Origin of the sequence: Micromonospora cabrerizensis (assembly GCF_022230955.1) — a bacterium.
In the GTDB taxonomy this organism is placed as follows: Bacteria; Actinomycetota; Actinomycetes; order Mycobacteriales; family Micromonosporaceae; genus Micromonospora; species Micromonospora cabrerizensis.
In genome coordinates this window covers 1-57113 of the sequence record NZ_JAKKFI010000058.1, presented here as the reverse complement: position 1 = coordinate 57113, position 57113 = coordinate 1, and the positions used below count along the sequence as shown (strand labels likewise).

At 69.8% G+C, this 57113-nt stretch carries 53 protein-coding genes and 3 tRNA genes (1 of these 56 running past the window's edge); 34 read left to right on the top strand and 22 right to left on the bottom strand.

Annotated elements, in window-relative coordinates; all coding sequences use genetic code 11:
- Nucleotides 1–922, bottom strand: the 5' portion of a protein-coding gene (locus LADH09A_RS12890) for an LCP family protein (protein WP_443677157.1). The gene continues 32 nt to the left of window position 1, outside the view; 922 of the gene's 954 nt are visible here — the first part of the coding sequence; its start codon is at nt 920–922; its stop codon lies beyond the left edge, outside the window.
- A gap of 245 nt (nt 923–1167) precedes the next feature.
- On the opposite strand from LADH09A_RS12890, the gene LADH09A_RS12885 reads away from it, so the two are divergent.
- The 3 genes from LADH09A_RS12885 to LADH09A_RS12875 all read left to right on the top strand — a co-directional run bounded on the left by LADH09A_RS12885 (nt 1168) and on the right by LADH09A_RS12875 (nt 3915).
- Nucleotides 1168–2001: a class I SAM-dependent methyltransferase gene (locus LADH09A_RS12885; protein WP_238645170.1), complete on the top strand. Its 834-nt coding sequence runs from the start codon at nt 1168–1170 to the stop codon at nt 1999–2001.
- A 4-nt stretch (nt 2002–2005) separates the two neighbouring features.
- The gene (locus LADH09A_RS12880; protein ID WP_238645168.1) at nt 2006–2818 is read left to right on the top strand and encodes an MOSC domain-containing protein; all 813 of its coding nucleotides are present in this window, start codon (nt 2006–2008) and stop codon (nt 2816–2818) included.
- Between the two features lie 107 nt (nt 2819–2925).
- Nucleotides 2926–3915: an expansin EXLX1 family cellulose-binding protein gene (locus LADH09A_RS12875; RefSeq protein ID WP_238645166.1), complete on the top strand. Its 990-nt coding sequence runs from the start codon at nt 2926–2928 to the stop codon at nt 3913–3915.
- A 4-nt stretch (nt 3916–3919) separates the two neighbouring features.
- Here LADH09A_RS12875 and LADH09A_RS12870 read toward each other — a convergent pair whose 3' ends face one another.
- From LADH09A_RS12870 to bcp, 4 genes are all read right to left on the bottom strand, one after another.
- On the bottom strand, nt 3920–4447 hold the full coding sequence (locus LADH09A_RS12870) for a GNAT family N-acetyltransferase (RefSeq protein WP_238645164.1): 528 nt from the start codon (nt 4445–4447) through the stop codon (nt 3920–3922).
- A gap of 84 nt (nt 4448–4531) precedes the next feature.
- A tRNA-Leu gene (locus tag LADH09A_RS12865) sits at nt 4532–4614 on the bottom strand.
- Nucleotides 4600–5526: an HNH endonuclease signature motif containing protein gene (locus LADH09A_RS12860; RefSeq protein WP_238645163.1), complete on the bottom strand. Its 927-nt coding sequence runs from the start codon at nt 5524–5526 to the stop codon at nt 4600–4602. Before LADH09A_RS12860 ends, LADH09A_RS12865 begins: the two co-directional genes overlap by 15 nt.
- 30 nt (nt 5527–5556) lie before the next feature.
- Entirely contained in the window at nt 5557–6033 is a 477-nt protein-coding gene (bcp, locus tag LADH09A_RS12855; protein ID WP_238645162.1) for a thioredoxin-dependent thiol peroxidase, read from the bottom strand.
- 410 nt (nt 6034–6443) lie between these two features.
- Between bcp and LADH09A_RS12850 the strand changes: the two genes are divergently transcribed.
- Genes LADH09A_RS12850 through LADH09A_RS12835 form a run of 4 tightly spaced genes read left to right on the top strand, consistent with a single transcriptional unit; the run spans nt 6444 to nt 9134 of the window.
- Complete coding sequence (locus LADH09A_RS12850; protein ID WP_238645161.1) at nt 6444–7160, top strand: energy-coupling factor ABC transporter permease; 717 nt, start codon at nt 6444–6446, stop codon at nt 7158–7160.
- Nucleotides 7157–7594 carry a PDGLE domain-containing protein gene (locus LADH09A_RS12845; protein WP_238645159.1) on the top strand — a complete coding sequence of 146 codons (438 nt, stop codon included), beginning with the start codon at nt 7157–7159 and terminating at the stop codon, nt 7592–7594. The genes LADH09A_RS12850 and LADH09A_RS12845 overlap by 4 nt, the downstream gene beginning before the upstream one ends.
- 14 nt (nt 7595–7608) lie before the next feature.
- Entirely contained in the window at nt 7609–8379 is a 771-nt protein-coding gene (gene cbiQ / locus LADH09A_RS12840; protein WP_238645158.1) for a cobalt ECF transporter T component CbiQ, read from the top strand.
- Entirely contained in the window at nt 8376–9134 is a 759-nt protein-coding gene (locus LADH09A_RS12835) for an energy-coupling factor ABC transporter ATP-binding protein (protein ID WP_238645156.1), read from the top strand. Before cbiQ ends, LADH09A_RS12835 begins: the two co-directional genes overlap by 4 nt.
- Here the strand turns inward: LADH09A_RS12835 and LADH09A_RS12830 are convergent.
- From LADH09A_RS12830 to LADH09A_RS12815, 4 genes are read right to left on the bottom strand one after another with little or no spacing between them, the layout of a single operon-like run.
- Nucleotides 9118–10233, bottom strand: coding sequence for a hypothetical protein (locus LADH09A_RS12830; protein WP_238645155.1), 1116 nt, complete (start codon nt 10231–10233; stop codon nt 9118–9120). The genes LADH09A_RS12835 and LADH09A_RS12830 overlap by 17 nt on opposite strands.
- Nucleotides 10230–10946, bottom strand: coding sequence for a DsbA family protein (locus LADH09A_RS12825; protein WP_238645153.1), 717 nt, complete (start codon nt 10944–10946; stop codon nt 10230–10232). The genes LADH09A_RS12830 and LADH09A_RS12825 overlap by 4 nt, the downstream gene beginning before the upstream one ends.
- Nucleotides 10939–11463, bottom strand: a complete 525-nt coding sequence (locus LADH09A_RS12820; RefSeq protein ID WP_238645151.1) for a MauE/DoxX family redox-associated membrane protein — start codon at nt 11461–11463, stop codon at nt 10939–10941. The genes LADH09A_RS12825 and LADH09A_RS12820 overlap by 8 nt, the downstream gene beginning before the upstream one ends.
- A 32-nt stretch (nt 11464–11495) precedes the next feature.
- On the bottom strand, nt 11496–12086 hold the full coding sequence (locus LADH09A_RS12815) for a sigma-70 family RNA polymerase sigma factor (RefSeq protein WP_238645148.1): 591 nt from the start codon (nt 12084–12086) through the stop codon (nt 11496–11498).
- Between the two features lie 202 nt (nt 12087–12288).
- On the opposite strand from LADH09A_RS12815, the gene LADH09A_RS12810 reads away from it, so the two are divergent.
- The 3 genes from LADH09A_RS12810 to LADH09A_RS32080 all read left to right on the top strand — a co-directional run bounded on the left by LADH09A_RS12810 (nt 12289) and on the right by LADH09A_RS32080 (nt 15886).
- The gene (locus tag LADH09A_RS12810; protein WP_238645146.1) at nt 12289–13953 is read left to right on the top strand and encodes a copper resistance CopC/CopD family protein; all 1665 of its coding nucleotides are present in this window, start codon (nt 12289–12291) and stop codon (nt 13951–13953) included.
- A 17-nt stretch (nt 13954–13970) separates the two neighbouring features.
- A complete protein-coding gene (locus tag LADH09A_RS12805; protein WP_238645144.1) occupies nt 13971–14708 on the top strand; it encodes a YcnI family copper-binding membrane protein in 738 nt (245 codons plus the stop codon).
- A gap of 149 nt (nt 14709–14857) precedes the next feature.
- Nucleotides 14858–15886 carry a hypothetical protein gene (locus LADH09A_RS32080; RefSeq protein WP_238645306.1) on the top strand — a complete coding sequence of 343 codons (1029 nt, stop codon included), beginning with the start codon at nt 14858–14860 and terminating at the stop codon, nt 15884–15886.
- Nucleotides 15887–16121: 235 nt separating this feature from the next.
- On the opposite strand, the gene LADH09A_RS12795 is transcribed toward LADH09A_RS32080, so the two are convergent.
- Nucleotides 16122–17411, bottom strand: coding sequence for a glycosyltransferase 87 family protein (locus tag LADH09A_RS12795; protein ID WP_238645142.1), 1290 nt, complete (start codon nt 17409–17411; stop codon nt 16122–16124).
- 72 nt (nt 17412–17483) lie between these two features.
- On the opposite strand from LADH09A_RS12795, the gene orn reads away from it, so the two are divergent.
- Together orn and LADH09A_RS12785 are read left to right on the top strand one after the other, a co-directional pair.
- On the top strand, nt 17484–18074 hold the full coding sequence (gene orn, locus LADH09A_RS12790; protein ID WP_308194546.1) for an oligoribonuclease: 591 nt from the start codon (nt 17484–17486) through the stop codon (nt 18072–18074).
- A gap of 112 nt (nt 18075–18186) precedes the next feature.
- A tRNA-His gene (locus tag LADH09A_RS12785) sits at nt 18187–18259 on the top strand.
- 119 nt (nt 18260–18378) lie between these two features.
- Here the strand turns inward: LADH09A_RS12785 and LADH09A_RS12780 are convergent.
- On the bottom strand, nt 18379–19671 hold the full coding sequence (locus tag LADH09A_RS12780) for a L,D-transpeptidase (protein ID WP_238645302.1): 1293 nt from the start codon (nt 19669–19671) through the stop codon (nt 18379–18381).
- Nucleotides 19672–19920: 249 nt separating this feature from the next.
- Complete coding sequence (locus tag LADH09A_RS12775) at nt 19921–21192, bottom strand: L,D-transpeptidase (protein ID WP_238645139.1); 1272 nt, start codon at nt 21190–21192, stop codon at nt 19921–19923.
- Between the two features lie 187 nt (nt 21193–21379).
- On the opposite strand from LADH09A_RS12775, the gene LADH09A_RS12770 reads away from it, so the two are divergent.
- Nucleotides 21380–21455 (top strand) — tRNA-Lys (locus tag LADH09A_RS12770).
- Nucleotides 21456–21722: 267 nt separating this feature from the next.
- Nucleotides 21723–22019, top strand: a complete 297-nt coding sequence (locus LADH09A_RS12765; protein ID WP_238645137.1) for a DUF4326 domain-containing protein — start codon at nt 21723–21725, stop codon at nt 22017–22019.
- Here the strand turns inward: LADH09A_RS12765 and LADH09A_RS12760 are convergent.
- Nucleotides 22009–22899, bottom strand: a complete 891-nt coding sequence (locus tag LADH09A_RS12760; protein ID WP_274529447.1) for a DUF8757 domain-containing protein — start codon at nt 22897–22899, stop codon at nt 22009–22011. The two genes, LADH09A_RS12765 and LADH09A_RS12760, sit on opposite strands and share 11 nt — an antisense overlap.
- A 523-nt stretch (nt 22900–23422) precedes the next feature.
- Here LADH09A_RS12760 and LADH09A_RS12755 point away from each other — a divergent pair.
- The gene (locus LADH09A_RS12755) at nt 23423–24220 is read left to right on the top strand and encodes a DeoR family transcriptional regulator (protein WP_238645124.1); all 798 of its coding nucleotides are present in this window, start codon (nt 23423–23425) and stop codon (nt 24218–24220) included.
- Nucleotides 24221–24367: 147 nt separating this feature from the next.
- Complete coding sequence (locus LADH09A_RS12750; RefSeq protein WP_238645122.1) at nt 24368–25048, top strand: YdcF family protein; 681 nt, start codon at nt 24368–24370, stop codon at nt 25046–25048.
- 6 nt (nt 25049–25054) lie between these two features.
- Here LADH09A_RS12750 and LADH09A_RS12745 read toward each other — a convergent pair whose 3' ends face one another.
- On the bottom strand, nt 25055–26281 hold the full coding sequence (locus LADH09A_RS12745; protein WP_238645121.1) for a helix-turn-helix domain-containing protein: 1227 nt from the start codon (nt 26279–26281) through the stop codon (nt 25055–25057).
- A gap of 370 nt (nt 26282–26651) precedes the next feature.
- Here LADH09A_RS12745 and amcA (LADH09A_RS31900) point away from each other — a divergent pair, with 370 nt between their 5' ends.
- From amcA (LADH09A_RS31900) to LADH09A_RS12725, 5 genes are read left to right on the top strand one after another with little or no spacing between them, the layout of a single operon-like run.
- Complete coding sequence (gene amcA, locus LADH09A_RS31900) at nt 26652–26816, top strand: multiple cyclophane-containing RiPP AmcA (protein WP_308194545.1); 165 nt, start codon at nt 26652–26654, stop codon at nt 26814–26816.
- Nucleotides 26813–27160: a hypothetical protein gene (locus LADH09A_RS12740; protein WP_238645119.1), complete on the top strand. Its 348-nt coding sequence runs from the start codon at nt 26813–26815 to the stop codon at nt 27158–27160. Before amcA (LADH09A_RS31900) ends, LADH09A_RS12740 begins: the two co-directional genes overlap by 4 nt.
- Nucleotides 27157–28293 carry a cyclophane-forming radical SAM peptide maturase AmcB gene (gene amcB, locus LADH09A_RS12735; RefSeq protein WP_238645118.1) on the top strand — a complete coding sequence of 379 codons (1137 nt, stop codon included), beginning with the start codon at nt 27157–27159 and terminating at the stop codon, nt 28291–28293. The genes LADH09A_RS12740 and amcB overlap by 4 nt, the downstream gene beginning before the upstream one ends.
- Complete coding sequence (gene amcA / locus LADH09A_RS12730) at nt 28290–28469, top strand: multiple cyclophane-containing RiPP AmcA (protein WP_238645117.1); 180 nt, start codon at nt 28290–28292, stop codon at nt 28467–28469. The genes amcB and amcA (LADH09A_RS12730) overlap by 4 nt, the downstream gene beginning before the upstream one ends.
- A 60-nt stretch (nt 28470–28529) precedes the next feature.
- Nucleotides 28530–29192: a pentapeptide repeat-containing protein gene (locus LADH09A_RS12725; protein WP_238645113.1), complete on the top strand. Its 663-nt coding sequence runs from the start codon at nt 28530–28532 to the stop codon at nt 29190–29192.
- Between the two features lie 195 nt (nt 29193–29387).
- Here LADH09A_RS12725 and LADH09A_RS12720 read toward each other — a convergent pair whose 3' ends face one another.
- Complete coding sequence (locus tag LADH09A_RS12720) at nt 29388–29885, bottom strand: NUDIX domain-containing protein (protein WP_238645111.1); 498 nt, start codon at nt 29883–29885, stop codon at nt 29388–29390.
- Between the two features lie 160 nt (nt 29886–30045).
- On the opposite strand from LADH09A_RS12720, the gene LADH09A_RS12715 reads away from it, so the two are divergent.
- From LADH09A_RS12715 to LADH09A_RS12690, 6 genes are all read left to right on the top strand, one after another.
- The gene (locus tag LADH09A_RS12715) at nt 30046–30621 is read left to right on the top strand and encodes a hypothetical protein (protein WP_238645108.1); all 576 of its coding nucleotides are present in this window, start codon (nt 30046–30048) and stop codon (nt 30619–30621) included.
- A gap of 332 nt (nt 30622–30953) precedes the next feature.
- Nucleotides 30954–32207, top strand: a complete 1254-nt coding sequence (locus tag LADH09A_RS12710; protein ID WP_238645107.1) for a PP2C family protein-serine/threonine phosphatase — start codon at nt 30954–30956, stop codon at nt 32205–32207.
- 92 nt (nt 32208–32299) lie between these two features.
- On the top strand, nt 32300–33268 hold the full coding sequence (locus tag LADH09A_RS12705; protein WP_238645106.1) for a helix-turn-helix transcriptional regulator: 969 nt from the start codon (nt 32300–32302) through the stop codon (nt 33266–33268).
- A gap of 77 nt (nt 33269–33345) precedes the next feature.
- Entirely contained in the window at nt 33346–34707 is a 1362-nt protein-coding gene (locus LADH09A_RS12700; protein ID WP_238645104.1) for a serine hydrolase domain-containing protein, read from the top strand.
- Between the two features lie 271 nt (nt 34708–34978).
- Nucleotides 34979–35695, top strand: coding sequence for an ANTAR domain-containing protein (locus tag LADH09A_RS12695; protein WP_372492264.1), 717 nt, complete (start codon nt 34979–34981; stop codon nt 35693–35695).
- Nucleotides 35696–35928: 233 nt separating this feature from the next.
- Nucleotides 35929–36912, top strand: coding sequence for a helix-turn-helix transcriptional regulator (locus LADH09A_RS12690; protein ID WP_238645103.1), 984 nt, complete (start codon nt 35929–35931; stop codon nt 36910–36912).
- A 94-nt stretch (nt 36913–37006) separates the two neighbouring features.
- On the opposite strand, the gene LADH09A_RS12685 is transcribed toward LADH09A_RS12690, so the two are convergent.
- A complete protein-coding gene (locus tag LADH09A_RS12685) occupies nt 37007–40078 on the bottom strand; it encodes a hypothetical protein (protein WP_238645102.1) in 3072 nt (1023 codons plus the stop codon).
- A 126-nt stretch (nt 40079–40204) separates the two neighbouring features.
- Nucleotides 40205–43351 (bottom strand): NACHT domain-containing protein, encoded by a 3147-nt coding sequence (locus LADH09A_RS12680; protein ID WP_238645101.1) that lies wholly within the window; start codon nt 43349–43351, stop codon nt 40205–40207.
- 395 nt (nt 43352–43746) lie between these two features.
- Between LADH09A_RS12680 and LADH09A_RS12675 the strand changes: the two genes are divergently transcribed.
- Nucleotides 43747–46449 carry a ricin-type beta-trefoil lectin domain protein gene (locus tag LADH09A_RS12675; RefSeq protein ID WP_238645099.1) on the top strand — a complete coding sequence of 901 codons (2703 nt, stop codon included), beginning with the start codon at nt 43747–43749 and terminating at the stop codon, nt 46447–46449.
- 45 nt (nt 46450–46494) lie between these two features.
- Here the strand turns inward: LADH09A_RS12675 and LADH09A_RS12670 are convergent, their stop codons facing one another.
- Entirely contained in the window at nt 46495–47553 is a 1059-nt protein-coding gene (locus LADH09A_RS12670; protein WP_274529430.1) for a J domain-containing protein, read from the bottom strand.
- A gap of 109 nt (nt 47554–47662) precedes the next feature.
- On the bottom strand, nt 47663–48784 hold the full coding sequence (locus LADH09A_RS12665; protein WP_238645093.1) for a DUF1996 domain-containing protein: 1122 nt from the start codon (nt 48782–48784) through the stop codon (nt 47663–47665).
- Between the two features lie 263 nt (nt 48785–49047).
- On the opposite strand from LADH09A_RS12665, the gene LADH09A_RS12660 reads away from it, so the two are divergent.
- Both LADH09A_RS12660 and LADH09A_RS12655 read left to right on the top strand, forming a co-directional pair.
- Entirely contained in the window at nt 49048–49344 is a 297-nt protein-coding gene (locus tag LADH09A_RS12660) for a DUF6582 domain-containing protein (RefSeq protein WP_238645091.1), read from the top strand.
- A gap of 61 nt (nt 49345–49405) precedes the next feature.
- A complete protein-coding gene (locus tag LADH09A_RS12655; RefSeq protein ID WP_238645090.1) occupies nt 49406–50623 on the top strand; it encodes an FUSC family protein in 1218 nt (405 codons plus the stop codon).
- 27 nt (nt 50624–50650) lie between these two features.
- On the opposite strand, the gene LADH09A_RS12650 is transcribed toward LADH09A_RS12655, so the two are convergent.
- A complete protein-coding gene (locus tag LADH09A_RS12650; protein ID WP_238645089.1) occupies nt 50651–51202 on the bottom strand; it encodes a YdeI/OmpD-associated family protein in 552 nt (183 codons plus the stop codon).
- A gap of 35 nt (nt 51203–51237) precedes the next feature.
- Nucleotides 51238–51663 (bottom strand): VOC family protein, encoded by a 426-nt coding sequence (locus LADH09A_RS12645; protein WP_238645088.1) that lies wholly within the window; start codon nt 51661–51663, stop codon nt 51238–51240.
- Nucleotides 51664–51819: 156 nt separating this feature from the next.
- Between LADH09A_RS12645 and LADH09A_RS12640 the strand changes: the two genes are divergently transcribed.
- On the top strand, nt 51820–53655 hold the full coding sequence (locus tag LADH09A_RS12640) for a glycoside hydrolase family 15 protein (protein ID WP_238645087.1): 1836 nt from the start codon (nt 51820–51822) through the stop codon (nt 53653–53655).
- A gap of 9 nt (nt 53656–53664) precedes the next feature.
- On the opposite strand, the gene LADH09A_RS12635 is transcribed toward LADH09A_RS12640, so the two are convergent.
- Nucleotides 53665–54504: a DUF72 domain-containing protein gene (locus LADH09A_RS12635; RefSeq protein ID WP_504854034.1), complete on the bottom strand. Its 840-nt coding sequence runs from the start codon at nt 54502–54504 to the stop codon at nt 53665–53667.
- A gap of 93 nt (nt 54505–54597) precedes the next feature.
- Between LADH09A_RS12635 and LADH09A_RS12630 the strand changes: the two genes are divergently transcribed.
- The 3 genes from LADH09A_RS12630 to LADH09A_RS12620 form a co-directional block, all read left to right on the top strand.
- Nucleotides 54598–54846 (top strand): glycosyltransferase, encoded by a 249-nt coding sequence (locus tag LADH09A_RS12630; RefSeq protein ID WP_238645086.1) that lies wholly within the window; start codon nt 54598–54600, stop codon nt 54844–54846.
- A 50-nt stretch (nt 54847–54896) separates the two neighbouring features.
- Nucleotides 54897–55643 carry a Clp protease N-terminal domain-containing protein gene (locus LADH09A_RS12625; RefSeq protein ID WP_238645085.1) on the top strand — a complete coding sequence of 249 codons (747 nt, stop codon included), beginning with the start codon at nt 54897–54899 and terminating at the stop codon, nt 55641–55643.
- Nucleotides 55644–55913: 270 nt separating this feature from the next.
- Nucleotides 55914–57113 (top strand): ALF repeat-containing protein (locus LADH09A_RS12620; protein WP_238645297.1); only part of this gene is annotated, 1200 nt, incomplete at its 3' end.

Genomic DNA, 57113 nt, shown 5'->3' with positions numbered 1-57113 from the left:
CGACCGAGTCACGTCGCACCGCGTCAAAGAGTGCGCGAGCCTTCGCGGTGTCCGCGAGCACGACGCTTTCGGTGCCGATCATGCCGGTGCCCTTCGTCGGGCAGGTATAGAAGCCGAGCTGGTCGCTGCGGAGGTGCCGCAGCTCCATCGCCAGGTTGACCAGAGACATCGACTTGTCCACCGCCACCGCGTTCGTGGTGGCCCGCACGAACGAGTTCAACTTGGCGGGGCTGGCGAGCGTGCCGCCTGACGCGGCCTTGTCCAGGATCGCCTTGATGACCTGCTGCTGGTGCCTGATCCGGGCGAAGTCGCCGTCGGCGAACGCGTATCGCTCGCGGGCGTAGTCCAGTGCGGCGGCGCCGTCGAAGGTCTGACGGCCGGCCTCGAACGTCCGTCGGCTGTCCGGATTCAGGGAGTGCGTCGAGGTGAACCCTTTTTCGACCGTCACCTCGATGCCGCCGAGGGCATCCACGATGTCCTTGAAGCCGGCGAAGTCCACCATGGTGACGTGGTCGATCCTGACGCCGGTGAACTTCTCAAGCGTCTGCACCATCAGCGGCACACCGCCCCACGCGTACGCAGCATTGATCTTCGCATCCCGGCCACCACGGCCGGTCTTGGACTGCGGCACGGACACCCAGGTGTCGCGAGGAATCGAGATGAGTTGTGCACTGGACCGATCGTTCGGCAGGTGCGCCAGGATGATGGTGTCGGTGCGGGAACCACCGGAGTTTTCGGGGTCACGTGTGTCACTGCCAAGAATGAGGATGTTCATCGCGTCCTTGGCCTTCTCGATGACCTGGGGGCGCTCCGCCTCCGGCACATCGCCGAACGCGTCGACGCGTTCGATCCCAGAATTGACCGAACGGAAGTACAGGCCTCCGGCGACCATGCCGCCACCGCCGAGCAACGCGAGGACCACAAAAGTGATCAGCGCGATCTTGCGCCACCGGCGACGCCGCGGACGCGTCGGCTCAGTCGGCTCAGGTGGAGACGGCACGTCAAGGAACTGGGTCTCGGGCTCCGCGTACTCCTGGCGATACTGCATGCCGCGATGCTACTGATTGCGGGTTACGCTCACGTACCCCCGTCTGGGCCGTCCGGTTTCACATCCTGGCCAAAAAACTTTCCGCCCGGACGATCGCCTGAACCTGGTATGAAGCAGCGGTGGACGCCACGCAACTGCGCCGGGCAATCGCCCGCACCCCGCTCGCCCCCGTCGCCGCATTCCCCAAGCGGCTCGCCCGGGTCGCCCGCCACGACGCCAAGGTGCTGCGCATCTCGGCCCGGTGGCTGGTCACCTCCCGGGAACATCACAACTACACGTACGAGCTGACCAAGCTCAGCCGTCACCACCTGGCCTGGTTCGTCAGCGTGGTCTGCGATCGGCCCGTGCAGCAGGTCCGGGGTTGGCTCGACGAGATCGAGTCCGACCAGGCGCTGCGCCAGCACATCGAACTAGCCACCGCGGGCGCCGCCCGCCGAGGTCTCGCCGACAAGCAGGTCCACTACGCCCGACGCGTGGGGTGGTACGCGATCGTCCGGGCCACCCGCCCCGCACACGTGGTGGAGACCGGCGTCGACAAGGGGTTGGGCACCTGCGTCCTGGCGTCCGCACTGCTCCGCAACGCGCAGGAGGGCCACCCGGGCCGGGTCACCTCGCTGGACATCAACCCCGAGGCCGGTTACCTGGCCGCCAACGAGCCCTGGTCGGAGGTCGTCGACCTGGTGATCGGCGACTCGATCGCCTCGATCGGCGCACTGGACCGCCCGGTCGACCTGTTCCTGCACGACAGCGACCACAGCCGCGCCCACGAGAAACGAGAGTTTGACGCCGTCGAGCCGAAGCTGGCCCCCGGCGCGATCCTGCTCACCGACAACGTCACCAGCACCAACGTGCTCGCCGAGCACGCCGAGCGCACCGGCCGGCGGTTCCTCGCCTACCGGGAGAGCCCCGCCAACCACTGGTACCCGGGCGACGGCATCGGCGTGGCATGGTGACCGGGTGCGGCTGACCTCGATCCACACGTACCCCGTCAAGGGTTGCCACCGGCTCGACCACGACGGCGCGTTCGTGCAGCCGTGGGGCCTGGCCGGCGACCGGCGCTGGATGGTCGTGGACGCCGACGGCGTCGGCGTCACCCAACGCGAGACCACCCGGCTGGTCGGCCTGCGCGCCACCGTGCGCCCCGGTGGTCTGTCGCTGCGCGCCGACGGGCAGCCCGACCTCGACGTGCCCGAGCCGACCGGTGCGGCACCCGTCGCGGTGCGCACCTTCCGCAGCCGCGACCTGACGGTCCCCGCGCTGCCGGCCGGCCCGGCCGCCGACGACTGGCTCGGCACGCTGCTCGACCGCCCGGTCCGGCTCGTCTGGCTGGGCCAGCCGACCCGCCACGTGGCTGCCGGCTCCCGCGAACACGACACCGGTGACCAGGTCAGCTTCGCCGACGTCTACCCGCTGCTGCTGGCCAACACCGCCTCCCTCGACGCCCTCAACGACTGGCTGGCCGAGGCGGGGGAGGAGCCGGTGCCGATGACCCGGTTCCGGCCCAACCTGGTGGTCGACGGGGCGTCGGCCTGGGCCGAGGACGACTGGGCCGGCCGGTCGCTGCGCATCGGTGACCTGCGGTTCCGCGCCGCCGGGCCGTGCGGTCGCTGCGTGGTGACCACCACCGACCAGGACACCGGGGTACGCACGAAGGAGCCGCTGCGCACACTCGGGCGACACCGCAACGTCCAACAGAAGATCCTCTTCGGACTGCACCTGGTGCCGATCGACAGTGGACCGTTGACCGTGGGGGCCCCGGTCGTGATCTGACCGACCCACCCGCGATCGGAACGTGCCGATCACCCTCAGTCACTGCTGTCTTAGCTTTGGCTTAGCCGACTTGTCCGCCCACGCCCGGGTCCGGCAGCATCGCCGTCGTGACGGACGAGAGCGCTGTCGACATCGCCATCGACCTGGACCATGCTCCCGAGGAGCGGCCCGCGTCGTCGTCCCGCTCAGTGCCCTGGCTGGTGGCCACCGGCGTCACCGTCCTCGCGGCGGCGCTCGGCCTCACCCTGACCCTGCGGTCCGGCTCCGCCCCGGCCTGCGCCGCCGCCCGGCCGCTCGCCGCCGCGCCACCCACCGGCAACGCCACACACAGCGGCAAGGCCACCTTCTACGACTCCAAGGGCACCGGCGGCAACTGCTCGAACCCCGCGGCACCGGCCAACCGGCTCTACGTCGCGCTCGGCCCGACCGAATACTCCGCCGGCGCCGCCTGCGGTGGATTCCTCGACGTGACCGGCCCGAAAGGCACCGTCCGGGTGCTGATCATGGACCAGTGCCCGGAGTGCGCGCCCGGGCACCTCGACCTCTCCCGCGAGGCGTTCGCACGGATCGCCGACCCGGTCCAGGGCCTCGTCCCGGTCACCTACCGCGCCGTGGTCAACCCACCGCTGCCCGGACCGCTCACCTTCCGGATCAAGGAGGGCGCGTCGCAGTGGTGGTTCGCCGTCCGGGTCGGAAACCACGGCAACCCGCTGCGGTCCGTCGAGGTCCGGCAGGGTGACCGCGGTGCGTGGCAGTCGGCCGCCCGGCAGGACTACAACTACTGGCTGATCGCCTCTGGCGCCGGGCCCGGCCCGTTCAGCATCCGCGTCAGCGACGTCTACGGAAACCGCGTCACCGTCGGCGGTGTCCGTCTTCTGCCCGGGCAGGTGCAGAACAGCGTCGTCCGGATGTACGGGCCCGGAACCGTGGCTGCCACCCCGCGCGCCACCGCATCGGCTCGGCCATCCACCAGCCGACCCCCGGTCACACCGACCCCCGCTCGCCGTCCGGTCGAGGTGGCGAAGGCGAGCGCGTCGGCCACCGGCACGCCGACCACCCCGCCGGCCGCGGCGAACGCCCGCTGGTGCACGGGCTAACCGCTCAGTCGACCGACGTCAGGTCGAGCCACATCAGGATCTCGTCCCGGTCGTCAGCGGGTGCCACCCGCAACGCGCGCGGCAGCCGGCCGATCTCCCGATAACCGAGACGGGCGTAGAACGCGTCCAACCCCAGCCCGTCGCGCACCGTGACGTGCAACGCCTCGTGGCCGAACTCCCGCCCCAACCGGGCCGCCTCGACCATCAGCGCGGAGCCGTAGCCGGCGCCCTGGGTGTCCGGGTGGACCATCACCCGCTTCAACACACACCAGTGCGCCTTGAGGGGGAAACGGTTGTCACTGAAGATCAGTAACGCCACCAACCGGTCGCCGGAGTAGCCGACCAACAGCCGGTCCGGACCCTCGGCGATGCCGGCGAAGGCCGGGTCGGCGAGAACGTGGACGTCGGAAGCGGTGACCGGCGGCACGAAACCGACCGCGCCGCCGGCGTTGCTGACGTCCGCCCAGAGATCGACGATCTCGGCGCGTAGCTGCGGGGTCAGGTCAGGGTCGAGGACGAAACGCAGACTCACGCCCGCCATCCTGACCCGATGACCAGGCCCACGACCCACGACAGTGACGCGTCCGACAGTCGCGCGCGGGTGCGGGCCGATCTGTGCGGGAGAGGGGACTCGAACCCCCACATCCTTCCGGATACAGGTTCCTAAGACCTGCGCGGCTGCCGTTACGCCACTCCCGCCAACGCCCTGAGTCTAGAGCGTCTGGCTCCGACGGTGTTGAGCCCGGCCTCCCTGAGAATGGTCGAGATCGTGCCATGACTCACCTTGCATGCCCCGCCAGGCAGATCGCGGAGGATCCCCGACAGCCGCTTCGGTCCAACATCCGGATGCGCAAGCGCCTGTTCTAAGACCACCTCGCGATGAGCCCTCGAACGCCAACTGCGGTCCGGGCGTGGCCTCAACACTCCGTCCTGCTCGAGCCGCCGCCGAACCTTGTACAGGTAGGCCGGGGACCAGCCCAATTGCCGGGCCGCTTCCAAGGCCGTCACCTGCTGCGCGTCGACCTGGCCGAACAGGTCGACGAGTTCTTCCCGCGTTGCTGGTCGACGGCCGGGGCCGGCAGTCTCGTTCGAGCGTTGCGGGTCACCGGGCGCCGTCCTGACGGGAATGGTGGGATCACCAGCCCGGTTCCGCCGGCCGGCATAGGTGGAGGTCTGACTGTGGCAGTTCGGACAGAGGAGCCGCAGGTTCGGTGGCCGGTTGTCGAGGAAGTCCCCGTTGATGTGGTCCACGTGGAGGATGAGTGGAGCGCCTCGCCACACCGGCCCTGTCCCGCAGCCCTCGCACTCGTCCGGCACGCCGAGCGTGCCCAGCGCCCACTTCAATCGCACACCGGGCGTCCGGCGGGACCCGTCCGGCAGCTCAACGAGAAGCTGTGCGGATGTGGTGCGCCGTGCACCTCGGCAACCCTTGTTGTGCGCGATGCGGGCGAAGTGCGACGTGTCGATGCCGAACCTCTTGAGCTGCCGGCTGATGTGCGCGTGTGAGCCGCCGCTGACTCGGATGCCGAGCAGCCGCATCACCTCGGTGATGTTGCGCGCGGCGGCGGCAGCGGCGGCCAACGCATCGGGCGTGTACTTGTATCGAACCACTGACGCAACGTAGCGGCCCGGTACGACAGATCAGTCCAGGCTGAGGTCGCGGCGGAGCTTGGCAACGTGACCGGTGGCCTTGACGTTGTAGAGCGCACGATCGATCTTGCCGTCGCCGTCGATCACGAACGTCGAGCGGATCACGCCGGTGACGGTCTTGCCGTACAACTGCTTCTCGCCATACGCGCCGTAGGCGGTCAACACCGTCTTGTCCGGGTCGGACACCAGCGGGAAGGTGATCGCGTCGCGCTCGCGGAACTTCGCCAGCTTCTCCGGCTTGTCGGGGGAGATGCCGACGACCTCGTAGCCGGCGGCCTGGAGCGAGGCGAGCGAGTCGCGGAAGTCGCAGGCCTGCTTGGTGCAGCCGGGGGTCATCGCCGACGGGTAGGCGTACAGGACGACCTTGCGGCCTCGCAGGTCGGCGAGGGAGAGCTGGTCGCCGGTGTCGGTGGCGAGGGTGAACTCGGGCGCGGGGTCACCGGGGGAGAGACGGTCGGGCGCGGTCATGGCCCGACGATACCGCCGGCCTGGCCGCTGCCGTCGTCGGCGAGCCGCGCAGGTCTGTGCTGGCCCAGCCAAGGTCGACTCGTGATTCTGAAAACCGGGGCATCGCGGCGCCGCGGACACCCCGACATCAAGGAAGACGAGTCGATCTTCGTGCGGACACCCCGGCATTCCCGTAACGCGAGTCGATCACCGTGCGGACACCCCGGCATTCCCGTAAGACGAGTCGATCACCGTGCGGACACCCCGGCATTCCTGGAAGGCGCGTCGATCACCCGGCGGCGCCGACGCCGCCGCTGACCTGGAAGGTGATCAAGCCCATGCGTTGTTGCCAGAGTCTGGCAACAACGAGGCTTGGGAAATAGGCTGACCCACGCTGGCCCGGTCGGGCCGGCGGACGCGTGGGAGGTCGCGTGGAAACACTGGCGATGCACATCTCGAACGGGATCATCGACGGTCCGGTCGCAGCGATCTTCGCTGCGCTCGCTCTCGCCGCGCTCACCGTCTGCGTCCTGCGCGGTCGGCGCGACCTGGACGACCGCCTGGCCCCGATGGCGGGGCTGGTGGCGGCGTTCATCTTCGCCGTCCAGATGCTCAATTTTCCGATCTTCACGGCCGGCGTGAGCGGGCACCTGCTCGGTGGCGCGCTCGCCGCCATTCTGGTCGGTCCGTGGGTCGGCGCGCTCTGCGTGGCCGTGGTGCTGGTGGTCCAGGCACTGATCTTCGGCGACGGCGGCGTGGCGATGCTCGGTCTCAACATCACGAACATGGCGCTGCTCGGCACCGCTGCGGCGTACGTGCTGATAGCGGTGTTGCTGCGGGTGCTGCCCCGTACGCGGGCCGGTCTGGCCGTGACCGCGTTCGTCGCGGCCACGCTCAGCGTGGTGGTCGCGTCGCAGGGCTTCGTCCTGGAGTACTGGCTGGGCGGCACCACCGACCTGGGTAACAACCTGACCGGCCTGGCCGGCACGATGGCGGGTGTCCACCTGCTGATCGGCATCGGCGAGGGCCTGATCACCGCGACCACCGTGCTCACCGTGGCGAAAGTGCGCCCCGACCTGGTGTACGCGCTGCGCTCCCTGCGCACGCCCGCCGCCCCCGCTGTCCCGGTCGCCGGAGGTGCCCGATGAAGAACCGTTCCTGGGCCTTCCTGGCCGGTGGCCTGCTGGTCGCCCTGCTGCTCGCCGGTGTGGTGAGCAACTACGCCTCGTCGCACCCGGACGGGTTGGACTCGTCCCTGCTCAAGGGTTGCACCGTCGACGCCGACGACAACATCGTCGGCGGCAGTTGCCCCGCCCAACAGGCCCGGGACCACGAGCTGGCCGACAGCCCACTGGCCGACTACGGCGTACGGGGTGTGCGGAACAGCTTCGTCTCCACCGGCCTGTCCGGGGTGCTCGGGGTGCTGGTGACCTTCGCGATCGGCGCCGGCGGGTTCTGGCTGCTGCGCCGCCGCGGCACCACGCCGACCGACGGCACCGACCCGACCGACGGCACCAACCCGACGGACGACACGACGCCGACGTCCGACGACGTCCGGCGCCGCGCCGACGCGGCCAGCTGAGCAAGGGGTACGCGATGGGTGCCGGTCACGGGCACGTGCTGTACCGCGAGTCGGACTCGCCGGTGCACCGGCTCCCGCCCGAGGTGAAGATCGTGGCGATGGTGGTCTTCACCATCGCCGTGGTGGCCACCCCACGCACGGCGTTCTGGGCTTTCGGCGCGTACGCCGTGCTGGTGGCGGTGGTGGCGGCGCTGGCCCGGGTGGGGCCGCGGTGGTTGCTCAGCCGGGCGCTGATCGAGTTGCCGTTCGTGGTGTTCGCCGTGGCGCTGCCCTTCCTCGGCAGCGGCGACCGGGTCGAGGTGCTGGGCCTGCGGTTGTCCGAGGACGGCCTGCACGGCGCGTGGAACATCCTGGCCAAGGGCACCCTGGGCGTGCTCGCCTCGCTGCTGCTCGCCGCGACCACCACCACCCGGGACCTCATCGTGGGGTTGGACCGGCTGCACTGCCCGCAGGTGTTCACCCAGATCGCCACGTTCATGCTGCGCTACCTCGACGTGCTGGTCGGCGAGGCGCGGCGGATGCGGGTGGCCCGGATCTCCCGGGGTGACGACCCGCGGTTCCTGTGGCAGTTGCGTGGCTTCGCCGCCGGGATCGGGGCGCTGTTCCTGCGCGCCTTCGAGCGCGGTGAGCGGGTCTATCTGGCGATGCTGTCCCGGGGTTACACCGGGCGGATGCCCGCGGCGTGGCAGAGCGAGGGCGCGGCGACCACCGGCCAGTGGCTGGTCGCGGCAACGGTGCCGGTGGTGGCGGCCTCCATCGCCGCCACCGCCGTCGTGCTGTCATGATCGGTGTTGTGCAGACCGCTGTCTCGCTGGACGTTCGTGGCGTTCGCTACGCGTACCCGGATGGGCATGTCGCCCTGCACGGGGTGGACCTGAGCGTGCCGCGCGGCGACCGGGTGGCTCTGCTCGGGCCCAACGGCGCCGGCAAGACGACGCTGGTGCTGCACCTCAACGGCATCCTCACCCCGACCGAGGGCAGCGTGAGCGTCGGTGGGCTGACCGTGACCCCGGACCGGGCCACCCTGGGTGAGGTGCGTCGCCGGGTGGGCATCGTCTTCCAGGACCCGGACGACCAGTTGTTCCTGCCCACGGTTGCCGAGGACGTGGCGTTCGGGCCGGCGAACCTGGGCCTGCGCGGGGCGGAGCTGGCCGCCCGGGTGGACGAGGCGCTCGCGGCGGTGGGGATGGGTGAGCACCGGGAGCGGGCACCGCAGCATCTGTCGTTCGGGCAGCGCCGCCGGGTGGCGGTGGCCACCGTGCTCGCCATGCACCCGGAGATCCTGGTGCTCGACGAGCCGTCGTCGAATCTGGACCCGGCGGCCCGCCGTGAGCTGGCCGAGATCCTGCGTGACCTGCCGGTGACCCTGCTGATGGTCACGCACGACCTGCCGTACGCGGCGGAGCTGTGCGAACGCTCGGTGATCCTGGACGGTGGCCGGATCGTGGCCGACGCCCCCACCGGAGAGCTGCTGCGCGACGAGGCCCTGCTGGCCCGCCACCGCCTGGAGCTTCCCTACGGGTTCACCCCGCGGCCGTAGCCCCGCGTTCGGCGTCCTCCTCGACGCGCGGCGATCGGGCGGCGACCCGGGACGCGGCGTGCAGGCGCAGGATGCCGGCGGCTGTCGCGCCGGTGCCGGTGATCAGCACCACCGCCACCATGACGCGGGCGACCTCGGGCGGCCAGGGCACCGGGGCGATGGACCGGGCGAACACGGCGGCGTTCGTCGCGCCGCCGAAGAGCGCCAGGCAGGCCCCGGCCAACGCCACCGCGAAGTCGGCGGCCGGGCGGCGGGCCAGCGCGTACCAACCGGCGGCGACCGCGCCGAGGCCGGTGAGCAGCGACCAGATCTGCCCGGACAGCAGCCCGAGCAGCACCCCGCCGACACCCTGCGCGCCGGCGTCCAGTTCCCGCCCCACCGGGTACACGACGGTCAGCGCGCCGCCGACGACCAGCAACGCGCCGACGGCGGACAGGGCGCGGGCGCCGGCCGGCGCGGCGGCGGCGACCAGGCCGAGCGCGCCCACCGCGAGCAGGCCCACGATGGTCACGGTCCACCAGGTGTACGCGTCCGGCGGCGGCACCCAGTCGAGTGTGCCGCCGATCACCACCGGGTCGGCGCCGTCGCGCAGCGGGACCGTCCAGTCCCGGACCCGGTGCTCCCGGTCCGGCGCGGCGCGTACCGCCGCCGGTGGCGCCGACTCCTGCCACAGTGCGCGCTGGTCGTGCCAGCGCACCGTGGGCCCGTCGTCGATCCGCCGCCAGGACGGCGGGGCGGCCGGGTCGGCCTCGGCCGGGAGCGCGGTGTCCCCGGTGATGGTGCGGTTCAGGTACGTGGCGGGGGAGCGGGTGTTCTCGTAGATCCCGTCCGGGCCGACCCGCAGGTACGGCTCACCGGAGTAGCCGATCACCTCGATGGTGCGGCCGGTGCGGTTGGTCAGCTCCAGTCGGGCGCCCGCCTCGACGACGCGTACCTCAAGCCCTGGTCGTGCCGGTGCGACCCCGGTGGTCCGGGTGCGGTAGTCGGTGCCGTCGGGTGCGTCCGCGCCGTGCGCGGCGGCGGGCGCCGCGGTGAGCAGGGTGGCCGCGCAGGCCGCGGCGGCGACCAGGCCGGCGCGGGCCAGCAGGGTACGGATCACTTGCCGGCCGCCGCCACGGCTGCGGTGAGAGCGTCCGGGGTGGGGTTGTCGAGCGGCTGACCGTTGACCTTGACGGTCGGCGTGCCGGTGACGTTGCTCCGGCTGGCGTCGTCGGTGACGTGTTCGGTCCACGTCCGGTAGGTCTTGTCCTTCACGCAGCTGCCGAAGGACCCCCGGTCGAGGCCCACGCCGACGCCGATGTCGATGAGTTGGTCGTCGGTGAGCCCGGCGCTGCCCTCCGGCGGCTGCTGGGCGAAGAGCGCCTTGGCGTACTCGTGGTACTTGCCGCCCGCCGCGGCGCAGCCGGAGGCGGCCGACGACCGGGTCGAGTACTCAGTCGTGGAGAAGCGGTTGAGGTACGCGACCGGGTGGTAGACCACCTTCGCCTTGTTGTCCGCCACCAGCTGTTCGAGCGTCGCCCCGCTGGTCTGCTCGAACTGCCTGCACGCCGGGCAGAGGAAGTCCTCGTAGACGTCGACGGTGACCGGCCCGCCGCCGGTGACGATGCCGGTGCCGGCTGCGTTGGCGCCGGGCGGGGTGGTGAACTCGTCGGAGCGCTGGTTGGACCAGGTCACCCAGCCGATCACACCGGCGATGACCAGGACGACGACGGCCGCGGCGGAAACCCAGATCGTGCGCCGGCGTCGCCGCTCGCGGGCGAGCTGCTCGCGAACCACCCGGGCGGCGTCCCGCTGCCCCTTGCGACTACTCATCCTCGTCCTCCACAACGGGCTCGCCGGACAACCAGGCGTCCACCGAGACGGGCGTACGTGGCCAGATCAGCAGGAATCCGGCCAGTACCAAGAATCCCAGGTCACGAAGGATCTCCGGGAGGTAACTGGGGGCCTGTCCCTCGGCCAACTGCCCGCCGCTGCCGAAGCAGCCGCAGTCGATGGCCAACCCCCGTGCCCAGGCCGAGGCGATCCCCGCGATGAAGACCACCAGCAGCGCGGCGGAGACGCCGGCGACGAGCCGGGTGGCCAACCCGAGCAGCAACAGCACGCCCAGCGCCAGCTCGACGAACGGCAGGGCCGCCCCGATCACGGTCGCCACGTCGTACGGCATCACCTGGTACGCGTTGACGGCACGCCCGGAGGCGGCGAGGTCACCGACCTTCGACGCGCCGGCCACGAGCCAGACGGCGGCGAGGCCGAGACGGGCCGCCGTGCCGAGCCAGGGCCGGACGACAGGCCAACGGCCAGCCCCGGAGGGAGGTGCAGTCACGCTCATTGGTCGTCCCGTCTTCGCCGGAAGTTCCGCGCTCAGCCGGTCAGCGCGTCGCCGACCGCCTCGACCAGCTCGTCGCGGGCCCGGGCGACCCGGGAACGGATGGTGCCCACCGGCACCCCTTCGACTGCGGCGGCCTCGGCGTACGACAGGCCGAGCAGTTGGGTGAGCACGAAGGCGGCCCGCCGCTCGGGGCTGAGCCGGCGGACCAGGTCGGCGGCCCCGAGCTGGCCGGCCGGATCCGGGTACGGGCGGTCGGTGTACGCGTTCGCCGCGAGGCGCTCGTCGAGCCGGCGGCGGCGGATCACCGTGCGCAGGTGGTCGGCGCAGGCGCGCCGGGCGATGCCGAGCAACCAGGTGCGGGCGGTGGAGCGACCCTCGAACGCGGGCAGCGCCCGAAACGCCCGCAGGTAGGTCTCCTGGGTCAGGTCGTCGGCGCTGTCCGGGTCGACCAGGGCGGCGGCGAACCGCCAGACCTCGACCTGGGTCAGCCGGACGAACGCTGCCTGGGCGCTCGGGTCACCGTCGCGGGCGGTCAGCGCCCACTCGGTTGCCGGGTCCCGGGCGACGTCACCGGTCGGCTCTGCCGGACCGGCGGCACCGGTGTCACGCGGGACGGGGATCACGACAACCCAGGTTACGCGGCGCCCGTCGGAGCGTCACGGTCCTTCGGTTCCTGGATGGTCTGCACCACGTCGGGAACTTTTCCCCAACGTGAGCCGACTACCTCCTCATGACACGCGTTCCCTCCCGCGCGGCACTGGCGGCTGAGCAGAGTTGAGCCCTTCGCCCGACTCGGGTCGCCGAGATCCACACCGGTCGGCGACCATGGCTGACATGACTGTCGCCCCCCGCCGCTGGTTCGCCCGGCTGGCCGCAGCCGCCGGCCTGCTGGTCACCGTCGTCGCCCTGTTGATCGCGCCGGCCACCTCCGCGAGCGCCCACGCGGTGCTGGAGAGCAGCAGCCCGGCCGCCTCCTCGATCGTGCCGAGTGGGCCGTCCGAGGTGGTGCTGACGTTCAGCGAGGGGGTCCGCAAGGTTCCCGGCAAGATCCGGGTCATCGCGCCCGACGGCGCCCGGGCCGACCGGGGTGAGCCGTCCTTCTCCGGCGGTGTCGTGACCATCCCGGTGGACCCGGCCGGTGGGCGCGGCACCTACCTGGTCAGCTTCCGGGTGATCTCGGCCGACAGCCACCCGGTCTCCGGGGCGTTCACCTACTCGGTCGGTGCGCCCTCGACGCCACCCGTCGACGCCGGCACGGACAGCCGCGCCAACCCGGTGGTGGGTACGGCGGTCAAGGTTGCCCGTTTCCTCGGCTACGCCGGCCTGGTGCTGCTGGTCGGGCCGGCGCTGGTGCTCGCCGCGCTCTGGCCTCGACGGCTCTCCCGCCGGGGCCCGACCCGGCTGGCCTGGGCCGGCCTCGGCCTGGTGGCCGTCGCCACCCTCGCCGACCTGTGGTTGCAGGTGCCCTACACCGCCGGCGGTGGCCTCTTCGACGTCACCGGCGAGGGGTTCGGCAGCGTGTTCGGCAGCGCCTTCGGTGCCGCCCACCTGGTCCGGCTCGGCCTGCTGGCGGCATCCGTCTTCCTGCTCCGGCCGCTGCTGGCCCGGCCGGCCGGCCGCGCCGACGCGATCATCCTGGCCGTGCTCGGCGGCGCCGCCCTGTTGACCTGGCCCCTGGCCGGGCACCCGGCCGCCTCCCCGGCGCCGGCGGTCTCCGTGGTGGTCGACGCGGTGCACCTGGGCAGCATGGCCGTCTGGCTGGGCGGTCTGCTCATGCTCGCCGGCTTCCTGCTGCGCCAGGCCGACGAGCGGGAGTTGAGCGCGATCCTGCCGATCTGGTCGCGCTGGGCGGCGCTCGCCGTCTCGGCGCTGCTGCTGGCCGGCACCGTCCAGGCGCTGATCGAGGTGGCCACCCCGCAGGCGCTGTTCAACACCACCTACGGGCGGCTGCTGCTGGCCAAGATCGGGCTGTTCGCGGTGGTGATCGCCGTGGCCGCGTACTCCCGGCAGTTGGTCCGCAGCCGGGTCGCCGCGCAACGCCCGGCACCGGTACGCCGGGCGGTGTGGGTGGAGTTGGCCGTCACCGTCGTGGTGCTGGGCCTGTCCGCCACGCTCGTGCAGACCACGCCCGCCCGCACCGCCGCCGCCGGGCCGTCCAGCGCCGAGGCCGGCCTGTTCAGCACCCGGCTGCCCAGCTCGCTGTACGACATGCAGATCGAGGTGAGCCCGGCCCAGCGGGGCAACAACTCGGTGCACCTGTACGCGTACGGCAAGGACAACCTGCCGCTGCCGGTGGTGGAGTGGAAGGCGACCGTCGCGCTGCCCTCGGCCGGGATCGAGCCGATCGACGTCCCGCTGCTGCCGTTGACGGACAACCACGCCTACGGCGACATCAGCCTGCCGGCGGCCGGTGACTGGCAACTGAAGATCACCGCCCGAACGACCGACATCGACCAGGCCACGGTGACCGCCACCGTGCCGATCCGTTAGAGAGGTTCGCGAAACCCATGAGCCGAATCCGGCGTACCGCAACCGCCGCTGCCGCCCTGGCGTTCACCGCCGCCGCCACCGCTGTGCTCGGCTTCGCCGGACCGGCGTCCGCCCACGTGACGGTGAACCCGAAGGAGGCGACCCAGGGTGGCTACGCCCGGGTGGCGTTCCGGGTGCCCAACGAGAGTGACACCGCCTCCACGACCAAGTTGGAGGTGACGCTGCCGGAGAACGCCCCGGTCGGCTCGGTGTCGACGATCCCGGTGCCCGGCTGGACGGTCGCGACGGAGAAGCGCAAGGTGGACCCGCCGATCGAGGTGCACGGCAGCCAGCTGACCGAGGCGGTTTCCAAGATCACCTGGACGGCCACCGGCGACGCGGGGGTGAAGCCGGGCCAGTTCCAGGAGTTCGGGGTGTCGATGGGGCCGCTGCCGAAGGTCGACTCGATGGTCTTCAAGACCCTCCAGACCTACTCCGACGGCAACATCTCGCGCTGGATCGACGAGCCGGCGCCGGGCGCTGAGGAGCCGGAGCACCCGGCTCCGGTGCTCACCCTGGCCGCCGTCGCAGCGCCGGGGGGTTCGGCCACGCCGTCCGCCGCCGCCGTCGCGGCACCCGACGATGACGACGACGAGGACGGCAACGGCCTCGCGGTCGGCCTCGGTGTGGCCGGTCTCGTCGCCGGTCTGGCCGGCCTGGCGCTGGGCGGGTTGGCGTTCGCGCGGACCCGTCGGGAGCCGGTCGCCAAGGCCTGACCCCCGTCACACCGCTGGCCCGCCGGACCATCCGGCGGGCCAGCGCGCTTTCCGGAGCCGGCACCGGCCGTGCCGTGGATATCCGCTGATCAGACGGTGTACGTCGGTAAGGTCGGCCGGGTACTTGGCTACGGAGGGGGACGGTGCGGATGCGGTTCGTGCGGGTGATCGCCGGAGTGCTGCTGTTGGTCGTGGGGATTCCGGCGTTGCTCGCCGGAGGCGCGCTGTGGTTGGTGACCCGCCACGCCGACCCCGACGGGGCCTTCGCCGCCCGCTTCGAAACGGTCCGGACGCCCGGTCACGCCATCGTGGTCACCGACCTCGACCGGTTGCTGCGGCAGGAGGCGCCCTTCGCGCGTACCCCGCAGACCCGGCTGCGACTGGACGCCCGCACCGGGGACGGCCCGGCCTTCGTCGGGCTGGCGCCCACCGCGGAGGTACGCCGCTGGCTGGAGCCGGTGCCGTACGCCTCGGTCAGTCGAGTGGCGCTGGCCCAGGGCCCGCTGCCGGTCCGGCTGGCCGCGGCCGGCCCGGCCGTGGGCACCCCGACCGCCGCCGACGCGGCCACGCCGCTGGGACGGCCCTTCTGGGTACGCGAGGGGATCGGCTCGCTGGAATGGAGTGCGGCGGACCTCGCCGGTGAGCCCATGAGCCTGGTGGTGATGAGCCCTGACGGCGGCGCGGACCTGGCGCTGGACCTGCGCGCCGAGTTGCGGGCCGGGTGGACCAGCCCGGCCACCTGGGGTCTGCTGGCCGTTGGCGTCCTGCTGGTGGTGGTTGCGGTGCTGCTCCTGCTGCGGCCGCTGCGCCCCCGTGAAGTGATCTTCGTGGTCGAGCCGGATCAGGTGCCGGTGCTCGCCGGCCGGCTCGGGGTCACCTCGCTGAGTGGCCTGGGCACCCGGGAACCGGGCTCGACCCCGCCGTTGCCGGCCGTCCGGCAGCTCACCCCGGTCGGCTCGGGTGCGGCCCAGCGGCCCCGGTCGGCGATCGGCACCGAAGCGTCGCGGCCGGAGACCCTGGCCGACCTGGAGGAACCGGCCCGGTTGCCGCGCCTGCCGGAGGTCACGCTGACCCTCGCGTGGCCGCCGGCCGGTGCGGAGGCCACGGACCAACCGGTGGACGTCCCGCCGGTGGAGGTTCCGCCGGTGGAGGTTCCGCCGGTGGTTCCCGGTCGGTGACGACGGGAGTTTCGTCGGTGGTGGCCCGACGGTCGGTGGTGGCCCGGTGGTCGGTGGAGGCTCGGCCGGTGGTGGGCCGGCCGACAGTGAGCCGGCCGGTGGTGGCCCGCCCGGCCGGTGGTGGAACGGCGAGCGGCCCTCCGCGCTGCCGACGCGGAGGGCCACTCTCACCGGGGGATCGGTGCTACCCGAGCGACGCTTGAGGTAGATGAGACCAGATTAGCGCTGATGGCGGCTACTGGGGAGATCTGTCCATTTGGCGCAATTTTTCCTCACGGTGGCCTGAGCCTTCCTCGGAGCGTCGCACGTGCACCGGCAGGGCCGCCAGCAGGAGCAGGCTGAGCAGCACATAGGCGTTGTGCACGACGAAATCGACCGGATTCTCGGTGCGGACCGGTTCCACGCCCCAGGCCTGGAACGTCACCACCCCGTAGACGATCACCGCGGTGGTGCCCAGCGCGAGCCCGGCCAACCAACCTCGCCTGCGTGCCTCGTCAGGGCGGTCGGCACTCAACGCCGCGTCCGCCAGCAGCACCACGGCCGGAACGAACCAGTAGATGTGGTGGGTCCAGGTGATCGGGCTGACCAGGGAGCCGACCAGCCCGGTCAGCGTCAGGCCCGTCAACGCGTCACCGGCCCGAGCGGCGCGGGCGGCCCGCCACAGCCCGTAGGCGGCGACCACGGCGACCACCAGCAGCCAGAGCAGCCGGTCCGGTTTCTCCGGAGCGGTGAACCGGCTGAGCAGGCCGAACAGCGACTGGTTGCCGACGTAGTCGGTGCGACCCACCCGGTCGGTGGCCCACAGCTCGTGGGTCCAGAACCGCCACGAGTCGCTCGGCGCGATCGCCGCCGCGAGGAGGGTCGCCGCCGCCGCGGTCGCGCTGGCCACCGCCGCGGCCCGCCATCGCCGGGTGGCCAACAGGTACACGATGAAGATGCCGGGGAAGAGCTTGAGTGCCGTCGCCAGCCCCACGCCCACCCCGGCCCAGCGTCGTGCCTGTGGCACCGCGTACAGCAGGTCGGCCAGGATCAGGACGACCAGCAGCATGTTGATCTGACCGAAGGTGATCGTCTCGCGGGTGCTCTCCACCGCCAGCACCAGCAGCACGGCAACGACCAGGGTGAACGTTCGCGGCAGGTGGTGCCGGGCGATGACCGGCATCACCACCCAGCGGGTGGTCAGCACCACGGCCAGCACGGTGAGCACCGTGAAGATCGTCACGGTGACACCGAGCCGCAGCAGACCGAACGGCCACAGCAGCAGGGCGCTGAACGGCGGGTACGTGAAGTACAGCTCGCCCTGCACCCGGTCGGGTTGCACGTAGTCGTAGAGCGGGTGGCCGACGCGCCACCAGTCCATGGCCGACATGTAGATCTTGAGGTCGAAGAAGTTGTGCACGAGGCCGGGCAGGTAGAGCGCCGGCAGCACGGCGACAAGAGCCACCACCGCGACCAGGCGACGGACCGTACGGCCGCCAGGATCGTCGTCCGTGACGGCGGGCGGTGCGACGGGTTCTGCTGGCACCCCGAAACCCTAGCGGGCCGGTCGGCCGAGAGCGCGCAGCCGCGGGTCGTGGGCTGCGCGTAGGCTGTCCCGGTGGCTGATCTCCTTGTCTGGATCGACTGTGAAATGACCGGGTTGGACCTTGGCAGGGACAAACTGATCGAGGTTGCGGCACTGGTCACCGATCCTGACCTCAACGTGCTGGGTGACGGTGTCGACGTGGTGATCCACGCCGACGAGGCGGCACTGGAGGCGATGCCGGAGATCGTCCAGACGATGCACGCCAAGTCCGGCCTCACCGAGGAGGTCCGTCGCTCGGTGGTCACCCTCGCCGAGGCGGAGGACCTGGTGCTGGACTACGTCCGCACCTTCGTCAAGGATCCGCGTACGGCACCGCTGTGCGGCAACTCGATCGCCACCGACCGGGGCTTCATCGCCCGGGACATGCCCCGCCTCGACGCGCACCTGCACTACCGCCTGATCGACGTGTCGTCGATCAAGGAACTCTGCCGTCGCTGGTACCCGCGGGTGTACTTCGGCCAGCCGCAGAAGGGTCTCGCGCACCGGGCGCTGGCCGACATCCGGGAGAGCATCCGGGAGCTGGAGTACTACCGGCGTACTGTCTTCGTGCCGCTGCCCGGCCCGGACGTCGAGACCGCCAAGGCGATCGCCGCCGAGCTCTGACCCTCGGCAGCTCGTACGGGCACCGGGGAACCCGCTGGACGAGGCACGCCGCGATGTGGCTATTATTGGTCCGCACCCCGCCCGGGGCGATCGACCGGGCGACGGCGGCGTGGTGGCTGTAGCTCAGTTGGCAGAGCACCGGGTTGTGGTCCCGGTTGTCGTGGGTTCAATTCCCATCAGTCACCCAGTTGGTTGTGCTGCTCAGGCCCCCTCCTCGGAGGGGGCCTGAGTTGTTCCAGGGGCCAGACAGGGGCATTGACGAGGAAGCCCCCTCCGTGTTGGGAGGGGGCTTCCGTCGTACGGCTCAGGCGGTCGGTGTGGGGGACGGGGTGACCGCGCCGTCCGGTGCCGGCGTGGTGGTGTCCGGGTCCGTGGGAGGCGCGTACGGCAGGGCGCTGCCCTTGACGTACTCGTCCCAGCTCATGTTCCAGTCGGTCCAGCCGTTGCCGTTCTGGAGCTTGCGCTCGGTGCCCTTGACCGTGATCGGGTCACCGATCTGCGTGTTCTTGAACAGCCAGTCGCCGTTGGCCATCGACACGTTCACGCAGCCGTGCGAGACGTTCACGCTGCCCTGCTGCCCCTCGGACCAGGGCGCCGCGTGGATGAACTCGCCACCCCAGGTCAGGCGCTGCGCGAAGTCAATCTTGGTGCGGTAGCCCTCTTCCGGGCCCAACTCCTCGAACGTGTCGAAGACCGTCTTGCGCAGCTTCTCGATCACGATCATGGTGCCGCTGGACGACGGGGTGCTCTTCTTGCCCAGGCTGACCGGAATGGTCTTGATCACAGAGCCGTTGCGGGTCACCGTCATCCGCTTGGTCTTGTTGTCCACCGTCATGACCACCGCAGCGCCGATCTTGATGTTGACGTTGAGGTCGGCCCGGCCGTACCAGCCCTCACCCATCGGCAGGCCGCCGGCCTGCACCCGGTAGGAGACCTTGCTGTCGGCCTTCCAGAACTCCTTCGGCCGGTACCGGATCTCGGTGGGGCTGACCCAGTGCCAGATGCCCTCCTGCGCCGGGGTCGACGTCACCGTCATCCGGCGCTGCACGTCGTCGCGGTAGTCCTCCGGGATGTTCCGGCTGAACTTCACGATCAGCGGCATGCCGACCCCGACGACCTGGTCGTCACCGAGGAAGCTCGTCACCCGTACCTGATTGCCCGGCTTGGCCATCGTGGTGAAGGTGCTGGTCGCGGTGGCCGGACGGCCGTCGTCGCCGGTGGCGGTCACGGTCGCCGTGTAGGCCGTGCCGTACTCCAGCGCGCCCGACGGCAACCACGTCTTGCCGTCCGCGGCGAGAGTGCCCTCGACGGTCTTACCGGCCGCGTCCTTGAGCGCGACGGCGGTCTCCACGGCGTCCTTGGTGGTGAAGGTGATGCCGGTGGACGCCGGCACGTCCTTGGCGTCGGCCGCCGGCTCGCTGATGGTCGCCGCCGCCTTCGGTGCCGGAGCCTCGTCGCCGCCCTGCCACGAGGACGGCTTGCCGCCGTTGCCGTCGGTGCAGGCGGAGGTGAAGGCCAGCGCCACGGCGAGGAGCCCTGCCGCGAACACGCGGCGTCGCCCACCGCGCCTGATCAGCTGGTCCTGGCTAGCTCGCATGATTCCCTCACAGTCGTGGTCGCTGCCCCATCGTCTCCTACTGACGCGCCAGAGCCGGCCCCGGTTGCCGAGGGTGAACCGAAACACGCCGCTCATGATGCCGGATTCTTGCTACTATCCGGCGTTTCGTGAGCCTGGCTCGTCTCCGTACCGGGACTGAGGGTCGCCGCGGCGTCGTCGCAGCGCGGGAATGCAAGGGTACGCGCCGGCCCGGCCATCGGCAGGGCCGGCGCATCGATACCGGGCGGCTCAGAGCGCCGGGCCAGCCCCACCACTGGGTACGGGCAGCGCGCTGCCCTTGATGAACGCCGACCAGCTCAGGCTCCACGCCGTCCAACCGTTGCCGGCGGCGATCTTGCGCTCGGTGCCCTTCACCGTGATCGGGTCACCGATCCGCGTCTTCTCGAACAGCCACCGGGCGTTCGCCGTCGACACGTTCACGCAACCGTGCGAGACGTTCTGCCGCCCCTGCACGTGCTCCGACCAGGGCGCGGCGTGGATGTACTCGCCACCCCAGGTGAGCCGCTGGGCGAACTGGATGTCGGTGACGTAGCGGTTGGCCGGGTTCGGGTCGTCGCGGGTGTCGAAGGTCGTGGCTTCCTTCTTCTCCATCACGACCATCGTGCCGCTGGACGACGGCGTGCTCTTCTTGCCGAGGCTCACCGGGATGGTGCGCACCAGCGCGCCGTTCTCGTACACCGTCATCTTCTTGTTGGCGTTGTCGACCTTCATCTCGAACGACCGGCCGATCTTCGCGGTGGCCTTGCGGTCGATGTCGCCGTACTTGCCGTTGCTCAGCGGCATTCCGGCCAGGGCGATCCGCACGGTGATGGTCGTGCCGGGCTTCCAGTACTCCGGGGCCCGGTAGTAGGCCTGCGTGCCGTTGTCGACCCAGTGCCACGCACCCGGCTGCGGCGGGTCGGTGCGGACGAACATCCGCTTCTGCACCGCCGCCCGGTCCTTCTTCGGGATGCCCGGGTGGAACTCCGTGACCACCGGCATGGCCACCCCGTAACTCTTGTCGTCGAAGAGGTACAGGCCGGACCCGATGGTCGACTTCGGCTTGGCCATCGTGGTGAAGCTGCTGGTGCCCTGGCTGCTCGTGCCGTCGGACCCGTTCGCCGTCAGCGTGGCGGTGTAGCGGGTGCCGAACTTCAGCGGAGCGGACGGCACCCAGGCCGAACCGTCGGTGCGCAGCTTGCCCTCCACCGAGCCCCCACCGTCCGCCGTCAGGGTGACCGCGGACACCTTTCCGCCGTCCGGGAGCTTCGCGCTGATCTCCGTGCTCACCGGCCGGTCCTTCGTGCCGTCGGCCGGGCTCAGCGTGAGCGTCGGCCCGCTCGGCGCGCTTGGAGTCGGTGCCGAGGGCGCGGACGAGCCAGGTGTGCCACCAGCGTCCGCCGACGACGTCCCGCCAACGAATTCCGGCTTCTTCTGCTCGTCGCCGCACCCGGTCAGTGCCAGCGACGCCGCCAGAGTCAGGGCGCCCACCACCGCCCCGGCTCGCGTGAACCGTGTCATCCCCACCTCTGTTCTCGCGTACCTGGCGGACATCGTGCCGCATCGACGCCTCAACTCACGCCCCCAGCGTGAGCGGCGTGGGCGGTTTGGGGCTTTTTGCCGGCAAAGCTCGACCGAAGGGGGGAGCCGGGTAACCGGATTGGAGCCCCGGTTCCGGGGGTGCTAATGTTCTCTCCGTTGCCGACGAGCGCCGCTAGCTCAACTGGCAGAGCAGCGGACTCTTAATCCGCGGGTTCGGGGTTCGAGTCCCTGGCGGCGCACCAACGATCAAGGCTCTGGCCTGGTGGTTCACACCGGGTCGGGGCCTTTTTCGCGTGCGCCGGTGGTGGGTGGTCGCTCGGCGGGTGCTCGGGAGCCGTTGGACCGGGCTGGCGTTGCCGGGACACGTCGTTGTTCCGTGGATGCCCGCGCTCATCGTCATTTCTGAGGTGGCCATCCTGTACAGGGCGTCAGGGCGTTGGCGCATCCGACCGCCGAGGCGGCCGCCGCGCTTCTCCGAGCATCCAGTCGTTGGCGATTACGCTGGTGATGTGGGGGGACAGCTGCGGGTTCGCGTGCAGGGGGATCTCTATCACCCGATGGTGCCGCCCGGAGCCGTGTATGTGGGGCGGCAGGGGTTCGGGTTGCGGCGTTCTCCCTGGGCCAATCCGTTCAGCCTGCGGAAGCATGATCGGGCGGAGGCGTTACGCCTCTATCGGCAGTGGCTTGTGGGGCAGCCGGCCCTTGTTGACCGGGCGCGGCGGGAGCTTACGGGGAAGCAGTTGGCGTGCTGGTGCCGCGTCGAGGATTCGTGCCATGCCGACGTGCTGTCCGACATCATCGGTTGAGGTGCAATCGGTATCGCGAGGTGGGCCGTCTCGGTGCGTAGACACCGCCAATGCTGAAGGACTGCGGTCTTGCCGCTTGGTTGCCTACGTAGAAGGCGACGTCGCGGTCGGCGGCGCAGAGCTGGGTGAGGAACTTGTTTCTCAGCTGTTCCGCGGCCTCCGCGTCGGTGAGCTGGTCTAGACGACGTTGTAGGGCGACGAACTCCCAGTCCCAGAGTGTCTGTTGGTGACCGCTGCAATGACGGTCTGCGCAGCGATAGCGGTAGGCACCAGTGAAGCGTGGTGCTTGAAGCGGGCTGCGCTTGGCCGGTTCCAGTAGGTCGAGCTGGTTTAGGTAGCCAGCGATCTTCTTGCGATCCTCCGCCGACCAGCCGGGATGGCGCTTGACCTGAAGAGACGAGATGTCGGCCACGCGAATCAGCGCGATCGATCGTGCGCTCCGGTCGTCGCGGGCCTGTTTGTTGAGCCAGCACATGGAGTCTTCGACGAGCGGATCGAGGAGGTTTCGACGCGACTGTCGGCTGGCGATGTGCCGCTCGGTGGTGATGGTGTCCACGATCGGCTTCCAACTCTCGCGCCGCTGGTCCTGACTGGCTGGCAGTGCGTCGACGTGGATGATGTCGTACTTGTGGAACTTGCCGTCGTCGTCGAGGTCTCGATAGTGGACCGGGTAGAGGCGAATCCAACCTGTCCAGGGCGGGTCCATGCCCAGTGCCCCGACGCAGACCGTCTCGCCGTACCGCGCGGAGGGGTTGGGTGCCGCCTTCACTGTGATCAGGAGGCGGAGTGTCGCTGGTCGTGCCAGGACTGGCTTCGGTCTCGGATCTTCGTCGGTGCTCGGTCCCCACAACGGAAGCTGTTCCAACGGAACCACCCACATCGCTAAATGCAGCTGCCCAGGCACGTTTAGTTACATAGACAGTCCCACATTTGAATGGATCCGGCACTAGCCGGCAGCGGTGAGGGTTGGCCTCTCAGTCAAACGCCAGCGCGAGAACTCATCTTTCTCATTACTTTTAGTAACCGCTGTCTCGGCCCGTGGTGCGCCATTGCTGGGCCGGAAAGGCGCGTGTCAGGCGTTCCTGGAGATTGGTGCAGCGGTGCAGCGCTCTCTGTGGAGATCAACAATTGGGGGTTTGGTTTGACCGCTTCGCCTCTTCTGTCCTCAGCTCTTCGGTTGATTTAGTGAACAGTGATCTCCAAAATCGGCCCCAAACCCACGGTTTGGATAGACGGGTGCTCGCACGGCCCGTTGACGCCTCGCTCAACGGCCTCCGGCGGGCGCTGTCTCCGGTCACGGTGGTCCCGGTTCCCGATCTTGCGATCAGGGCATCGACCACTCTCTGTTACAGCCTTGGTGAATAGGATGTCGGACCACCGGGGCTCGGAGGGATCATCAGAGAATGGGTGACCAGGATGCCGTGCGGCGGCTGTCCCCGCGGCGGTGGCGGATCCTGTCGTACCTGGCACAGCATGGGTCCGCGTCGACGCTGGACGTGGCGCTTGTCTGCGCGGTGTCGCGGCTGACCGCTCACCGAGACCTGGTGTGGCTGCACGAGTCGGGACTGGTGCGCCGAGAGCGCTCGGCGGAGGACCGGACCCATACCTGGTGGTACGGGGTCACGGCCGAGGGGACCGAGGTGCTCCGGCGCGCCCTGACGCCGTCAGCTCGGCCGGTTCCGTTGCGGTTGGGTCAGCGGCCCTCCAGTGCGGCGGATGCCCTGCTGTTTCTGCCGTTGGTCGAGGTGTCGCGGCGCAACCCGGGGCGGTGCGAGTTGTTCCAGTGGCTGGCGACGATGGAGACCTCGTCGTGGTTGCGCCAGCACGACCTGGCGCAGCTGCGGGCCGACGGCTACGGCGTATGGCTGCAGGACGGTCGGTGCCTGCGGTTCCTGGTACACGTCGACCGTGGCCCGACCGGAGACGTTGTCGCCGAGTACGAGCGGCCGGCGTCAGGGTTGGGTGGACTGTTGGGCGGCTACCGGCGTGCGGACCGGCTGGTGCCGGTCGGGGCGGTTCTGCTGATCGCGCAGGACGCCGAGCGGGAGGAACGACTGCAGGCCGACCTGCTTCGTGGGCCGCTGCCGAACGTTGTCGCCACGACCACACGGCAGCTGTTGTATCGCCAGTGGCCGGACGAGCAGGTGTGGCAGGTGCCGGGCGAAGGCGGCAGGCGTTGCCTCATCGAGGTCGGATCCTGACCGCACCCCTTCATGATGCCTTGGCCGCCGCCAGCCCTCTGGTCCTGGCGAGGTCAGCGGCGTGGTGCTGGAGTCAGCGGCGTCGTGCTGCCCTGCTAGCCCTACGCTGGCGGCATGAGGGAACCCAGCGCGGACCGGACCTGGTAGGTGCTGATGAACCGGCATGCAGCGGCACCTGCCGAGGCGATCCCTGACGCGATCCGGGCGGATGTGGAGACGCTGTGGCGCTACCACGACATGCGCCACGAGTTGCGCCCGTGCGACGTGGGGATTGGGTTGGGCAGTCACGATCTCGGCGTGGCCGTAATCGCGACGCGCTTGTTTCACGAGGGCCTGTTCCCAAGGATCGTGTTCACTGGCGCGAACGCCCCAACGACCGTCGAGCGGTTCCCGCGTGGAGAAGCAGTGCACTACCGCGAGTACACCATCGAGCAGGGCGTACCCGCGGAAGCGATTCTCGTGGAGCCGCGTGCCACGAACACCGCCCAGAACCTGGAGTACTCCCGTCAGCTCCTGGCCGAACGCCAGATGCCGGTGAAGTCGGTGCTGATCATGTCGCGGCCCTACCAGCAGCGTCGGGCCTACGCCACCTGCAGGCTGATGTGGCCGGAGGTCGATGTGGTGTGCGCGTCGAACCCACTCGAACTGGACGACTACGTGGCCAGCATCGGCGATCCGCGGCGGGTGGTGGACATGCTGGTAGGCGACACGCAGCGGATCGAGGTGTACGCGGAGCGCGGGTTCGCGATCCCGCAGGAGATGCCGGACGAGGTGCGGACGGCGTTCGAGCGCCTGGTCGCGGCTGGTTACACGAGCCGGCTAATTTGAGCCCGGCTACCAGCGCGGTCCTCCCGACCGGACGCCCATCCGGTCGCTGAGTTCGACGGCCAGTCGGGGTGGCCGGGGGCGGGTGAGGATGTCGCGGACGAGGTCGCGGGAGAGTTGGTGGTAGCGCACCTGGTCGGGGCCGATGACCTCGGCCTCCAGGAGCGCCGTGAGCGCGTCGTCGATGCGGTTCCACCGGGCAAGGGCCCGGGCGGTTTCGATGGCGTGCCGAACCTGCCGCTCGACGGGCACGGTGCTGGTGTCGAGTGTGGCGCCGATGGCGATGGCGCGCTGCACGTCGCCGAGTTCCATCGCCACGGTCGTCTTGTGGATCGACACGTTGGTCGGCCCGAAGGCGGTCCAGACGTGGTTGCCATCGGCGCCGAGCCGCCGTGCGGCGGCATCGGCCTCGGCGATGTGGGTGTCGGCGGAGGCGCGGTCGTCGTCTCGGGCGGCGGCCAGCGCGCAGACGAGGTGCAGGCTGCCGTAGACCGACAGCAGCTGCGGAGTGGGTTTGGCGAGCCGTGGTTCCAGGAACTGCGCCGCCGTGGCTGCGAGGCCACGAGCCTGCGCATATTCGCCGATGGACGCCAGCGAGTGCGCGGCGGAGCGGCTGAGCGAGCCGATGACGACGTGGTCGTGGCTGGCGTTGGCGGCCGCCAGCCCACGGCTGGCGGCGGTCCACGCGAGGTCACCTTCGCCGAGCTTGGTGAGGAACAACGCAGCGAGCTGGTGGGCGTAGGCGGTCATCGCGTGCGCTCGCTGGCCATCGTCTCCGTCGTACGCCTCAGTGGCGGTGAGGCAGTCGTGGATGAGGTAGGGCAGCCGGCGGGCGAGGGTGCCGTATCGCGAGTGCTGGTAGGCGGCCCAGATCTCGGCGACGTCGTTCTCGATCTCGCGCAGGGCGGGCGCTTCGACGTCCCCCGTGCTGGCCAGCGTCGGCGCGAGGTGACGATAGTCGTGAAGCGCGGCCCGCAAGGCCGGGATGGTCTCGCGCCCTGAGTCGTCCGACCACTCGAACAGGCTCGGTGCACCGATCAGGTCGCCGAGGGACACGTCGAGGGCTTTGGCGATCGCGCGTATGACTGACAGCCGGTCGAGGTCGGCCCGGTTCGTCTCGACCTTGCGTAACCACTCCTGGGTCTTGCCGACCAGACCGGCTAGCACCTCTTGGGAGAGGCCTCGTCGACGCCGGTAGAAGGCGACGCGCTGGCCGATGGTCATGTCCTCCGTCATCCCTCGCACACCATCACCCTGCCCGCTGAAGGCCGCCGGACCCGGTACGGATTTTCCCGGTCCTCCGTACGGACCGCCCCTACGTTCAGTTCACCCCAGATCACCGGCGCGTGTCGATGCCGGTGTCGGGGATGACCTAACAGGGAGCTGCAAATGGAGGGATCGATGGGCGGCGCACCACACCACGGCTTGGGCCGCTGGCTCGGCCCGTCCTGGAACGAACTGTCTCGGCGTTCTCCCCGCCTGCGTACCGCCATGAGGGCTGCGTGGGTGGGTGATCGGCGGCCTGCTCCCAGCCGCCGTGATGCGGCGGCGGGCTCGCCATTCCCCCGGCGAGCCCGCCGCTCATCGTTCCTGGTGGGGCGGAGGCATGACGGTATACGTCTCGCGTAACGCAATGGCCAGCCAGTTCCGGCGCCCCGAGCCCAGGTGGACGTCCTCACAGGGGCAGGTGCGGCGCGCTGATCCTCCGCTGCTCACCTTCGTGTGGCGTCGGCTGTTCGAGCAGCAGGCCCGAGAGGGTGGTCGCCGGTGACCGGGCAGCAGCGCCGTCTCGCGGCGAACCGGCTCGCGCCAGCCGAGGTAGAGCATCTGTCGATGCGCCCGCTGTGGCTGTGCCGCCGGTGCGGGCAGCCGTGGCCCTGCGGCGCTGCGAAGCTCGCGCTCCTCGCCGAGTACCGGGAAGAGCCGGTGAGCCTGTTCCTCTACCTGGCCGGCTGCCTGCACGACGCGATCGACGACCTGCATCGGCTCAACCCGAGCGTCACGGGCAGCGCCGCCGACATGTTCGACCGGTTCCTCGGCTGGCCCGCCCGCCACACCCACGCCTACCGCGTCAGTACCACCACGGCCGCCAGCATCGGAGAGGCCTCCTCGTGAACGGCATCGGCCTCATCAACGTCACCGGCCAGCCGGCGGTCGCCGGCAGCTTCCACACCCTGGTCGTGCAGCCGACGAGCTTTTGCAACCTCGACTGCACCTACTGCTACCTGCCCGACCGGAGATCCCTCCGCCTGATGAGCGGCGCGGTCGCGCAGGCTTGCGCCGAGTCGATCGCCCAGCAGAACAGCGGTCATCCGGTGAGCGTCGTGTGGCACGGGGGCGAACCCATCGCCACTCCCATCGGGTTGTTCCGTGATTTATTGGCCCCGTTCGAGGAGCTTCGGCGCGCGGGGATGGTGCGTCACGAGATCCAAACGAACGCGACGTTGATCAACCGGCAATGGTGCGAGCTCTTCACCGCTTATGGGTTCGAGGTCGGGGTCAGCATCGACGGACCGGGCGCGTTGAACCGGAACCGCCTCGACCGGGCCGGCACGTCAACAGACGCCCGCACGCTGCGCGGCATACAGACCCTGGCCGAGGCAGGACTGAGGTATTCGGTGATCTGTGTAGTCACCCCGGAAACCATCGACCACGCGGACGCCCTCATCGACTTCTTCACCGGCCTGCCCGGCTGCGAGTCGGTGGGCTTCAACATCGAAGAGCAGGAGGGCGCCGACCGGGCACCGGTGTCGGAGGACGCCGCGTACCGGTTCTGGCAGCGCCTTATCGAACGTCGCGTTGGCGGCAGCCCGCTGCGGATCCGCGACGTGGACCGGTTGGCCGACTATCTCGCCGCCACCCGCGCTGGCCGCGTCGATCACGCGCCGTACGAGCCGATCCCGACCGTCTCTTGGGATGGGCAGGTGGTGCTGCTGTCACCGGAACTGCTCGGCATCACCGAGCCGCGATACGGCGACTTCATCGCCGGCAACGTCCTTCATCAGCCCATCACCGCCATGCTTGCCGGCGCCGGCGACCTGGGCTACGTCGCCGAGTTCATTGCGGCCCTCAACGACTGCGCCGATCGCTGCGCCTTCTACGACTTCTGCCGCGGCGCCCAGGCCGGCAACCGCTACTTCGAGCACGCCACGTTCACCGCCCATGAAACCGCCTACTGCCGGACCACCCGACAGGCCCTCGTCCGCGCCGCCGCGGATCACCTCGCCCCTCAAGGAGAAGCACCATGACCAACGCTCTCGCGGTCCTCGTCAACGCCGCACCCGAGCAACTCGCTCGCCTCGGCGTCGACCCTGAGCGGTCGGTAGCGATCGACGCGGCGAAGTTCGACAACCGCCCCGCTTGGGACAACAAGGGTAAGTTCGACAGTCGACCCGGCTGGGACAACTGGAACAAGAAGAAGTAGGCCCACCACGGACGCGCGAGGTGGGCGTGCCCACCCCGCGCCCACACAGGTTGAGGACACGTGCGCACCACCACGATCGGCGACGTGAAGGTCCTGCTGCCGGACCTCGAACCGGACGACCTCGACACCACGACGGACCTGGACGGCGGTCTCACCGAGGCCCTGGTCGAGGGCGCAGCGTGGCACGGCTCGCACCTGGAGGACGCCCGCATCCGCAGCAGTCTGATCACCGGCGTGGACCTGAGCGAGAGCACCTGGGAAGCGGGCAGCGTCTACGGCTGCGAGATAGCCCGCACCGACTTCTCCGGCGCGACCCTGACCGGCGTCACCATCGAACGCTGCGCCATTACCGGCTCCCGGTTCACCGGCACCAGGCTCACCGACGTACGCCTCAAGGACGTCCTGTTCGACGGCTGCCGCTTCGACTACGCCACCTTCCAGCGTGTCACCGCCGCCGGCTCGGTCGCGTTCACCGAGTGCACTTTCACCAACGGCGCGTGGTCCTCCTGCCGACTACCTCGCATCGCGCTGCGGTCATGTGACCTTGCCGGACTGGAATTGGACTCCTGCCACCTCGACGGCACCGACCTGCGGGGCAGCCGGCTCCAGGGCCTCAAAACGCACCTCGACAACCTGCGCGGCGTCACCCTCGGCGAAGACCAACTCCCTGACCTCACCCAGCTGACCGTCGCCGCTCTCAAACTCACCGTGCGCAACGACTGAAGCCGAGGAGGCATCGTGCTCGCTGAACCCGCTGGAAGCCCGGACACGACGCTCTGGGCATCGATGTGCGGGCGGATGGGGTGCACCACCACGACCGGCTGACACCGCTACGGCTGCGGCTCTGGTTGAGGCGGCAGCCGCGGAACCGGGCGAATGGCTGGTGCGTCGGAGATGCCCCCACGGCTCTTCCGCCGCCTATCTGATTGAGGGCGCGGCCCCGTCCTCAAGGTAGATGCCGCCGTGTCCGATCGCGGCAATCGCCGCGGTGACCCGCCGTGCCAGCCGGGGGATCAGCACCTCGCCCAAGCGCTCCGGCTCGACGAACTCGAACCGGTTGAGCTCGTCCGGGCACAGCCGCATTGTCGCGATCTGGTCCGTCGTCAGCACCCCGCCGTCGAACACGAACATGAGCCCGCCGTCCCACGGCGGGCTCGCCGGCACCCAGTCGACGCACAGCAGGGTTCCTGCCGGCATCGACAGGCCCAGCTCTTCCCGGATCTCCCGTGTGCAGGCGTCCGCCGGTGACTCGTCCGGCTCCACCACTCCGCCGGGAATTTCCCACACGTCCTTGTAGGTCGGGTGGACCACGAGCACCCGGCCGGTCTGGTCGCGGAGGACAACGCCAGCTGCTGCGCGGACCCGCGTCACGCTGGCGATGTAGGAAAGGTCCAATTCGGTCTGCGACTCGGCCACCCGACCGACCCTACGGGCTGACTGGGCCGCCCAAGCCGGATGGATCGGGTCAGGGCCCTGGCTGATGGTCAACACCCGGCCGGAGCTATTTTCGTGTACGTGGGCGGTGGTCGCTCGCTGGGTGCTCTGCGGCTGACATCGAAGACGGCGAGGGGTGCAGGTGGGCGACGAGAGGCTCGGCGACGGAGGTTTCGGGTCCGGGTTCGACCTGCTCGTCACCCCCGACGCCCGGTTCACGCGGATGCTGCGGCGAGACCTGCGACGGACCAGTCATGTTTATGTCATCGCAGGCCTGCTGCTGTCGATCACGAGCCTCGGTACGTTCATGGCCGACGGCCCCTGGCTCCTCGCCGGGCTGTTCGGCCTTCCGTTCGGGGTGCTCTGGTGCTTTGTGGGGCTGATCAACGGCACGCTGTACCTGCGACGTAACCCTGAGATGCTCGCGCCGCAGCGGTACGCGTTCACCGGGTCGGCCATCGAGTGGCACACCGCCCACATGTCACTGCGGTTGCCGTGGACGGCGATCAGGCACGTCAGTCGGACGCGGGAGGCGTACCGGCTGGACTGTGCGGACCGGCATCCGCGGTACCTGTGCCGGACGACATTGACTCCGGCCGAGGACGGGCAGATAGCCGCGTACCTCGACGAGCGGCTGGCGGCGCGACTGGCCGCCGCGACGCCCGTGCCCTCGATGACGCCCAATGGTGGCGGCGAACGCGACCCCTCGCGGGCTTGACCTGCGGAGCGTTGTCCAACCTGCGTGCTCCCGCCGGTGACAGATCGCTCACCGGCAGAGCCGATCGACCGCTACCACGAGTGGCAGCGCTGTGGTCACAATGACGTCATGCGGAAAGCTGATCATGCCGACGCCGTGAGGCACCGCACGCGCCGCCGCGCGAGGCGAAGGTCAGCTTCTGGGAGCTCGTTGCCGGCACCCTCGGTCACGCACCTTGCGGCTGCGATTCAGGCAGGACGGTGACCCAGTCGACACATGACCGTCCCCGCGTCCTCGATCCGGCCCGAATCTCCGCGGTATACCGCACCAGGTTGCTGGATACCGGGCCGGAAGTGGCGTTCGACCGACTGACGGGCCTGGCGGCGACGCTGCTGGGCACCCCGTTCGCCTTCGTGACGCTGGTCGACGAGACGCGGTCTTTCTGGAAGAGCTGCACTGGAGTGGCCAGCACCGACCTTGCTGACCGACAGAACACCGTGCAGCAGTCGTTCTGCCGGTACGTCATCGAGGCTGACGCCGAGCTGATCGTGGACGACGCCCGCGTCGACCCGCGTACCGCTGACAACCCGTCCATCGAGCTGATGGGAGTGGCCGCGTGGGCGGGCTTCCCGGTGCGCTCCCCGGACGGCCACGTGCTGGGCACCTTCTGCGCCGTCGACACCTCGACCCGCCACTGGACTTCCCACGACATCCAGGTTCTCAAGACGCTCGCGCTTGCGGCAGCCGGCGAGATCGCACTGCGGGAAGCCGTTGAGGACGCGGAGACGGCGACCATCCTCGCGCAGGCCGCGACGACCCGGGCCAACGAGGCGACCGCCGACGCACGGGCCGCCGCCGACCAGGCGCAACAACTGGCCGACACGCTCCAGGAGAGCCTGCTTCCCCCACACCTGCCACCCGTGCCGGGCGTCGAGATTGCCGTGCGCTACCGACGTGGCGCTGGTGGCACCGCCGAAGTCCTCGGTGACTTCTACGACGTCTTCCCGTCGGCGCGCGACACCTGGGCTGTTGTCGTGGGCGACGTCTGCGGCAAGGGTCCGCAGGCGGCCAAGACTACCGCGCTGGCCCGCTACACGCTGAGGGCGACCGCGGGGCGCCTCATCACCCCGAGCCGTAACCTCGCCGCTCTCAATACCACCCTGCGTGCCTGGCAGACCAGGGATCCCCGCTTCCTCACCGCCGCCTACGCCACCCTGCGTCCCCACTCCGTGGGAATCAGCGCCCAGATCAGCTGCGCCGGGCACGAACCCGCCCTGATCCGCCGCGCTGACGGCCGAGTGGAACCCTTTGGCCATCACGGCGTGGCTGTCGGCCTCATCGACCAGCCCGTCCTACGGGACCAACGCACCGTGCTACGCCCCGGCGACAGCCTCATCCTCTACACCGACGGTGTCACCGAAGGTCGCCGCGCCGACAACCGTGCCCTGTTCGGGGTCGAGCGACTCAATGAAGTGCTCGCGGACACCGCGGCCACCTCCGCCGGTCAGCTCGTCGACGCGGTCGACAACGCCGTCACCGCGTTCACCGCCGGTCACGTCCACGACGACACCGTCATCCTCGTCGTCCACCTTCCCGCCAGCGCGTAAGGGTTCAGGGCGCTCGCCTGGGGCATCGTGCACTGAGCAGGCCACGTCATCCAGCACCAGTCGGACCCTGCCGGGGAGTCACCGTGCGCGACATGAACACCAACCAGTCCCATCTGCAGCGCTTTCGGACGACCGACGTCGAGGAGGCACACGACTTCTTCCGCACCGCGCTTGTGGACCTCCAGGTGCGGTTCAGCAAGCCAGGACCCGAGGGCGCTCTGCTGGACACCAGAGTGGCCGCTCTGGACGACCTGACCGTGCAGCGACTGCACTATTCCGTGGGCACCCTGGTGCAGACCGAGCCCAGCGCCGACCTGAACATCAACGTGATGCTCGACGGGCACTTCGTCATGGAAGACCGTCGTGACCGCTTTCCCGTCAAGGCCGGCGGCGTCGTGCTCCAACCCCCGGACCGACCGCTGACCGTCACGTTCCGCGGTGTGGACGTCCTGACGGTGCGCCTGCCGCGATCGCTGATCGAGGACGCCGCCCGGGAAGTTGGCGTCGACGCTGCGGGTCTTCGCTTCGGCGACGGCCGCCCCAATACCGACGTGTTGGCCCGCCACTGGTCACAGACCGTGGCGTACGTCTGGCAGTCGCTGCGGTCCGGGTCGGACGTCGCGAACAACCGACTGATCGTCGCCCACCTCCGCCAGCTGCTGGCCAGAGCGGCGTTGACCACCTTTTCCAACGCCACGCAGGACGGCGACGTGAACGCCGGATCGCGCCGGGTCGCACCGGCGACACTACGACGGGCCATGGCGTACGCCGAGGCGCACGCCGACCGCGGCGTCACCGTGACCGACCTGGCTGCCGAGGCCCGCCTGAGCGTGCGTGCCCTACAGAACGCCTTCCGCCGGCATCGTGACACGACCCCGTCGCAGTACCTGCGCCAGGTCCGCCTCGACCGTGCCCACCGCGACCTGCAGGCCGCCGATCCGAGCACCGGAGCGACAGTGGCGGCAATTGCGGCACGCTGGAACTTCACCCATGCCGGACGCTTCAGCACCGACTACCGCCGGGCCTACGGCCACAGCCCCGGCCGGACGCTGCACACCTGAGCCGGTGGCGCGTTGCGGTGCACGAGGGGGACAGGCGCGGCGTTGATCGGGCAGCCCGGGTGGTCGAGAATCGATGCGTGGAGGACGTGGATCTCTCACAGGACTGGGTGTCACTGCTGGGTCACCTCGACCGGCAGGTGTCTTCCGGGCGGCTCTCGCCGGACACGGCGGCGCTGTCCGAGCTGATGGACATCTACCAGGTCCCGGGGGTCAGCATCGCCGTCGGGCACGTGAGCGGTGCGGTGTGGGCAGCGGGGTACGGCGTCACGGATGGTGAGACGTCGACGCCGGTGACCGCGGGCACCGCGTTCGCGGCCTGTTCGATCAGTAAGCATGTCGCGGCGTTCGGCGCACTGCTGCTGGTCCAGGATGGTGTCCTGGAGTTGGACGCCGACGTCGACGAGTACCTCACCTCGTGGCACCTGCGCGACCGCGCGGGCCAGAAACCGGCAGTCACGGTACGACAGCTGCTGGCGCACACCGCGGGGTTGTCCGACACCTGGTATCGCGGCTACGCCGAGGGTCGCACCCCCTCACTGTTGCAGCTCTTGGAGGGCAGTGGCTCCACGAACACTCCACCGGTGCGGTCGACCCTCTTGCCGGGCAGCCGTTTCCGCTACTCGGGCAGCCACTACTCGGTGCTCCAGCAGTTGCTGGTGGACGTGACCGGGACCCCGTTCGAGGCACTCCTGCGATCGTTGGTCCTGGAGCCGGTGCCCATGGTCGACAGCAGCTTCGACCAGCGGTTTCCGCACCAGCAATCACGTCCGGTGGCTCGTGGTCATCATGGTGGCGGCACTGGGGTTCCGGGCGGTTGGCGAGTGCAGCCGGAGCTGGCGGCGGCCGGGCTGTGGAGCACACCGACCGACCTGCTCCGGCTCGACCTTGAGATCGCCCGGGCGGCCTCGGGGGACTCGAAGCTGCTCGGCCGGGACCTGGCCACCGAGATGTGGACACCGCAGATTCCTGGCGGTGCCTACGGGCTCGGCACCGAACTCGCCGACCGGCCTGGTTGTCGGCGTTTCGGGCACACCGGGTTGAACGTCGGCTATACCTGCTTCTCCTACGTGTGGCCGGACAGCGGCATCGCGGTCGCGGCAATGACCAACTCGGAGGACGGGTGGGAGCTGCTGACCAGCGTCCGCGCCGCCGCGGACCGTCGGTACGCCACCGAGGTCACCGCCGCGCCGCTCGGTGACGTGGCGGGTCGCTACGCCCTTCGCGACGACTACCCGATCGACATCGCGGTCAGCGACGGTCACCTGACCTTCTCCGCAGCCGACCAGCAACCGGTCGTCCTGCTGACGGCCCCAGGTGGCCTCTACCTGCACCCGGGTCTCGATCTGGAAGTCCGGTTCGTGCAGAGCAGCGACCAGCACCGCATCCTGGAACTGCGGCAGGAGGGAGTCACACAGACCGCGACGAAACAGGATGGGTGAGTGTCTGTGGCGGTCCTGCCGAGGTGGCTCGATCACCCTGCGTCTATTAACGGTTGCCATGAGTGGCGCATGGGCGTGTGCGGTGTCCTCGGTTTCCGACCACTACAATCCGAGGCCTGTGGTCGGCGCATCCGGTTGTGTCGACGAGCCCGGCGTCAAAAAGCGGCGCAGGTCCCGGCTCCCTCACGCGCTGAGGAAAGCCTGCAGCGACCTGCGCATCGGCTTGTCCAGCGGATTCAAGCTGCTGTGCCCTTTTCAAGGGACGTCATCCGTGGCCGATCAGCAACCCCTGGACCCCGCGCACGCCTTCGCCGAGCTCGGCCGGATCAAACTGGACGAGACCGACCTCGAAGGCGTCCTGCAGCAGGTTGCGAACCTCGCCAGACGGACCATCGCCGGCGTCGACGAGGCGTCGGTGACCCTGATCCGGGGCAGGAACGCGCACACCGCCGCGTTCACCGGCGACCTCGCCCTCACCCTGGACGAGCGCCAGTACGAGGAGGGCGGCGGGCCCTGCCTGGAGGCGGCGGCCACCACCGCTGTCGTGTCGGTGCCCGACCTGACCCGTGAGCAACGCTGGCCGCACTACACGCCGGCAGCCCTCAAGGCCGGGGTACGCAGTTCCCTGTCGGTCGGCCTGCCCGTCCAGGAGACGGTCACCGGAGCGCTGAACATGTACTCCACCAAACCCGACGCGTTCGACGACGAGGCGATTGTGCTCGCCCAGACGTTCTCCGGCTACGCCGCGGTCGCGCTCGCCAACGCCCACCTGTACGACGCGACGGCCACCTTGGCGCAGCACATGCAGGCAGCCATGGAGTATCGCGCGGTGATCGAGCAGGCCAAGGGCGTCGTGATTGCCGAACGACGCTGCAGCCCCGACGAGGCGTTCGCCATCCTGAGCAAGATGTCCCAGGACACGAATCGGAAGCTCCGCGACGTCGCCGCGAGCCTGGTCGAGAACAAGTACCGCCGCACCCAGCCGTAGACGACGGTCGAGTTGCGGGTGCCCACGCCCGACTGTTTGACCGTGGGCACCCCCGGGCCCGCGCGGCAAGGCCCGAGCGGGACCGGCATCCTGCACACAACCGCACGTCACGCGGGGCCGCTACCGCACCGGAGAGCGCTGTTCGTCCGCCGCGAATGTCGTGCGTATCGTGGACAGTCGAGGCACCGAGCACCCGGCTGAAGGTGGCCTCGCCCGTAAGGCCTGGTCTCGGTATGAGTGTCGACGACACCCTTTACTCCGGCGCCCACTGGCAGCGCTTCGCCACCACGGACTCCGACGAGGCGATCGACTACATCCGGCGGGCGTACATCGATGTCACGGTCCGGACGTCGAACGACAGCGACAGGGAGTTCGGCCTGCGCACGATCGCCACCGAACTCGGCGACGTCAGCATGTCCCGGCTGTCCTACTCGACGCACAACCGGGTGGAGACCGCACCGGACGGCGACCTCAACATCTCTCATGCGATACGTGGCCGCTATGCCCTGGTCAAGGACAAGGAGGAACACCGGCTCAGACCGGGTGACGTGTTCCTGCTCCTGCCGGACGACTCCCTGGGCATCGACTTCGACGATGTCGACGTGTTCGCCACGCGGCTGCCGCGCGCGTTGCTCGAAGAGGCCGCCGGCACGCCGGACGGCTTCAGCGGTGCGGACCTGCGCTTCGAGAGCACCCGGCCGATCTCGGCTGAGCTGGGCCGCCACTGGTCGGCAACCGTCTCCTACGTCACCCACAGCATCCTGTCCGACCCCATCCTGGTGGCGAATCCGCTCGTCACCGCACAGGCACGCCAGCTCCTGGCGCAGACGGCACTCGCGGTGTTCCCCAACACCAGCCTGGACGCGCGCCTGGACCCGGGCGGCGGCGTTCCTCCTCGGGCGTTACGGCGGGCGATCGCCTACGTCGACGACACCGCGGACCGGCCGGTCACCGTGGCGCAGATCGCCGCCGCGGCCGGCGTGCATCCCCGCGCACTCCAGCTCGCGTTTCGCCGTCACCTCGGCACCACACCGACGAGCTACGTCCGCACGGTCCGTCTCGACCGTGCACACCGCGACCTCCAGAACGCCGACCCGAGCACCGGCGTCACCGTCACGGTGATCGCTCACCGGTGGGGCTTCACCCACCTGGGCCGATTCAGCGCCGACTACCGGAGCGCCTACGGCGTCAGCCCGAGCCAAACCCTGCGAGTCTGAACCCCGAGCCGTCGCAGATCCGATCGTGTCGTTCCGACCCGTCAGCGCTGATCGGCCACGTTGCCGGCACCCGAAGGCGCCGGCAACGCCTGCGTCAGTTGGCGTGGGTCAGGCGCGTGGTGATGCGCAGACCCGTGAGGGTGTCGTTCAGCCACGGCACCCGCTCGCGGTGCAGCCCGGCGGTCATCTGGTCCGCCCAGATCTCGTACCGATGCGTCAGCGCGGTGGCGCGCGACCGCGCGCTGGTGACCAGGCAGTCGCCGAGCGGGTCCCCGGGCAGGTTGGACGAGTCGACCGCGGGCTCGCAGGGCAGCTTGAGACTGACCTGGTCGCGCAGCGGGCGGCTGGGGTCGAGCGAGCACGGTGGCGGCCCGCAGAGCGCGTAGTTCCCGCCGGCCTTCGCGTAGGCGTTGCCGACCTTGGCGTCCGTCGGCATGTTCACCGGGAGCTGGTACTGCCCGAACAGGTTCGCGGACAGCACGTCGTCCGAGTCGAGGGCGTTGGGCAGACCCAACCGGGTGTACGCCTGGAGCAGCCGCGCGGAGGTGTTCATCTTCTTCAGCGCGCTCGGTACCGGCCCGCTGACCTGGGTGCTCAGGTCGCGTACCCGGTCGTAGAGGGACTTCTGTCGGGCTTGCAGGAAACCGCGCAGGGTGGGAGTGAGCGAGGCGTCCAGGGCCGTGTTGTTCACGGCCGTCGCGCCGCTCGCGAAGGCGTACCGGCCGGACGGCCACTTCTGGGTCAGGGCCTGTTCCGGCGAGGTCTGGCTGCTGCAGTTGAAGAACTCGCAGTAGGTCTGGTAGACCTGCTCGTCCGGCCAGGTGTAGTCGGCGGTGCGCGAGTTCTGCCAGGCCGTGGACGAGTTGAGCCGGAACCGGCTGTGGATCTGCAAGCGCAGCTTGCCGTAGGCGCGGATCACGTTCCCGTTGTCCGTCACTCGCGTGGGGACCCAGCTCGGCGTGTAGCAGTAGCCGACCTCGGGCAACTCCCGTACGCCCGCCGGCGGCTCGCCGAGGCGCGGCGTGTACGCGTACTGGAGCGTCTGCACCATGTTCGACATCAGTTCGTAGCGGACGTTGCTGGGTCGGTCGATCTGCCGGGAGCCCTCACACGCCGGCACCGTCGCCTCGTCTGCCTTCGCCGGTGCCGGGGCGAGCGCCTTGTCGGTGTCCCAGAACAGGTCGTAGTTCTTGGGCATCTTCACCTGCACGCCATTGGCGTCGGGCTCCCAGCGGGCCTGGATCTCGTTGGTCCGGAAGGAGGCCAGCGCGGTCGACAGCTCGTTGGTGGCGGCGACGTACTCGTCGATCAGCCCTCTGATCAGGCTGTTGGCGTTGCCGTCGACCGGCCGACCGAAGCTGGCCGCGAGGTCCGCGATGCGGGTGCCCTCCGCCTCGATCTGCGCCGCGCGGCTGGTGCTGACCTGGGCGGCGTACGTCGGGTTCTGCAGCGACAACATGGAGTACGCCTGCGCGCCGAGGTTCCACACCGTCGGGTTGCCGACCGGCGTCGCCGGTTCGACCATCGACGGGTCACGCCCGCTGGCCACCCGAGCCAGGTAGTTGATCGACCGGGCCTCGCCGAAGCTGTTGAGAACGGTGGTCGGGTCGAGCGCCGGGTTGTCGGCGTCGGTCCTGGGCACCACGAAGGCGCTGCCGCTGGCCAACTGCGTGGCGGTCAGGTGGAACTCGTTCTCCGGGCCGACGAACTCGCCGTACGTCGGGATCGGTTGGCCGAAGTTCTCCCGGTAGCCGATGTACTGGTTGATGTCGGCGCGGGCGTCGTGCAGGGTGGCGTCGCCGATCGCGGCCAGGACGGTGGCGGCGATGTCCTCCAGGCGGAGGCCGAGCTGGGCGACCTGCTGCTGGACGAGGGTGATCTGCGCGGTGTTGCCGGCGATCGCCGCGTTCAGTTTGTCGAACTGGGCCATCATGTTCGCGTACACCGTGTTGATCTGAGCCTCGACCCGCGCGAAGCTGGCGCGCATCTCGTTGCCGAGGGCCCGCACCTCGTCGCGCAGTGCTTTGACCTGGGCGAGGATCTGCGCGTCCAGTGACGGGGCGCTGCTGCCGAAGAGCCCGACGATCGACATCACGGCACCGAAGATGTTGCCGGTCATCGCCAACGTCGCGGTGCTGAAGATCGAGCCGGCCAGGCCGCGCCCCGCGATCGCCGCCGCGTACTTGGAGATGGCGCTGATCGTGGTGAGGACCGCCTCGCCGATCACCTTGGACTTCTTGCCGGCGTCCGGGTCGGCGAACCCGATGATGGTCGACACCATGCCCACCCCGGCCTTGACGTCGGAGATCGTCTGCTGCCGTGCCTTGTCCCGGTCCTCGGCAGCCTTCCTGGCCGCCGCGGTGCACTCGGCGCTCGGCGGCCCCTCCGGGGGACACTTGCGGTTGTTCTCGCCGATCTCGAGGCGGATCTCCAGGCTCAGCCCGAGCAGTTGCGCGTGCAGCGAGGCGAGCTGCTGCTTGGCCGCCGCGACGTACGCCACCGGATCGTTCCGCAGCGCCAGGATCGCGTCGAGGTCCACGTGCGAAAGGCCGGGATCCTGCGTGAGCTCCTCGTAGGTGTTGGTCACGTCCAGTCCGACCGGCGCACCGAGCACGGTGTTCCAGGCGGTGGCGACCGACGCGTTGGCCGCGCCCGCCTGTCGGACCGCGGACCACACGGCGGCGAGGGCGTCGTCACGGCCTCGCAGCCACTGGGCGGTCCGCAGCGCGCCGGAGGCGAGTTCCTCGCGGGTGTCCCACGGTTCGACCGTCCTACCGATCACGGCCCCGACCAGACCGGTGATCTCCGGCGAGGTGCGGGTGTCACCGCCGGGCGCGCCGAGCAGGATGTCGACGGACCTGAGCAGGAGGTCCTGCTCGGGCACCAACAGGTCGTACGCGGTCAGCGAGCTGTCGAGCAGCTGCTGGCGCGCCGTGAGCTGGGTCTGTGCCTGACCGGCCGTGGCGTTCGGGTGCAGCCGGTGCCACTGGACGAACTCGGCGGACAGCACGACGGCCTTGATCCGATCGGCGCCCTGGAAGTGGATCTCGGCAACCTGGCCGAAGGCGCGGTCGGCGAGCGCCGCCTGAGGAACGGGGACGGGGACGGGGACGGGATCGGCCGAGGCGGGTTCGCCGAACAGGACACCTGCCGCGGTGACTGCCATCATCGCCACCACAGCAGTCCCGCGCCTCGTACGCGTGGAACGTTTGATTGTCATGTCGCGAACGTATTGAGCACCCGGAAAGGGCCCTGAAACCGCGCTGACGCGCGCAGTTCAGCGATGCGGGGCCTACCCCGGGCCGGGGGCCACCCCGGCCCTCCGGGGATCCTTCGTGGCGTTGCCCGGTCCACGCTGGGTCGGCGGCTCGGGCCGGTGCTCGCTCACGGTGGTCGCGCTGCCGCTGCGCTCGGCGACGAGCCGTGCCACCTCGTCGATGGTCTGCTGGGACAGGTAGCCGGTCGACGGCCGTGACCACCAGTTCCGTCGCCACCAGACGAGGTGCCGCCGCCAGAGGGGAAGGCGTCGGTCCTCGCTGCGGCGCCGCTCGGCGCCGACGATCAGCTCGTCGAAGACGAGCAGCGCGTCGTCGGTGCAGCGGACGCGCTGGCGTCGAAGGCGATTCGCCAACAGGCGGAGGCCGTTGTCGGAACGCAACCGGCGGACCAGCTGCCACATCATGTCGGTGTCCAGCGCGGTCTGTTCGGCAACTGCCGACACGCGTCGACGATCGGCCCACTCGTACCTGAGGTAACTGACGACGAACCACACCGTGAACATGCCGGTCAGGGTGTAACAGACCCAGGCCAGGACGGCCGAGGCACCCGGATGGACCGTCTCCATCCACAGTGCGGCCCTGAGCGCCAGGGGCACGACCGCGACGAGAGCGGCCATCCAGGCGACCGCCCTGACCCGTTGACGCCACCCGGTCCGTGCGACCGCGACGACGGCGTGCGGGATGACGATCAGTGGAAGGAACGGCCAGGCGGCAAGCCGGGTGGTGGCACCCCAGGCCACCGCGGCAACCGCCGCCGCGGGCCAGACCACCGCGTAGAGGAGCGCGAGGAGGAAGAGCAGACCCCAGAGCGTGTGCCCGGTGGCCGGTTCCGGTAGCCCGGACTCCCGGTACAGGGCGATGCCCAACCCGACGAACAGGGCCAACACTCGGACCCCGGCAGAAAAGGACGCGCCGAACGTCCAGGTGACCGGTGGCAGCGTCCTGGACCGCGCTCTGGACCCCCACAGGTCAAGCAGCCAGAACCCGCCGGTGAGGCCGATGGCGGTCAGGCCTCCGGAGGCCCACCCCGTTCGTGGGCCCGCGCCCTGGAAGATCGCGCCGGCGACAAAGGCCAGGACGACGAGCAGGCCGGTCACCACCGGGCTCCATCTCAGCAGTCGTGCGGCGCGTAGCTGTGGCGTGGGCTCGTGCAGCCGGGACAGCTGCGCGCGAACGGTGGGCCAAGTGAACAGCAGGCGCCCCTGGGCGGCCTGGTCGATCAGCGCCATCCGGAGATGGCGACCGAGTCGCGCCGACACCACCGGCAGTCGCCCGGCGTACCGGTAGGCGGCGTCCCGCAGCAGCATGCTCTTCGACGCGAACGACTCCTCCAGGATCGTCCGGGCCGTGGGCGGCTCGGCGAGGAGCGTCGCGTGCACCGCCCACAGCTGGTAGTGGCGGCGCTGGGACGACCAGGCCGCAGTGAGCAGCGTCGTCACCGTGGCCCGGATCGGGGCGGGTACGTCCTCGGGTCGGCCGGCGAGACCGGTGTCCAGGAGGTCCAGCAGGTGCAGGCTGTTGGGGGGCCACTGGAAGTCGAGCGGCTCGGCCGACACGGAGAGCGTCTCGGCGCCGTGGGCGAGCATCCTGCCTGCCGCCGCGACCAGGGCCGTCACCGCCTCGCCGTCCTGCGTCTGGAGCAGGGCCACGGCGGTCTCCCGCCACCTGCCGTCGAGGAGCAGGGCCTCGGTCGGCACCCGGTCCGGTTCCCGGATCACCACGCAGGTGGCGAAGTACTCCTGGAACCGACGGTGGGCGAAGGTGAAGAGGGCGTCGTCACCAGGGCTCCCGCCTTCCGGTGACTGTGCCAGCTTCACGTACTCCAGGGCGTCCAACAGCCGGTGCAGCCGAGCGGGGTCGATCGGTCTGCCGCCGACCCGGGTGCCGTCCAACAGTCGGGCCACCTGCCCGCGCGAGGGGCTGAGCCCGACGCCGAACTCGGCGGTCAGCCGAAACGCGATCTCCTCGGCGACCTGCCGCAGCTCGTCCGGGTCCACGGCGTAGCGCTGGCCGAGCCGCTCCCGGTCCCCCTCCAACCGGCGTCGGACGAACGTCTCGAAGATCGCGTGTGAGGAGTTCGGAAAGGCGCCGGTGGCCCGGACGTGCTCGCACAGCAGGCCGAGCAGCATCGGGTTGCCGGACAGCCGGGTCACCATCGGGTCGGCGCCGGCCAGGGCGGCGTACACCTGCCCCTCGGTCTCCGGTGTCAGGTCCGCCTTGCGGATCAGCTCGCGCTTCTGGCGCTCGGTCAGGCGCTGGACGGTGAACCGGGGCCAGCCGAAGCGGCGCGGGCCCTTGAACTCGCGGGAGGCGATCACGCCGGGGCTGACGTTCATGCCGTGCAGGAAGTCGTAGAGGGCGTCGGCGTAGCGGCCCACGGTGGCGTCGAGTTCGGTGGCGGTGAGCACCTCCGGGATCTCGTCGAACGAGTCGAACAGGAACAGCCAGGTGCCGTCGCGCATCCCCGGGGTGAACTCGTCGGCCAGGAACTGCTCGACGTCGCGGCTGTTGACCCGGTTGAGCTGATCCAGCACGAACGACCGGACCGTCTCCGCGTCCAGGCGTCCGTCCACCGGGCGCAGTTGCTTGAGGTTGACGTAGAGGGGGATCCGGCTGTCCAGCCGCGGGCGACGCATGGCTCTCTCGGCGAGCGCCCGCGCCGCGTTGCGCATCGCCACGCTCTTGCCCGACCCCGGTTCACCCTGTAACACGATCAGGCGCTCACCACTGCGTTGCAGCGCCTTGGAGAGCGACTTCTCCCGCCGGAGGTCGTTGCGCCAACGGTGGAGCCGGCGGGGAACGAAGCGGTGCCGGCGGCCCTCCATCTCCACTTCGGCTTCCAGCCGGGCGAACCGGTGGTCGCGCCACTCCTCCCGCTCGTCGAGGCGACGCAGTTGACTCTCGACGTGATCGGCGAACAGCGCCCGCCGTCGCAGGCGTCGAGGGTCACGGCGCCGGTCCCGCCACCCCTTCAGAACCCGGACGACGAATGCCAGGCCGTGCAGGGCCGGCGCGAGCGAGAGCAGCGTCACCGTCGCCATCAACGCCCCGAACAACCAGGGGGCCCAGCCGGGCCGGCCGATGCCCAGACCGTCCAGCAGGAGGAGGAAGTACCTGTACAGGCTGGCCGAGCCTCCCGGATCCGGATCGTTCTGGCCCACGCGTGTCACCCCTCCGGACGGCGGCTGGGGCATCACGCTATCGATTCCGTGTCGGCATGACGGTCGGCAATGAGACACACGTCCGGTACGCGGCCGGCCCCGAGGGGCTGCGCCGGCACCTCTCAGATTCGTCGGACGATGCGCCAGGGGCCTGTTGTCCATCGTGGAGGCTCTGCCCGATCCGACCAGATTCGTGCATAGACCACCTCCAATTGCCGGTTGCAATGGTCAGACGTGTGACCTACGCTTTGCGAGAACATTTCGGAGCGATTGGCAAAAAGAGTGCGGTCGGGCGACACACGTCCCCGCCGGCCCTCAGTGGCGCGTCGCTGTTTCCGTACTCGTCGCCCGATGCGCAGGCACGTCCCTGTCGACGGCAATGAAAGGAACAGCACGTGAAGTCACCCGTATCCACCGCCCGAACGTCCCTGCTGGCGGTCGCGGCACTCGTCGCCGCGACGCTGCCGGCCGTGCTCACCCAGCAGATGCCGGCCTCGGCCGCAGTCCAGGCGACCTACTACGTGGCCCCGGACGGAAACGACGCCAATCCGGGAACGGTCCAATCGCCGTTTCGAAGTCTGGAACGCGCACGGGACGTCGTTCGTACGGTGAATACGAGCATGACCGGCGACATCAACGTGTATCTCCGCGGTGGCAGTTATCCGGTCAGCAGCACCGTCGAATTCGGGGCCGCTGACTCCGGCACCAACGGATACCGGGTCATCTACGGCGCGTACCCCAACGAGAAGCCGGTTCTCGACGGCGGTGTCCAGGTGACCGGGTGGACCCAGCACAGCGGCAACATCTGGAAGGCCCCGCTCGACCGTGCCAACAAGCTGCGGGCGCTCTACGTCAACGACAAGCGGGCGTCCATGGCCTCGAAGACGATCGGCTCGGCGGGCTGTCACGGCACATACGCCATCACGGCCGGCCAGGCCGCGTGGGCCTGGGAGTCAGGGTCGCAGTGTGACGGCGCCAGATACAGCCTCGCCGACTTTCCCGCCGTCGCCCGAAACCAGGACGACATCGAGATCGAGACCGGCACGACCTGGACCACGGCCATCGTGGGCGTCCGCCAGGTGACCACGACTTCCGACGGCGCGAACCGGGTCGCCCTGTTCCAGCAGCCGGGCGCGGCCATCGCCCAGGGCGCGTTCAACGGCAACGCCCAGGTCGGCGGCACCCACAAACTCATGAACGCCTACGAGTTCCTGGACACGCCCGGTGAGTTCTACTTCGACAAGGGCAGCCGGACCGTCTACTACTACAAGGCCAGTGCCGAGAACATGTCGACGGCGACCGTCTACGCGCCGAACAACGTGACCACCGTGCTGCGGGTCGCCGGCACCTCGACGACCAACCACGCGCGCAACATCACGTTCTCCGGCCTGACGGTGCGCCACTCCGACTGGAACCTGTTCAACGTCGCCGGCTCGTCCTTCAAGCAGGCGCAGCAGGGCAACCTCGGCGCCCAGGTGTACGCCAAGGGCAACTTCCACGTCTACCACTACCGCAACGTGGACGTCACCCCCGGCATCGTCCAGGTGCAGAACGCCGACGGCATCCTTCTGCAGCGCAACCGGATCGAGCACACCGGCGCCGACGGGATCAACATGGTCAACGACGTGCAGGGCACGCAGTTGATCGGCAACCACACCAACGACATCGCCGGGTCCGCCATCACCGTGGGCCATCCCCAGCACGTCTACATCGGAGACGGCACGTCGACCAACCGGGAAAAATACTCCGCGCAGGTCGAGGGGCTGCCGAAGAACATCGACATCAGGAACAACTATCTGTACGACAGTGCCGTGCTGTTCAACGGGCACAGCCCCATCTCGGCGTACTTCGCCGACACCCTGACCATCCAGCGCAACCGGATCGAGAAGACCCCGTGGTCCGGCATCACCCTCGGCTGGGGCTGGTGGAACTTCGACGGGTCGTCGGGCTCGATCGTGCCCAACCGGCCCACCACGACGGCGAGAAACAACACCATCAGCCACAACCACATCATCGACACGGTGCAGCGGCTGAGTGACACCGCGCCGATCTACACGCTGGGCAGTCAGCCGGGGACCACGATCACCAACAACTATCTCCAGGGCGTGCCGTCGGGCCACAAGTACGGGCTGCACCCGGACGAGGGGTCGGCGTTCATCACGTTCCGCGACAACGTCCTGAGCATCGACAAGAACGTCACCTGGATGATCAACTCCGACGACTTCGGTCGGAAGCACGACCTGAGCATCACGCAGATCTACGGCCCGATCAACAAGGTCTCGAACAAGTTCCTGCCGAACAGCACGGTCAGCGACATCCTCGTCTCGTCCGACTATGTCTGGCCGGCGGCGGCGTACGGCATCGCCGCGAACTCCGGGCTTGAGGACGCGTACCGGGACATCATCCCGGCGAGCAGTTTCTCCGCGCCGAACTACGTGCTGCCGGCCAGCACGTTCGTCACCAGTGCCACGGCGTCGATCCCGATCCGGAGCATCGGCGACGCCACCAGGTCGGTCTGGCTGGCTCCGTCCGGCACGACCACCTTCACCGCCGGGGCGACGATGTCCCGGGCGGCCGGCAACGCCACGTCCATCGCCGTGCCGACGACTCAGGGCGAGTACCGGCTCTACGTCGTCGACGCACAGGGCAACCGGTCGGCCGAGTCGACCTCGATCGTCCGACAGCAGCAGGGCGGTGGCGGCGGGACGGGCAACGGACAGCTCGTGGGTGGCCAGTCCGGCCGCTGCGTGGACGTGCCCAACTCCACGACCACCAACGGCACCCAGGTGCAGCTCTGGGACTGCTCCACCGGCGCCAACCAGCGCTGGACCTACACCTCCGGCAAGCAGCTGACCGCGTCCGGCAACAAGTGCCTGGACGCGTCCGGGAACGGCACGGCCAACGGCACCGCGGTCATCATCTGGGACTGCCATGGCGGGCTCAACCAGCAGTGGAACGTCAACACCAATGGCACCGTCACGAACGTCCAGTCCGGGTTGTGCATCGACGCCTTCGGCGCCGCCACGGCCAACGGCACGAAGGTCATCCTGTGGTCCTGCAACGGGGGCGCGAACCAGCAGTGGAGTCTGCGTAGCTGACAGTCACACCGGGGCCGGGCCGACCCGGCTCGGCCCCGGGCCACCTCACCGCACCCAGCGGACGCGCTCCTCGACCCCGCGGAGCGCCTTTCTCCACAGCGTGCTGGCCTGCGAACCCTCCAGCGACCCGAGTCGGCGACGCGCTCCCCATCCGGCGACTGGTCTGTCCACGCTCCGGAACAGGTCGTCGAGCTCATCCAGGGGTGAGCCCACGGTCAGCAGCCCCAGCACCTGGTCAACGTCGAACGCCTCCGAGATCTCGCGGATGACGTCCCGGCTCGCGATGAAGAGTGCCGGGACCCACTGGAACGGTGGGAACCGCAGACTGTGCAGGACGAGGTCGAACTCGTAACGGTGTTCGTCGTCGGGCTCCGCCGCAGGGTCGTTGATTCGAGCCAGGAGGCCCTCCCAGCCTGGTATGTCACCCAAACCGTGGCCCTCGGTCCGTTTCAGATACTGACGCATCGACGCCATGGACCGGAACAGGAGCAGATGTTCCTCAGCCCCGGGGAACGCCGCCTCGGTTCGCTGGTCGTCGAAGTAGGCGCGAAGGGTGTAACCCGTGTCGCCGGAGCGAAGAGCGATGGCGATCGGGTGGACAGTCGAGGTGTCGCCCCACGGCGTACCCCGCTGGCGACGCACGATGGCAAATCTTGGATGCGTCCACCGCGCCCTGGGGTGCTCGCGTTCGCGGGTTTCGCGCTCGCGATCCTGGCGTTCCTTGCGCTGGCGCTCGGGATCGGGTCGTTCCCGGGCCGCACGCTCGCGATCCTGACGTTCGCGATCCTGACGCTCGCGGGCCTGACGTGCACTGGCCTGGCGATCACTGTCCTGGCGGGCCCGGGCCTGCCGTTCGCGCTCCTGCTGCTCGCGGGCCTGACGTGCGTGGGCCTCGCGCGCATGGCTTTCCGTCAGGTGCTCGTACGCCGCGTTGATCTGCTGCATCTGCCGGGTGACCTCGTCGCGGACGCTCGCCGGGCTCGACTGGTGTCGGTCCGGATGCCAGATCTGCACGAGAACGAGGTAACGCTCCCGGATCTCCGTGACCGTCGACTCGCGGGTCACTCCGAGGACGGTGTAGGGATCCTGGCCGTCAGGGGGCATGACATCCCCCGGATCCCGTGAATGATCGGGTCACGCCCACCACGGCGATGGTAACAGCACCGTTCGATGCGTCGATCCGGGCGGCAACGCGAGTGCCGGTCTACCGCCGCTACTTCTGGTAACCGTAGTTGTCGCAGGTCCTGCGGCCCAGGACGCAGTTCTTCGTGCGCTTGTTCATGGTGGTGACGTCCCACATGACGAAGGCGTCACCGTGCATCGACGAGGCGCTCTTACCCTCCTTGTCCGAGGAGAGGTAGTAGCCCGCCGGGGTGCCCTTCGCCGGGTACTGGATGTCGAAGGTGATCGCCGGGATTCGGACCGGGTGGCTGCTCGGGCAGGCGTTGCCGCTGCCGTACGCCACATGGTCCTTGTGGTTGGGGCTGTCCAGGTGCTTGCCGTCCCAGCAGTCCGGGAACTGCATCATGAAGTGCAGCGTCGCGTCGCCGCCGCAGATGGGCCAGTTGCCGTTGGTGCTGCGGGCGATGCCGTCCAGGTCGCCGGGTCCGTAGAAGGCGCAGTAGAACTGGCCGGTCGCGCCGCGCGGTGTCGGCTTCTTCTTCTTGGCGTCGCCGGAGATCATGCGCAGGCCGTTGGGCATCGGCATCTGACCGGTCGAGTTCTTCGCGAGGGAGCGGTAGTAGACCCGGAAACCCGTCGTCTCGACCGGTTTGCCGGTCGCGTTGTCGTAGAGCGTGGGCACCCAGTAGGCGGAGTGGTCCTGGACGGGCTTGCACGAGGTGGCCGTGAACTTCGTCAGGTCGCCCGCGACGGTGTTCGCGTCGACGGCCTTGTTGCCGACGAAGGAGTGCATGTGTGAGGCCCCCGGGAGGCCGGGGGCGACGATCGGGTCGTCCGGCAGTCGGTGGCTGTACTGGCAGTCCGCCCGGAACTCCGGGAGGTTGCCCACACCGGCCGGAACGGGATCGATCTTCAACGCCTTGTACGCGTCGGCCTGCGCCGTCCACGCCGCCCGGTCGACGGGCACCCAGCCGGTGGCGGGAATCTTCGGCGCGGCAGAGGCCGACGGCGACGCGGACGTCGACGGGGTCGCCGAAACCGTCGGCGTCGCGGAGCCGGAGGACGACGCGCCGAGCGGCCCGGTCGGTGTCGCCGACGTCGACGTGTCCTCGAGGGCGTTGGCCGCCTTCGACGGCTCCGGCTGCGCCTCACCGCTGCCCAGGTACACGCCGCCGGCCGCGACGACGAGCGCGACGGCCGCGCCCGCGGCCACGCCCAACCTGGTGCGGGTGAACCAGCTTGGCGGGCGGTGGCGGGACGGCGGCGGACTCGCGTCCGATTCGTGCGACGAGGCGTACGACACGGGTCACTCCCCACGAGCAGACGACAGGCTGACCCGGACGGCCACAGCCGCCGTAGCGTAGGTGCCCACCGCCCGTACCCGATAGGTTCTTAAACCTTCTTTAAAGTACGACGAGAGGGCTTCTCTCCGGAAAGCGGAGGTGCTGCCCGACGGCGAGTGGGTAATGGTGGGCGATGACCTCCACCTGGAAACCCCACGAGAAGCACGGTGGCCTGTCGAGCAAGGACAAGCGCGAGCTGCCGGAGACCGTCTTCGCGTTCCCCAGGGAGCGCAAGGAACCCATGACCGACGCGGGTCACGTCCGTAACGCCATCGCCCGCTTCGACCAGGTGCAGGGCGTCACCGACGAGGACCGGGACCAGGCCTTCCAGAACATCCTCGCCGCCGCCAAGCACTACGGCGTCGACGTCGCGGAGACCAACTGGCGCCAACTCGGCAAACTGCCGCACACCCCGAATCCCGCCCACTGAGGCACGCCCCCGCGATCCGGTCCTGCCGGATAGGTGTGCCTCCGGCGGGTAAGCGGCGCGAATGCCCGCGAAGCAGGAGCCGGCAGACCACCCCGACCCGGTGTCGAGCGGGGCGTCCCGGATCGACCGGACACTGGCCGGCCTGCGCGGCCGGCTGCGGCACGCGCTACGCACCCGCGCCTGGCGGGTACGCCTCTTCGGGCTGCTCGCCGTGCAGGCCGGCGTCGCGGCGTCGCTCGCCTGGTTCGTGGGAGCCCAGTTCCTGGACAACCCGGCCCCGGTCCTCGCGCCCACCACAGCGGTCGGCATCGTGGCCGCCTCGATGGGCACCCGCCTGCGGCGCACCGTCGAGCTGCTGGTCGGTGTGATCCTGGGTCTCGCCGTCGGTGACACGCTCATGCCGCTGTTCGGCATCGGCGCGTGGCAGACCGGTGTGGTCGTCGTGCTGGCGATCATCGTCGCCGTGCTGCTCAAGGGCGGCGGATCCCTGCTCACCCAGGCCGGCGGCACCGCGGTGCTGATCGCCACCCTGGAACCGCCCGTGCGTGAGCTGTCCGTCCCCCGCTTCGTCGACGCCGCGGTCGGCGGGCTCATCGGTCTGGCGGTCGGCCTGCTGTTGGTGCCCATCCACCCGCAACGCACGGTGCAGCGGCTGGCCGAACCGGTCCTCGACCCAGCCATCGCCGCCCTGCACAACCTGGCCGCGGCGCTGCGTGGCCGTGACCTTGGCGGCACCGAGCAGAGTCTGACCAACCTGCGGCTCCTCGGGTCACGGATGAACGCGCTGGACGAGGGACTCGGGGCTGCCCAGGAGGTGGTACGACTGGCGCCACTGCGGTGGCACCAACGCAGGTCCCTGGCCCGTTACACCCAGGCCGTCCGATATCTCGAACGCAGCCTCTACGGCTGTCGGGCCGTAGCGAGGAGACTCGCCAAGGCTCTTCGGGACGATGAGCCGATACCGGAGGAGTTCGTGGCGGCCATCGAGCTGCTGGCCACCAGCATGCAAACGTTGAGACACACCACCACTCCCGAGCGGGCGGAGCCACAGGAGGCGCGCCAGCAGATCCTGACCGCTGTCGAGCTGGTCGGAGAGGCGCAGGGGAAGGCCGCGCCGGACCCCACCCGCCCGCACACCCACCGGCTGGGCTACTCGGGAATGATCGCCGCGGGTGAGTTCCGCACGGCCGCCCACGACCTGCTCATCGCCAGCGGGCTGGACACCGACGAGGCGATGGCGCTCGTGCAGCGCACGTCGGATCGGGACGAGTGGGACTGAGGTCGGCGGGACTGCGGCGGCCACCGCCTACCGCTGAGCCGCCAGCCGCGCGACCTGCCGGGTCATCGCCTTCGCGCGGGTCTCCGGGGTGCGGGCCCTGAGCAGGGGCAGGATGACCGCGTACCGGGCGGATCTGCCGAGCTGGTCGAACGCGGCGCGTGCGCGAGCGTCGCCGGCCAGCGCCTCCACGAGGTCGGCCGGGACGGTGGCGGTGCGCTGCGCCTCGTACGCCGCCTCCCAACGCCCGTCGGCCCTGGCGGCCGCGACCTCCCGGAGCCCGGCCGGCCGCATCCGGCCGGCCGTGGCCAGGGCCTCGACCTTGGCCACGTTGACCTGCGACCACGTGCTTCGCGGCCGGCGGCGCGAGTATCGCTGGAGGAACGACACGTCGTCGAGTGACCGGCGTTGACCGTCGATCCAGCCGTGGCAGAGGGCTACGTCGAGCGCGTCCGTGATGGTGATCGTGGTCAGCCCGGAGTGTCGCTTGGCGATCCGCAGCCACGCCTCGCCCTGCGCCTCGTGCTCTGCGGTCAGCCAGGCGTCCCACGCCTGCGCGTCGGGAAAGTCGAGGACGTCCACGTCAGGTCGCCTTGCGAGACGCGAGGACGTCCACGTCAGGTCGCCTTGCGAGACGCGAGGACGTCGAGGTAGTGCGGGTTCTTCATGACGCCCAGCACGTTGCCGAACGGGTCGACGACCGCTGCCGTGACGAACCCCTCGTCGCCGTGCGGAGTGATCGGCTGGTACTCCGTGGCGCCCAGCGCCAGGAGTCGCTCGACGGTGGCGTCGAGGTCGTCGACGCACCAGTGCATGACCACGCCGCCGGGGCCCGTCGCTGCCCCGGGTGGCGCGTACCTGCGGTCGATGATGCCCAGCTCGGCCTGGTAGTCGCCGATCCGGAACTCGGTGTAGGCCGGGCGTCCGTCGGGCCCCGGGCGCACGAAGTACGCCTCGACGCCGAGGAAGTCCGCGTACCAGGCGGTTGCCGCCTCCACGTCGTCCGCCCAGATGTTGAGTGTGGCGAATCCTCGCAGGCTCATCAGGTGTCCCTTCGTCGATGTCGTCGAAGAAGACGTTATCGGCGATTGCGGAAGGTTTGCTTCCGCAATGGCCAGCGGGTTCGGAGAAGTCGCGTGTAGCACGCCGCCTCCCCGGGTAGTCGCCGCCGTTGCCATCACGAGCGGCGGGGGACCAGCGTGGAAGCGACGTATCCGGCGATCGAGGCGCACGGTCTGATCGGTGACCTACAGACCGCCGCGCTGATCAGCGAGGACGGCACCGTCGACTGGTTCTGTGCGCCCCGCTTCGACTCGCCGAGCGTCTTCGGTGCGCTGCTCGACCACGACAAGGGCGGGCACTTCCGGCTCACGCCCGAGGGCGACAACTACACGAGCAAGCAGCTCTACCTGCCCGGCACCCCGATCCTGATCACCCGCTTCCACAGCGCCGACGGCGTGGGGGAGCTGTTGGACTTCATGCCCGTCACCGGCGAGAACGCCACCGACCAGCACCGGTTGATCCGGCTGGTGCGGATGGTGCGGGGAAGCATGACGTTCCGCTTCGACTGCCACCCACGGTTCAACTACGGCCGAGATTCGTACGAGCTCGAGGTGCACCCCGAAGGCGACGTCTTCCGGAGCCCGACTCTCACCCTCACCCTCGCCGCCTTCAAGGACGTGGAACGGAAGTTCGACGCGAGTGGAATTCGGCGCGACACGGACGGCGTGTCCGCGTCGTTCACGTTGCACGCCGGCGACATCGGCGGGGTCGTCCTGGAGACGGCCTGCCCGCACGCGCCGCGCGCGATGACCACCGAGGAGGCGTGCGACCTGCTCGCCGAGACCCGCGACTACTGGCGGCGGTGGGTGGGTGGATCCCGCTACAAGGGACGTTGGAGGGAGGTGGTCGAGCGGTCGGCGATGACGCTCAAGCTGATGACGTACGCGCCGACCGGCGCCCTGGTCGCCGCACCGACCGCCGGGTTGCCGGAGCAGATCGGCGGGCAGCGCAACTGGGACTACCGCTACACCTGGATCCGGGACGCGTCCTTCTCCGTGCACGCGCTGCTGCGCCTGGGCTTCACCGACGAGGCCCAGAGGTATCTGTTCTGGCTGAACGAGCGCATCCGCGAGGCCCGGGACGGCGGCCTGCCCCTTCAGGTCATGTACCGGATCGACGGCTCACCGGACCTCTCCGAGGAGGTGTTGGGTCACCTGGAGGGATACCGCGGCTCGGCGCCCGTGCGGATCGGAAACGGTGCGGCCGGCCAACTGCAACTCGACATCTACGGCGAGGCGCTCGTCTCGCTGGACCTTGCCGACCGCAACGGGTTGATCGCGCCGTACGACGGGTGGCGCAAGACGGCCGGGATGATGGACTGGCTCTGCGAGCACTGGAACCAGCCCGAGGACGGCATCTGGGAGACCCGGTCCGGCCGGCAGGACTTCACCTACGGGCGGGTGCTGTCCTGGGTCGCGCTCGACCGTGCCATCCGCATCGCGCACCGCCGAGGGCGTCCCGGCGACACCGGCCGGTGGGCCGCCGAACGGGACGCCATCTACGAGCAGGTCATGACCCGCGGGTTCGACCGGGAGTGCGGGGCATTCGTGCAGCACTACGGGTCCGACATCCTGGACGCCTCGCTCCTGGCGATGCCCGGACTGAACTTCGTCTCGCCGACCGACCCGATGTGGGAGTCGACGCTGCGGGCGATGGACGCCGGCCTGGTGTCCGACAGCCTGGTGTACCGCTACGACCCGAAGGCCTCCCCGGACGGCCTCGCCGGCACCGAGGGCACCTTCAACATGTGCACCTTCTGGTACGTGCAGGCGCTCGCACTGGCTGGCCGGCTCGACGACGCCCGGTTGACCTTCGAGAAGATGCTCACCTACGCCAGCCCGCTGGGCCTCTACTCCGAGGAGATCGCCCCGACGGGTGAGCAGATCGGCAACTTCCCGCAGGCGTTCAGCCACCTCTCGCTGATCAGCACGGCCACCCACCTCGACGACCTGCTCGACAGGGAGCAGTGCTGACCCGCCCGGTCAGAACAGCGTCAGCGGCTCGACCGGGATCGGCTCGGGCAGCGCGTCCAGCTCGGGTACGCGTGCGCGTACCTCGTCGTGGAACCGGCGGGCGAGCACGGGCGCCTCGGCGTTGTCCGGGGTGTGGACGAACATCGTCGGTGAGCGACCCTCCCGCAGCCAGGCCACGGTGACGTCGACCCAGCGTCGCCACCCCTCGACCGTGCGCGTCGTGTCGTCGCGGCCGAGGTAGCGGACGATCGGCCGGTCCGTGAGCGCCAGCGACCGCAGCGGCACCCGGGGTTTCTTGGTCCAGGCGTCCCGCTCTTCGTCGCTGGTCGGCGGGCTCGCGAAGAAGGCGGTGGTGTCGAAGGGGATCCACTCGGCGGACGCGGCGCTGAGGGTCGACTCCAGCAGCCGGGTCGAGCGGTCGTCGGTGAAGAACGCGGGATGACGCACCTCCACCGCGTACCGGTGTGATCGGGGGAGCTGGGCCAGGAAGCGGGTCAGGGTCGCGACGTCGGCGGGACCGAACGTGCCGGGCAACTGGATCCAGAGAGCGTGGGCGCGCGGGCCGAGCGGCTCGATCGCGTCCAGGAAGGCGCGCAGCGGTTCGCCGACGTCGGTGAGCCGCCGTTCGTGCGTGATGACCTTCGGAAGCTTGAGGACGAACCGGAACCCGGGCTCGGTCTGCGCGGCCCAGGACGCCACGGTGTCCCGGGCCGGGGTCGCGTAGAACGTCGTGTTGCCCTCCACGGCGTCGCACCAGCTGCCGTAGTGCCGCAGGCGCTCGGTGGGCGGCAACCGGTGACCCGGCCACGACCGGTGGCTCCACATCGCGCACCCCACGTGCAGACGCATGGCCGCCCTTTCCGCCGGTGAACCGCGCCCTGACCGGAGCCACCGTATACGCGCCACCGGACGCGCCCCGCGTGGCGGATAGCGTCCGGCGTCATGCGCGTGCTCTTCGCCAGTCTTGCGTCCGTCGGTCACACCTATCCGCTGGTCCCGCTGGCGATGGCCCCCCGGGACGCCGGTCACGAGGTGCACTTCGCCGCCGGTCCGGCGGTGCACGGGCCGCTGGCCGCGAACGGCCTGCGGCCGTTCCGCCCGCAGGTGGTGTTGCCGCAGGGTGCCGACCAGCGGCGGTGGCCCGGCGACTGCCGGAGTACGCCGACTTGGGAGCATGACCACGGGAGGTAGATCGTCAACTCCGGGTTGACGATGAAGCTGCGTCAACCTATGGTTGACGTATGACGGAACCTACCCAGATCAGCAACCCGGTCAAGCTCGACGACCTGATCCAGGCGATCAAGAAGGCGCACACCGACGCCCTCGACCAGCTCACCGACGCGGTCATCGCCGCCGACCACCTCGGCGAAATCGCCGATCACCTGATCGGCCACTTCGTCGACCAGGCGCGACGCTCGGGCGCCTCCTGGACCGACATCGGCCGCAGCATGGGCGTCAGTAAGCAGGCGGCCCAGAAGCGCTTCGTGTCGAAGCCGACCGACGGGTCACCGCTCGACCCGAACGACGGCTTCGGCCGGTTCACCCCACGGGCCCGCAACGTGGTGATCGCCTCGCAGGAGGAGGCCCGGGCCGGCGGAAACGCCGAGATCGGGCCTGAGCACCTGGTGCTGGGTCTGCTGGCGGAGCCGGAGGGGCTGGCCGCCAGGGTGATGGCCGGTCGGGGCGCGACGCCCGAGGCGGTGCGGGAGACGGTCGGCGCCGCCCTGCCGCCGCGGGTCGACCAGGTCCCGGACCTCATCCCGTACGACGCGCGCGGCAAGAAGGCGTTGGAGTTGACGTTCCGGGAGGCGTTGCGCCTCGGGCACAACTACATCGGCACCGAGCACATCCTGCTCGCCCTGTTGGAGCAGGAGGACGGCACCGGTGTGCTCACCAGCCTCGGCCTGACGAAGCCGTCGGTCGAGGCCGATCTCGCCACCGCCCTCGCCGCGGCGGTCAAGGCCGCGAACGGCGGCGATGTCCAGTAGCGCCACCAGGACCACCATTCCGCGCCGTCCCACGAGTGCCGATGTCCTCGCCGGGGCGGCGCGGCGTTTCCCCCACACGGCGTACGGCGTCGTGCCAGCGTGGAACCGCTCGTCGGTGGCGGCGATCCGGGTCGTAAGTCCGGAAGGTTGTATATGCCGTCACGGGTCCGCAGACCGCACCGCCCTCACCTAGCCTCGGGTAGCCATGTGCAAATAGACGCATGGGCATTCGTGAACGGGGGAAGTGCATTGAGGAATTCCTTGAGACGGGTGGTGCGGCGAGCCCTGACGGCTGCCGTCGTGCTGACCGTGGCGGGCGGAATGTTCGCCGCACCAGCGCACGCCGACCCACCGACTCCGGCCGACCGGCAACGCTGCGTCGACCTTCTGCTGACCGGCGGCCCGGAGGTCGCACGTGCCGCCGAGCTGGCGTTGACCGGCTCGGACGCCGACCTGCGGGCCTTCCTGGACACCGGGCTGGCAGCCGCTCGCGCACACGACGACCGGGTCCAGGTGGCGCAATATCAGGCGGCCGGCGGCAGCACCCTTCGCGCCGCCGCCGAGACTGCCCTGGCCGGTTCCCCCGACAACGTCCGAGCCTTCCTCGACAGTGGCTACAAGGAACCATTGAACATCGACCTGCGGATCAAGGTGGGTCAGGTCATCACCGCCAGCGGGCCGCAGGTCAAGGCCGCCGGCCAGGCCGCACTGAACGGCAGCGACCAGGACATCCTCACGTTCTTCTACCTCGGGCTGGACCAGGCCCGGACCCTCGACGACCGCATTCGAGTCGCCCAGATCATGTCCGCTGGTGGCCCGTACGTGCGGGAGGCCGCCCAGCAGGCCCTCAACGGCGGTACGGGTCAGGACCTGCGCGAGTTCCTCATCTCCGGGCAGAACGTGGCGCGGGCCCGCGACCAGGAGGTCAGCTCGCTGTCTCTGTTGGTGAGCCGCGCCAAGGAGGCGGGTGAGCTCGCGGCCGAGGAGACCGCGGCTGCCAAGATCGCCTCGGCCCAGGCGGTGGAAGCGTCCCGGCTGGCCAAGGAGGCCGCTGAGCGCGCGAAGGCCGAGACCCAGGCCGCACAGAATTCCGCCGAGCGAGCCTCACGGGCTGCGGCCCGGGCAGCCGACGCGGCGGCACGCGCGGCGGACGCGGCGCGGACGGCGGTCAGTGCGGCGAAGGCAGCGAACAACGCCGCCCGACTCGCCTCGAACGCCGCAGCCCGGGCCGCCTCGGCAGCTACCCTCGCCGGTCAGGCGGCATCCAAGGCCTTCGGCGCTGCCGCTGCGGCGGCAACCGATGCGAACAAGGCCGAGGCGGCCCGCCAGGCCGCCGCAACGGCGCGCAAGGTCGCGACGGACGCGCGCAAGGCGGCCGACGCCTCGAAGGCGGCGGGCGACGCGGCGCTGGCTGCCAGCGGGGCAGCAGTCTCGGCCGCCAACGCCGGGACGAATGCGGTGGCTGCGGCA

Excerpts from the sequence above, each read along its gene's own strand:
- LADH09A_RS12820 (WP_238645151.1), bottom strand. The coding sequence starts at position 11,463 with ATGAGCGTGACTGCACCTCCCTCCGGGGCTGGCCGTTGGCCTGTCGTC.
- amcA (WP_308194545.1), top strand. The coding sequence starts at position 26,652 with ATGACGGTATACGTCTCGCGTAACGCAATGGCCAGCCAGTTCCGGCGC.
- LADH09A_RS12825 (WP_238645153.1), bottom strand. The coding sequence starts at position 10,946 with ATGAGTAGTCGCAAGGGGCAGCGGGACGCCGCCCGGGTGGTTCGCGAG.
- LADH09A_RS12705 (WP_238645106.1), top strand. The coding sequence starts at position 32,300 with ATGAACACCAACCAGTCCCATCTGCAGCGCTTTCGGACGACCGACGTC.
- LADH09A_RS12635 (WP_504854034.1), bottom strand. The coding sequence starts at position 54,504 with ATGCGTCTGCACGTGGGGTGCGCGATGTGGAGCCACCGGTCGTGGCCG.
- LADH09A_RS12845 (WP_238645159.1), top strand. The coding sequence starts at position 7,157 with ATGAAGAACCGTTCCTGGGCCTTCCTGGCCGGTGGCCTGCTGGTCGCC.
- LADH09A_RS12630 (WP_238645086.1), top strand. The coding sequence starts at position 54,598 with ATGCGCGTGCTCTTCGCCAGTCTTGCGTCCGTCGGTCACACCTATCCG.
- LADH09A_RS12685 (WP_238645102.1), bottom strand. The coding sequence starts at position 40,078 with ATGGCAGTCACCGCGGCAGGTGTCCTGTTCGGCGAACCCGCCTCGGCC.
- LADH09A_RS12660 (WP_238645091.1), top strand. The coding sequence starts at position 49,048 with ATGACCTCCACCTGGAAACCCCACGAGAAGCACGGTGGCCTGTCGAGC.
- LADH09A_RS12835 (WP_238645156.1), top strand. The coding sequence starts at position 8,376 with ATGATCGGTGTTGTGCAGACCGCTGTCTCGCTGGACGTTCGTGGCGTT.
- LADH09A_RS12690 (WP_238645103.1), top strand. The coding sequence starts at position 35,929 with ATGAGTGTCGACGACACCCTTTACTCCGGCGCCCACTGGCAGCGCTTC.
- LADH09A_RS12625 (WP_238645085.1), top strand. The coding sequence starts at position 54,897 with ATGACGGAACCTACCCAGATCAGCAACCCGGTCAAGCTCGACGACCTG.
- LADH09A_RS12670 (WP_274529430.1), bottom strand. The coding sequence starts at position 47,553 with ATGCCCCCTGACGGCCAGGATCCCTACACCGTCCTCGGAGTGACCCGC.
- amcA (WP_238645117.1), top strand. The coding sequence starts at position 28,290 with ATGACCAACGCTCTCGCGGTCCTCGTCAACGCCGCACCCGAGCAACTC.
- LADH09A_RS12775 (WP_238645139.1), bottom strand. The coding sequence starts at position 21,192 with ATGACACGGTTCACGCGAGCCGGGGCGGTGGTGGGCGCCCTGACTCTG.
- LADH09A_RS12645 (WP_238645088.1), bottom strand. The coding sequence starts at position 51,663 with ATGAGCCTGCGAGGATTCGCCACACTCAACATCTGGGCGGACGACGTG.
- LADH09A_RS12810 (WP_238645146.1), top strand. The coding sequence starts at position 12,289 with ATGGCTGACATGACTGTCGCCCCCCGCCGCTGGTTCGCCCGGCTGGCC.
- LADH09A_RS12655 (WP_238645090.1), top strand. The coding sequence starts at position 49,406 with ATGCCCGCGAAGCAGGAGCCGGCAGACCACCCCGACCCGGTGTCGAGC.
- bcp (WP_238645162.1), bottom strand. The coding sequence starts at position 6,033 with ATGACCGCGCCCGACCGTCTCTCCCCCGGTGACCCCGCGCCCGAGTTC.
- LADH09A_RS32080 (WP_238645306.1), top strand. The coding sequence starts at position 14,858 with ATGCGGTTCGTGCGGGTGATCGCCGGAGTGCTGCTGTTGGTCGTGGGG.
- LADH09A_RS12805 (WP_238645144.1), top strand. The coding sequence starts at position 13,971 with ATGAGCCGAATCCGGCGTACCGCAACCGCCGCTGCCGCCCTGGCGTTC.
- LADH09A_RS12755 (WP_238645124.1), top strand. The coding sequence starts at position 23,423 with ATGGGTGACCAGGATGCCGTGCGGCGGCTGTCCCCGCGGCGGTGGCGG.
- LADH09A_RS12760 (WP_274529447.1), bottom strand. The coding sequence starts at position 22,899 with ATGTGGGTGGTTCCGTTGGAACAGCTTCCGTTGTGGGGACCGAGCACC.
- cbiQ (WP_238645158.1), top strand. The coding sequence starts at position 7,609 with ATGGGTGCCGGTCACGGGCACGTGCTGTACCGCGAGTCGGACTCGCCG.
- LADH09A_RS12780 (WP_238645302.1), bottom strand. The coding sequence starts at position 19,671 with ATGCGAGCTAGCCAGGACCAGCTGATCAGGCGCGGTGGGCGACGCCGC.
- LADH09A_RS12745 (WP_238645121.1), bottom strand. The coding sequence starts at position 26,281 with ATGACGGAGGACATGACCATCGGCCAGCGCGTCGCCTTCTACCGGCGT.